Annotated in this window: 31 protein-coding genes and 3 tRNA genes; 30 read left to right on the top strand and 4 right to left on the bottom strand. The window is 63.9% G+C overall.

The features are described from left to right. Nucleotides 1-510: 510 nt before the first annotated feature. The 10 genes from AC1A0G_RS10650 (at nt 511) to rsmI (ending at nt 9,658) form a co-directional block, all read left to right on the top strand. On the top strand, nt 511-1,533 hold the full coding sequence (locus AC1A0G_RS10650; protein WP_476529604.1) for a glycoside hydrolase family 43 protein: 1,023 nt from the start codon (nt 511-513) through the stop codon (nt 1,531-1,533). A 220-nt stretch (nt 1,534-1,753) separates the two neighbouring features. Beyond that, nucleotides 1,754-3,037, top strand: coding sequence for an ABC transporter substrate-binding protein (locus tag AC1A0G_RS10645; protein ID WP_476529602.1), 1,284 nt, complete (start codon nt 1,754-1,756; stop codon nt 3,035-3,037). Nucleotides 3,038-3,068: 31 nt separating this feature from the next. Next, a complete protein-coding gene (locus AC1A0G_RS10640; RefSeq protein ID WP_476529600.1) occupies nt 3,069-3,989 on the top strand; it encodes a carbohydrate ABC transporter permease in 921 nt (306 codons plus the stop codon). Between the two features lies 1 nt (nt 3,990). Next, nucleotides 3,991-4,926: a carbohydrate ABC transporter permease gene (locus AC1A0G_RS10635; protein ID WP_476529598.1), complete on the top strand. Its 936-nt coding sequence runs from the start codon at nt 3,991-3,993 to the stop codon at nt 4,924-4,926. A 204-nt stretch (nt 4,927-5,130) separates the two neighbouring features. Next, nucleotides 5,131-5,550, top strand: a complete 420-nt coding sequence (locus AC1A0G_RS10630; protein WP_476529597.1) for a hypothetical protein — start codon at nt 5,131-5,133, stop codon at nt 5,548-5,550. Between the two features lie 406 nt (nt 5,551-5,956). Next, nucleotides 5,957-7,507 carry a glutamate--tRNA ligase gene (gene gltX, locus AC1A0G_RS10625; protein ID WP_476529595.1) on the top strand — a complete coding sequence of 517 codons (1,551 nt, stop codon included), beginning with the start codon at nt 5,957-5,959 and terminating at the stop codon, nt 7,505-7,507. 304 nt (nt 7,508-7,811) lie between these two features. After that, nucleotides 7,812-7,884 (top strand) — tRNA-Glu (locus AC1A0G_RS10620). Between the two features lie 214 nt (nt 7,885-8,098). Continuing rightward, nucleotides 8,099-8,171: transfer RNA gene (locus AC1A0G_RS10615), tRNA-Glu, on the top strand. A gap of 38 nt (nt 8,172-8,209) precedes the next feature. Continuing rightward, nucleotides 8,210-8,284, top strand: a tRNA-Gln gene (locus tag AC1A0G_RS10610). A 414-nt stretch (nt 8,285-8,698) separates the two neighbouring features. Beyond that, nucleotides 8,699-9,658, top strand: a complete 960-nt coding sequence (rsmI, locus tag AC1A0G_RS10605; protein WP_476529593.1) for a 16S rRNA (cytidine(1402)-2'-O)-methyltransferase — start codon at nt 8,699-8,701, stop codon at nt 9,656-9,658. Nucleotides 9,659-9,681: 23 nt separating this feature from the next. On the opposite strand, the gene AC1A0G_RS10600 is transcribed toward rsmI, so the two are convergent. Both AC1A0G_RS10600 and AC1A0G_RS10595 read right to left on the bottom strand, forming a co-directional pair. Beyond that, on the bottom strand, nt 9,682-10,077 hold the full coding sequence (locus AC1A0G_RS10600; RefSeq protein WP_476529592.1) for a variant leucine-rich repeat-containing protein: 396 nt from the start codon (nt 10,075-10,077) through the stop codon (nt 9,682-9,684). Beyond that, a complete protein-coding gene (locus AC1A0G_RS10595; protein ID WP_476529590.1) occupies nt 10,074-10,745 on the bottom strand; it encodes a hypothetical protein in 672 nt (223 codons plus the stop codon). Before AC1A0G_RS10595 ends, AC1A0G_RS10600 begins: the two co-directional genes overlap by 4 nt. 146 nt (nt 10,746-10,891) lie before the next feature. Between AC1A0G_RS10595 and metG the strand changes: the two genes are divergently transcribed. The 4 genes from metG to AC1A0G_RS10575 all read left to right on the top strand — a co-directional run bounded on the left by metG (nt 10,892) and on the right by AC1A0G_RS10575 (nt 17,382). Beyond that, nucleotides 10,892-12,754 (top strand): methionine--tRNA ligase, encoded by a 1,863-nt coding sequence (gene metG / locus AC1A0G_RS10590; RefSeq protein WP_476529588.1) that lies wholly within the window; start codon nt 10,892-10,894, stop codon nt 12,752-12,754. A gap of 452 nt (nt 12,755-13,206) precedes the next feature. Further along, nucleotides 13,207-13,767: a LemA family protein gene (locus AC1A0G_RS10585; protein WP_476529586.1), complete on the top strand. Its 561-nt coding sequence runs from the start codon at nt 13,207-13,209 to the stop codon at nt 13,765-13,767. Between the two features lie 53 nt (nt 13,768-13,820). Continuing rightward, a complete protein-coding gene (locus AC1A0G_RS10580; protein ID WP_476529584.1) occupies nt 13,821-16,088 on the top strand; it encodes a DUF2207 domain-containing protein in 2,268 nt (755 codons plus the stop codon). 433 nt (nt 16,089-16,521) lie between these two features. After that, the gene (locus tag AC1A0G_RS10575; RefSeq protein WP_476529582.1) at nt 16,522-17,382 is read left to right on the top strand and encodes an aldo/keto reductase; all 861 of its coding nucleotides are present in this window, start codon (nt 16,522-16,524) and stop codon (nt 17,380-17,382) included. Nucleotides 17,383-17,391: 9 nt separating this feature from the next. On the opposite strand, the gene AC1A0G_RS10570 is transcribed toward AC1A0G_RS10575, so the two are convergent. Then, nucleotides 17,392-18,936, bottom strand: coding sequence for an aminotransferase-like domain-containing protein (locus tag AC1A0G_RS10570; RefSeq protein WP_476529581.1), 1,545 nt, complete (start codon nt 18,934-18,936; stop codon nt 17,392-17,394). A gap of 215 nt (nt 18,937-19,151) precedes the next feature. Here AC1A0G_RS10570 and AC1A0G_RS10565 point away from each other — a divergent pair, with 215 nt between their 5' ends. Continuing rightward, nucleotides 19,152-19,832: a LysE/ArgO family amino acid transporter gene (locus tag AC1A0G_RS10565; protein WP_476529579.1), complete on the top strand. Its 681-nt coding sequence runs from the start codon at nt 19,152-19,154 to the stop codon at nt 19,830-19,832. Between the two features lie 218 nt (nt 19,833-20,050). On the opposite strand, the gene AC1A0G_RS10560 is transcribed toward AC1A0G_RS10565, so the two are convergent. After that, nucleotides 20,051-21,823, bottom strand: a complete 1,773-nt coding sequence (locus AC1A0G_RS10560; protein WP_476529577.1) for a peptidase U32 family protein — start codon at nt 21,821-21,823, stop codon at nt 20,051-20,053. A 105-nt stretch (nt 21,824-21,928) separates the two neighbouring features. Here AC1A0G_RS10560 and AC1A0G_RS10555 point away from each other — a divergent pair, with 105 nt between their 5' ends. From AC1A0G_RS10555 to pstB, 15 genes are all read left to right on the top strand, one after another. Then, nucleotides 21,929-22,939 (top strand): purine nucleoside phosphorylase YfiH/LACC1 family protein, encoded by a 1,011-nt coding sequence (locus AC1A0G_RS10555; protein ID WP_476529575.1) that lies wholly within the window; start codon nt 21,929-21,931, stop codon nt 22,937-22,939. 376 nt (nt 22,940-23,315) lie between these two features. Further along, nucleotides 23,316-24,221: an IspD/TarI family cytidylyltransferase gene (locus tag AC1A0G_RS10550; RefSeq protein ID WP_476529573.1), complete on the top strand. Its 906-nt coding sequence runs from the start codon at nt 23,316-23,318 to the stop codon at nt 24,219-24,221. Nucleotides 24,222-24,401: 180 nt separating this feature from the next. Further along, nucleotides 24,402-25,067 (top strand): pyroglutamyl-peptidase I, encoded by a 666-nt coding sequence (locus AC1A0G_RS10545; RefSeq protein ID WP_476529571.1) that lies wholly within the window; start codon nt 24,402-24,404, stop codon nt 25,065-25,067. 82 nt (nt 25,068-25,149) lie between these two features. Continuing rightward, the gene (locus AC1A0G_RS10540; protein WP_476529570.1) at nt 25,150-25,728 is read left to right on the top strand and encodes a hypothetical protein; all 579 of its coding nucleotides are present in this window, start codon (nt 25,150-25,152) and stop codon (nt 25,726-25,728) included. Between the two features lie 217 nt (nt 25,729-25,945). Further along, nucleotides 25,946-27,277 (top strand): cell division protein, encoded by a 1,332-nt coding sequence (locus AC1A0G_RS10535; RefSeq protein ID WP_476529568.1) that lies wholly within the window; start codon nt 25,946-25,948, stop codon nt 27,275-27,277. Nucleotides 27,278-27,607: 330 nt separating this feature from the next. Next, nucleotides 27,608-28,954 carry a C1 family peptidase gene (locus AC1A0G_RS10530; protein WP_476529566.1) on the top strand — a complete coding sequence of 449 codons (1,347 nt, stop codon included), beginning with the start codon at nt 27,608-27,610 and terminating at the stop codon, nt 28,952-28,954. A gap of 612 nt (nt 28,955-29,566) precedes the next feature. Then, nucleotides 29,567-30,697: a 3-deoxy-7-phosphoheptulonate synthase gene (locus AC1A0G_RS10525; RefSeq protein ID WP_476529564.1), complete on the top strand. Its 1,131-nt coding sequence runs from the start codon at nt 29,567-29,569 to the stop codon at nt 30,695-30,697. A gap of 325 nt (nt 30,698-31,022) precedes the next feature. Continuing rightward, nucleotides 31,023-32,249 carry a 3-deoxy-7-phosphoheptulonate synthase gene (locus AC1A0G_RS10520; protein ID WP_476529563.1) on the top strand — a complete coding sequence of 409 codons (1,227 nt, stop codon included), beginning with the start codon at nt 31,023-31,025 and terminating at the stop codon, nt 32,247-32,249. 153 nt (nt 32,250-32,402) lie between these two features. Continuing rightward, a complete protein-coding gene (gene mtnN / locus AC1A0G_RS10515) occupies nt 32,403-33,110 on the top strand; it encodes a 5'-methylthioadenosine/S-adenosylhomocysteine nucleosidase (RefSeq protein WP_476529561.1) in 708 nt (235 codons plus the stop codon). Between the two features lie 109 nt (nt 33,111-33,219). Beyond that, the gene (locus AC1A0G_RS10510; RefSeq protein ID WP_476529559.1) at nt 33,220-34,524 is read left to right on the top strand and encodes a sensor histidine kinase; all 1,305 of its coding nucleotides are present in this window, start codon (nt 33,220-33,222) and stop codon (nt 34,522-34,524) included. Between the two features lie 153 nt (nt 34,525-34,677). After that, complete coding sequence (locus AC1A0G_RS10505; protein ID WP_476529558.1) at nt 34,678-35,382, top strand: response regulator transcription factor; 705 nt, start codon at nt 34,678-34,680, stop codon at nt 35,380-35,382. 641 nt (nt 35,383-36,023) lie between these two features. Next, nucleotides 36,024-37,169: a phosphate ABC transporter substrate-binding protein PstS gene (locus tag AC1A0G_RS10500; RefSeq protein ID WP_476529557.1), complete on the top strand. Its 1,146-nt coding sequence runs from the start codon at nt 36,024-36,026 to the stop codon at nt 37,167-37,169. A gap of 129 nt (nt 37,170-37,298) precedes the next feature. Further along, the gene (pstC, locus tag AC1A0G_RS10495; protein WP_476529556.1) at nt 37,299-38,258 is read left to right on the top strand and encodes a phosphate ABC transporter permease subunit PstC; all 960 of its coding nucleotides are present in this window, start codon (nt 37,299-37,301) and stop codon (nt 38,256-38,258) included. Beyond that, complete coding sequence (pstA, locus tag AC1A0G_RS10490) at nt 38,258-39,256, top strand: phosphate ABC transporter permease PstA (RefSeq protein ID WP_476529555.1); 999 nt, start codon at nt 38,258-38,260, stop codon at nt 39,254-39,256. Before pstC ends, pstA begins: the two co-directional genes overlap by 1 nt. A 49-nt stretch (nt 39,257-39,305) precedes the next feature. After that, the gene (gene pstB, locus AC1A0G_RS10485) at nt 39,306-40,085 is read left to right on the top strand and encodes a phosphate ABC transporter ATP-binding protein PstB (protein ID WP_152359196.1); all 780 of its coding nucleotides are present in this window, start codon (nt 39,306-39,308) and stop codon (nt 40,083-40,085) included. Nucleotides 40,086-40,555: the final 470 nt, after the last annotated feature.

Genomic DNA, 40,555 nt, shown 5'->3' with positions numbered 1-40,555 from the left:
AGGTCACCATCCGCATGGCCTACGGCTTCCACCACGTCACCAACCTCATCAGCCTCGTCATGCTCCGATGCGGCGGACTCAACATCCAACTACCAACACCAACAAACTAACCCACGAAAACAGCAGAAGCCTCCCAAAATGTCACGCAGGGGGGCGGTTTGCGTGATGTTTTGGCTAGTAAGAAGGGTGTGCTGGCTGAAATATCACGCAAATCGGGTGGCTGGCATGAGAGCTGGGCGATGACGGGATAGGCGGCGGTCGCTGGGGCGATGGCTGTCCGGCATCAAGAACATCGTGCTCGGTGCAGGACGGGCGGCGGTCGCCGGGGCGGCGGGCCGTAGATGCGGGGACGTCGGGGGAGGCGGCTTTTTAAGAGGCATCGGATATAGCGATGGGGTGGGCTGGCGGCGGGGGCCGGCGGGGTGGAAACGCCGGGTTGTTACATCGTTGTAAGTTTGATATATTCAACGATGTACATCAACTCATCGTTGGATTGAAGAAGGATAAACAATGACTGTTTACCATAATCCGGTCGTGCTGCAGCGGGCGGACCCGTGGGTGCTCAAGGTCGACGGCGCCTACTGGTTCACCGCGTCCGACCCAGAGTACGACAAGATCGCCATCCGCCACGCCCAGACGATCAACGACCTGCAGAAGGCCCCGGAGACCGTGGTCTGGCGCAAGCACGAGTCCGGCCCGTGCAGCAAATACATCTGGGCGCCCGAACTGCATCGCATCAACGGCGCGTGGTATATCTACTTCGCCGGCGCCGAACGCGAGTTCGAGCCGAACGGCATGCCCACGCACCGCATGTTCGTGCTCGAGAACACCGACGCCGACCCGACCACCGACAACTGGGTCGAGAAGGGCCGGATCGTCACGCCGCTCGACTCGTTCTCGCTCGACGCCACCACCGAGGTGATCGACGGCGTGCAATACCTCGTCTGGGCGCAGCATGACCCGGCCATCCCCGGCAACTCCAACCTGTACATCGCCCCGATGGCGAACCCGTGGACGCTGGCCGCCGACCCGGTCATGCTGTCCAAGCCGGAATACGACTGGGAGTGCGTCGACTTCCTCGTCAACGAAGGGCCGGCGTTCCTGTTCCACGACGACAAGATCTTCATCACGTACTCCGCGTCCGGCACCGGCGTGCCGTATGCGGTCGGACTGCTGACCGCCGAGCGCGGCAGCGATCTGACGGACCCGGCGAGCTGGACCAAGAGCCCGGTGCCGGTGTTCAAGACCTGCGCCGCCAACGGCCAGTACGGCCCCGGCCACAACTCGTTCACCAAGTCCGAGGACGGCACGCAGGACCTGATGATTTACCACGCCCGCAACTACACCGACATCAAGGGCGATCCGCTGTTCGATCCGAACCGTCACGCCCGCGTCGGCGTGGTGCGCTGGAACGAGGACGGCACGCCTGACTTCGGCGTGCCCGAGCCGGACGATCTGTGGACGCCGACGGCGACCGATGTGCTGCCTCCTGACGGCGGCCCGCTGTCTGGAACTCCCGCGGTGCGATGGTGACGGTACAGTCGTGCGGGCGGCGGTTGTGATATATCCGCCCGCACGATTTGTACAACGATGAAAACAGTGCTATACTCATAAATTACAACGTTGTAACCCTGTCGTGCCGAAGCAATGGGCGGCAAGACATCGATACGGCCTTCATGCAATGGCCTGGTGGCATGCCCGTCGAAGAGCATATCGCCGGACGGAAAGCAAGGATAAGGAAACGGAGGGCATAATGGGTTCTTCCACTATGCAGCGGCAGACCTCGCGTCTGCTGCGCAAACTGGCCAAACCGCTGATCGCCGTGCTCACGGCGCTCGGCATGGTGCTGGCCGTCGGCGGCTGCGGCTCGGCGAGCGCGCAGAAGGTGATGTACTTCTGGAACGGTCTGATCGGCGACGACGGCCCGGCCATGCAGCGCATCATCAAGGCGTACAACGACACCAATCCCGAATACAAGATCGTCTTCCAGCCGATGAACGGCGGCGATCTGAACACCAAGATCTACAGCGTGATGCAGACCGGCAAGAACATCCCCGATCTGGTCATCAACGACCAGTTCACCACCTCCGTGCTGCAAAGCCAGGGGCTGCTCAACCCGAGCAGCGTGTGGAGCAAGTACGAGCCGGAACTCAAGGAATCCAACTACCTGCCGCAGGCGTGGGCCGGCACCGAAGTCAACGGCACGTCGTACGGCGTCCCGCTGTACATGTTCCAGATGGCCATCTACTACAACAAGGACCTCGTCAAGAAGTACCACCTCGAGCACATCCTCGACGACGGCTTCGTGACCGTCGACGAGATCAAGTCCATGAAGGGCCTGCTGCCGAAGGGCACGTACGCGCTCGTGCAGGGCAACCTGCCGTGGGCCATGATGTCGCTGCTGTATTCGGCCGGCGGCGACCTGACCAAGGACGTCAAGAACATGACCGGCGACGCATGGCGCAAGCCGCTCAAGGCGCTGCGCGAGATCAACGACATGGGCCTCATGAACCCGCTCGACTCCGACGGCGAGCAGGTGTTCGGCTCCGGCCACGCGGTGTTCGCGATGCTCGGCACCTGGGCGCAAGGCAACATGTCGAAGGCGCTCGGCGCCGACAAGATCGCCGAGGCGAACACGCTGCAGTACTCGATGGACAACCCGTCCAACTTCCTATACCAGCAGAACTGGATCCAGCTCAAGGACCCGAACCGTTCCGAGGACCGCGTCAAGGCCGCCGCGCACTTCATCGAATTCGTGCGCACCCACTGGATGATGTGGTCCGACACCGGCTCCATCTCGCCGGCCTACATCGACCTCAACAATCCGAAATACCAGGATCTCATCCAAGCCAGCTTCACCAACGGCGAGAAGGAACGCAAGTACATCAAGACATCGAACTACCTGTACGGCGGCTACGCAACGGCCGGCTGGGGCACGTTCAACGACATCGTGTTCAGCAACGTCGGACTGGACGAGGGCCTCAAGCAGCTCGATCTGATGACCCAGGGCCAGATCCAGATCCAGGACCAGTCGTGAGCGGGAACTTGGGAAGGCAAGGAGACAAGTCATGAGCAATGCAACATCAGCCGGCCTGACCGGCGGCGCCTCGTCCATGAAGCGCAAGAACTCGCTGTGGCACGCACTGCCGTACATCGCGCCGCACTTCATCGTCTTCGCGGTGTTCGGCATCATCCCGATCGCGTTCGGCATCTACCTCGCGTTCACGCGATGGAACATGGTCGGCACCCCGACGTTCGTCGGACTGGAGAACTTCAAGCTGATCTTCCAGCCCGGCACCTACTTCAACTCGATCTTCTGGCGCGACCTGCTGCAGACGCTGCTGTTCGTCGTCATCAACGTGCCGATGGTCATCATCATCCCGCTGCTGCTCGCCGTGCTGCTCGAAAAGAAGCACCTCAAGGGCGTGGCGCTGTTCCAGGCGATCTTCTACATCCCCGGTCTCATCTCGATCGCCGCGGGCGCGCTCGTGTGGAAGATGGTGTTCAACTCGCAGTTCGGCCTGCTCAACACCACGTTCCACTGGGACATCAACTGGCTCGGCAAGCAGCCGTTCGCATGGATCTGCATCTTCGTGATGTGCCTGTGGGCCGGCATCGGCGGCAACCTCGTCATCTACCGCTCCGCGCTCTCCGGCGTGGACCAGAACCTGTACGAGGCCGCGAAGGTCGACGGCGCGGGCCCGGTGCGCATCTTCTTCTCGATCACGCTGCCGGAAATCCGCCTGCCGCTCTTCTACACGACGATCATGACCACCACCGGCGCGTTCCAGGTCTGGGGCCAGCCGGTCATGATGACGCAGGGCGGGCCGGCCATGAGCACCCAGGTCGTGCTCATGGACATCAAGAACCTCGCCTTCCCCGCCGGTCCGGCCGCGGCCGGCATGGCCTCCGCGATGGCGCTGATCCTCGGCGTGATCCTGTGCGCGCTCGCCATGATCCAGATCATATTCATGAACAAGGAGGACTGACATGACGTCCGCAACCATCGCATCCCCGGCATCGCAGTCGGCGGCCAACCGGTCCGCCAAGTCGTCCGCGCAGTCGGCATCCGTCGAACGCAAGCCGAACATCGTCACCCCATCGCTGATCGCGGTCTACGTGATCCTCATCGTGCTCGCGTTCGTCTGGGTCATCCCGGTGCTGTTCACCATCACCACGTCGTTCAAATCCGTCGGCGAATTCATGGCGAACTCGTACAACTTCTTCCCGGCCAAATGGGTCACCGACAACTACATGACGCTCATCCAGTCCGCCGCAAGCTATCCGGTGCTCAACTGGCTGAGGAACTCGCTGATCATCTCCACCGCGTTCGGCCTGCTGTCCGTCACCATCGTGGCGCTCGCCGGCTACGGCTACTCCCGCCTCAACTTCAAGGGGCGCGACACGCTGTTCTTCGTGTTGCTGCTCATCTCGATGTTCCCGGGCGTGGTCAACATGATCCCGTCCTACCGCATCGTCGCCACGTTCGGCTGGGTGAACACCTACTGGGCGTGCATCATCCCGGGCCTGGGCAACGTGGCGAACATCTTCCTCGTGCGCAACTTCATGAAGGGCATCCCGAAGGAACTCGACGAGGCCGCCGAGATCGACGGCGCGTCCGACTTCCGCATCTTCCGCTCGATCATGCTGCCCGCGATCAAGCCGATCCTGATCGTCATCTTCCTGTTCAGCTTCACCGGCGCATGGAACGACTTCCTGTGGCCGACCCTCGTGTTCAACGACATCAACAAGATGCCGGTGACCGCCGGCCTGCAGCTGCTGAGCAACCAGATGGGACAGTTCAACCAGATGGGCACGCTGATGGCCGCGACCTGCCTCGCGATCATCCCGACCCTGCTGCTGTTCCTGTTCGCGCAGAAGTACTTCCTGCAGTCGCTGAACATCACCTCCGGCCTCAAGGGCTGAGTCGTGCGCTGGCCGGGCGAATTGCCTGACCTTGCGTATGCCCGCGGCGTGCGGCCGGTGCGGTTCCCCTGCTGTTTCGGGGCCGCGCCGGCCGTCGTCGTACCATATATCGACATATATCGGAACCGTATCCGATAGCCGTAACTGACGAACCGTATCCGGCAACCGCGTGCGCGGCGTGCGCACCCGACGAAAGGACGATCGATGAACGCGATGAAGCGAACCGTGGAACGTGTGCTGCTCTATGTCGCGGGTGGCTGGAACGTGCTCATGGCCGCGTTCACGCTGTTCGTGTACACCGGCTGGTTCCGCTCGCAAGGGTACGCGCTGCTGGAGAGCAAGGGGATGCTCGCGCAGGGTGCGGCCGACGTGAGCAGCGTGGCGTACGTGGCCGAGCTGTACGGCTTCCTCGTCGCGATCGTGGGCGTGGTGTCGATCATCGTCGCGGCGCGCGGAATGCGGCCGGCGACGATCGTGCGCGGCGTGATGATCTGGCTCGGCGTGTGCGTCGTGTTCTCGCTGCTGACCGGCGACTGGCTCGGACTGATCCTGTATTCGCTGTGCCTGACCACGTACTGGGCGCGCAACAAGGCGATCCGGGCCGTGCGCGGTGCGCGGAACTGACGGGGCGTGATCTTCGCGCGGTGTGCTGGCCGGATTGTCGCGCTGGTTGGTTGTTTGGCGTGCGCTGGTTGGTTGTTTGGCGTGATGTTTTGGCTAGTATCGTCCGGGTACTAGCCGGATTGTCACGCGGATTGCTTGGTTTGCGTGGTGTTGGTGATAGTGGTGCGCGGGTGCTAGCGGGAATGTCAGGCGGATTGGTCGTTTAGCGTGATGTTTGTGCCAGTAGCGTGGGGACAGTAGCGGAAATGTCACGCTGGGGGAGATTGTTGCAGCGGTCGATGGATGATGCGGCGGGCCGTTCCGGCTGTGACGCTGCGCAAGTCGTGCGGAGCTTGCCGATGACCCGCAACTTATGTCCCGCTGGTATGGTTCCTCACGTCCCGCTTGCGCGGCAGAATAAGGGATTATGACTGAAGCTGAAACCAATTCCGCAACCACTGAAAACACGAAGGACGGCAAGCCCGCGCTGCCGAAGGACGTGCGCGTGCGCTTCTGCCCGTCGCCGACCGGCACGCCGCACGTCGGCATGGTCCGCACCGCCCTGTTCAACTGGGCCGAAGCCCGCGCCACCGGCGGCAAGCTGATCTTCCGCATCGAGGACACCGACGCGGCCCGCGACTCCGAGGAAAGCTACAACCAGATCCTCGAGGCCCTGCGCTGGCTCGGCATCGACTGGGACGAGGGCATCGACGTCGGCGGACCCCACGGTCCGTACCGCCAGTCCGAGCGCGGCGACATCTACCGCGACGTGGCCGCCAAGCTGCTCGAGGCCGGCTACGCGTACGAGTCCTTCTCCACGCCCGAGGAGATCGAGGCGCGCAACGTCGCCGCCGGTCGTCCGAAGGAGTTCGGCTACGACGGCTACGACCGCAACCTGACCGAGGAGCAGAAGGCCGCGTTCCGCGCCGAGGGCCGCAAGCCCGCGCTGCGCCTGCGCATGCCCGACGAGGACATCGCGTTCGACGATCTGATCCGCGGCACCATCGAGTTCAAGGCCGGTTCCGTGCCGGATTACGTGATCGTGCGCCCGAACGGCGACCCGCTGTACACGCTCACCAACCCGGTCGACGACGCGATGATGGACATCAACGTCGTGCTGCGCGGCGAGGATCTCCTGAGCTCCACCCCGCGTCAGATCGTGCTCTACCGCTACCTCGAGGAGCTTGGCATCGCCAAGACCACCCCGCTGTTCGGCCACATGCCGTACGTGATGGGCCAGGGTAACAAGAAGCTCTCCAAGCGCGATCCGGAGTCCAACCTGTTCAATCACCGCGACGCCGGCTTCATCCGCGAGGGCCTGCTCAACTACCTCGCGCTGCTCGGCTGGTCGATCGCGCCGGACCGCGACGTGTTCTCGATGGAGGAGATGATCGCCAAGTTCGACGTGCGCGACGTGAAGGCCAACCCGGCCCGCTTCGATCTCGACAAGGCGATCTCGATCAACGCCGAGCATATCCGCATGCTTGATCCTGCCGATTTCCTGCGTCGTTCCGTGCCGTACCTGTACCGCGACGGCGTGGTGTCGGCTGATTCCTGGGATGAGCTGACCGATCGCGAGCGTGAGATCCTGGCCGCCGCCGCGCCGCTCGTGCAGCCGCGCGTGCGTCTGCTCGGCGAGGTCTCCGGCATGGTCGGCTCGCTGCTGTCGACCGAAGGCTATCTCGAGCCGGCGGATGACGCGAAGAAGCAGCTCAAGGATTCCTCCGCGGCCGTGCTCGATCTGGCGATCGCGGAGCTCGAAGGCGTGCCGGAGGCCGACTGGAAGACCGACAACCTGCACGAGACGCTGAACAAGGCGCTCGTGGAGGACGGCGGCTACAAGCCGCGTTTGGCGTTCGGCCCGGTGCGCGTGGCCATGTCCGGCCGTCGCGTTTCGCCGCCGCTGTTCGAGTCGATGGAGATCGTCGGCCGTGAGGTGTCGCTGGCTCGTCTGAAGGGCCTGCGCGAGCACCTGTGATCCGGGATATGCGCGGTGTGAGCCGCGTGCGGTAATTGGGGGCATTGATCCGAGTGGGTCGATGCCCCCAATTTGGTATCCCGCCGGTTGCTCCTTCGCGCAAACCAACTCACATGGGACTTTGTGGCGTTGGTTTGCGTATGGGGCGTCGTTGGCGGCGGGGTGGTCTCGCGTATTGCAGAGTTGGTGAATTGCGTTCTGTCAACCGATGAATCACCATGTGACACGCCGTGCTTGACGTTGTTGAGACGTTCCCGTATATTAAACCTTCGTTGCGTGGTTCGCTACGTAGCAGATAACTCAAGCCCCCATCGTCTAGCGGTCTAGGACTACGCCCTCTCACGGCGCCAACACCGGTTCAAATCCGGTTGGGGGTACGGATGCACAAGGCCTCGGGTTCGCCCGGGGCCTTTGTTGTGTTTGCTTGATCGTTTCCTGCCGATGTGGTTTTCGGTGCGATGCCGCACGCGTGAACCCGTAAAACCGTTGGAAAATAACGCGACACGCCGTAATTTGCGCAATGCGGGTGAGCCGCGTATATTAATCACTCGTTGCGCGGTTCGCTGCACAACCGGTTGAAAAACTGAATACGCCCCCATCGTCTAGCGGTCTAGGACTACGCCCTCTCACGGCGCCAACACCGGTTCAAATCCGGTTGGGGGTACGACGACTAGCTCTTCGGAGTTGGTACGCCAGCCAAATTGGGATGTGGTGTAATTGGCAACACAGCTGATTCTGGTTCAGCCATTCTTGGTTCGAGTCCAGGCATCCCAGCCAATAAGCCCTCGCGAAATGCGAGGGTTTTTTGTTTTTCCGCGTCATCGATCCAGTCATCGAATCAAGGTGACGTTCGGTTCCTTCTTCCGTCCGGCGCAACTATTCTCGGAAGTCGTCCTATCGTTCCGGAAATAGTTGCACTGACGTCGTCCTGGCGCAACTATTCTCGGAAAAGATCGGCTTTGCCCGGGAATAGTTGCGCTGACGGTATCTCAGCGCAACTTATTTCGGAGATATGGGGTGATTTCCGGGAATAGTTGCGCTGGCTCGCAGTACCTAGCGTGCGGAATACTGGGAGCCATGACACATGTGCATGAAGGGCAGTCCATCCTTGATGATGAATCCGAATCGGGCAATGGTATGACGGATATGGCCGTCGCATCGGGTGCGTCAGATGCAGCGGTCGCGGCTGGTATGGCAGACGCGTCACCGGCCGTCGGCGAACGCGAATCCGCGCCGGCCGTCGCATCGTCGTCCGACCATATGATCACCATCCCGCGCGGCACGGTCGTGCTCGCCGCCACGCCGATCGGCAACGTATCCGATGCGTCGGCCCGACTGCGCGCGCTGCTCGCCGACGCCGACATCGTCGCGGCCGAGGACACGCGCCGGCTGTACGATCTCGCGAACCGGCTCGGCGTGCACGTGAGCGGCACCGTCGTCGCATATCACGACCACAACGAGCGCAACAAGGCCGACGGTCTGCTCGACCGGGTCGAAACCGGCGCGACCGTACTCGTCGTCTCCGACGCGGGCATGCCGACAATCAACGATCCGGGGCTGGCGATCGTGCGCCGCGCGATCGAGCGGGGACTGCCGGTCACGTGCGCTCCCGGCCCGTCCGCCGTGCTGGACGCGCTCGCCCTGTCCGGTCTGCCGACCGACCGGTTCTGCTACGAGGGATTCCTACCGCGCAAGCATGCCGAGCGCGTGCAGCATTTGCGCATGTTGCTTTCCGAACGCCGCACGATCGTGTTCTACGAGACGCCGCACCGCATCGCCGAATCGATGGACGATCTGCTCGACGGATTCGGGCCGGATCGTCCGATGGCGTTGTGCCGCGAGCTGACCAAGGATTACGAGGAGATTCGCCGCGGCACGATCGCGGAAATCCGGCAGGGCGTGATCGATGATCCGCCGCGCGGCGAGATCGTGTTGGTGATCGGTGGCGCGTCCGACGAGGAGGCCGCCGCGGCCGCTCCCGCCACGCTCAGCATTGAGGAGCTGGCGGTGCTGGCGATCGACCGGGCGCTCGATGACGGGCTGCGCATCAAGGACGCGATCACGCAGGTCGCGCAGGAGCATCCGCTGCCGGACGGTTCGCTGCCCAACCGTAAGCAGGTCTACGCCGCAGTGCTCAAAATCAAGGGCTGAAGCCGGGCTGGACGGCCCGGAACTCACCCGTCGAGCAGTAGGGTGAGCGCCTCGCGCACGCCCGGCCCGCCGGCCTGCGCCACGAACTCGAGCAGCGCCGCGTCCGCGCGTGGGTTCGCCACGAGCCAGCGGCGCAGTTCCGGAGCCTCGCGGGCGATATGCCACAACACGTCCATGTCGGTGGCCGGATCGCACGCGACCAGCGGGGTGAGTTGGAGCGGCGGCCGAGGCGGTGGCATGTCATCGCCGCGGCGGGTGAGGTTGCGTTCGGCGTGGCCGTCGGCGGCGTGGTCGTCGTGCGCGCCTCGCGCGTGCCCGATCCGATGCAAACGTTGCCGCAAGTGCTGCACATGCTGTGATCGCCTGCGTGCCGTCTGTCGCCGCCTCCGTCGCGCATGCCGCGATGATCGCGCGCTCATGGCCGTTCCATATGCTCGAACCGCGACCGTGCGATCGCGGCGCGCGGCCAGAACGGATTGCCATCGAGTATCCGGATGCAGTCATCCGGCGTCACCCGGTATTCGGTCATGAGATCGGAGATCATCGTGTCGACCTGCCCGTCGGCTTCGGTGGTCCGGTCCGGCAGCAGCGACAGATCGCACACGGTTCGCGCCGGCGTGGTGACGCGGGTGTCGCCGACCTGGATCACATGATCGGCCGGGCTTTTCCGATTGAACACCCGGACCTTGCGGTGATGCACATACGCGCGGTAGTGCGACCGCGAGATGATGTCGATCGTTTCGGGGAAACGGCCGCCGAGCCACAGCCAGGTCGCGGTCAGCGCGCACGCGGTCGACCGGTGCGGAATCATGTCGTTGATGATCGTCGCGCGGCCGTACAGCGTGCCGGCATGTTCGCTCTGGTATCCGCTCGCGGCATCCAGCGGCATGATGGCACCGTGCCGTGTCAGCAGATTCATGCTCAGCGGACCGGGAAGATCGTTGTCGTTGAGCAATGATTTGGCCGTCGGATATGGGAAGGGGACGATGTCGGCGGTGTGCTGCGGTTCGTCCGGCGACGGTTCGGGGCCGGTCGGAGTCGGCGGAAGCGGATCGGCCGATGGTTCGGTGATGGTTTCGTTGGTCATGCGACGACCGTAACGGAACGTGACGTGGTGCGCCAGCGGTACCGCGATAAATGTGGATAACTCTGTGGATAAGTTGCCGTTTGCGGGACAGCAGATGTCGGCCGGGCTGGGGTGGCTGTCCTCGCTCAGCCCGATAATTTGGCCTTATGAGTCATATTTTGGTGAATGTTGCATGGCCGTACGCGAACGGCCCCCGTCATATCGGCCACGTCGCCGGCTTTGGTGTGCCGTCCGACGTCTACGCGCGCTACGAGCGCATGAAGGGCAACGACGTCCTGATGGTGTCCGGCACCGACGAACACGGCACCCCGATCCTCGTCGAAGCCGAGAAGGAAGGCGTGACCGCTCAGGAGCTCGCCAACCGCTACAACCGCGTCATCGCCAAGGATCTGTGCGATCTGGGCCTGAGCTACGACCTGTTCACCCGCACCACCACCGGCAACCACGAGCACGTGGTGCAGGAGCTGTTCAAGCAGTGCCTCAAGAACGGCTACATCTACAAGGGCACGCAGAAGGTCGCGATCTCGCCGTCCACCGGCCGCACCCTGCCGGACCGCTACATCGAGGGCGAGTGCCCGATCTGCCACGCCGAGGGCGCGCGCGGCGACCAGTGCGACGCCTGCGGCAACGAGCTCGACCCGGACGAGCTGATCAACCCCGTCTCCAAGATCAACGGCGAAACCCCGCGCTTCGAGGAGACCGAACACTACTTCCTCGACCTGCCGGCGCTCGCCGATGCGAACCTCGCGTGGCTCAAGACCCGCACCGGCTGGAGGACGAACGTCATCAACTTCTCGATCGGGCTCTTTAAAGAGATCAAGCCGCGTGCGATCACGCGCGACATCGACTGGGGCATCCCGGTTCCGGTCGCCGGCTGGATCGACAACCCGAACAAGAAGCTGTACGTGTGGTTCGACGCGGTGATCGGCTACCTGTCGGCGTCGATCGAATGGGCGCGCCGCAAGGGCGACCCGGAGGCGTGGCGCGCATGGTGGAACGACCCGGCGTCGCCGGCCTACTACTTCATGGGCAAGGACAACATCACGTTCCACTCGCAGATCTGGCCGTCCGAGATGCTCGCATACAACGGCCAGGGCTCCAAGGGCGGCGAGACCGGCGAATACGGCCCGCTCAACATGCCCGAGCAGGTCGTGGCCTCCGAGTTCATGACGATGGAAGGCAAGAAGTTCTCCTCCTCGCGCGGCATCGTCATCTACGTCAAGGACATCCTCGCCCGCTACCCCGTGGACGCGGTGCGCTACTACATCTCCGTGGCCGGCCCGGAATCCTCCGACTCCGACTTCACGTGGGCCGAGTTCGTGCGTCACAACAACGAGGAGCTGGCGTCTTCGTGGGGCAACCTGGTCAACCGCGTCGCGAACCTTATCAACAAGAACTTCGGCGAGATCCCGGCCATCGACGAGGCGTCCCTGACCGACGAGGACCGTGCGCTGCTCGACGAGACGAACGCCGCGTTCGCGACCGTCGGCGGACTGATCGAACATCACCGTCAGAAGGGCGCGCTGAACGAGGCCATGAAGATCGTCGGCGACATCAACAAGTACATCTCCGCCACCGAACCGTGGAAGATCAAGGACAACCCGGCGCGCCTCGGCACCGTGCTGCACGTGGCCGCGCAGGCCGTGTCCGACGCGAACCACCTGCTCGCGCCGTTCCTGCCGCACTCCGCGCAGAAGGTATGGGAGGCGCTCGGCGGCACCGGCACGTTCTCGCCGCTGCCTCGCATCGAGGAGGTCGAGGATCTCGACAAGCCGGGCTTCACGTACCCGATCATCACCGGCGACTACAAGCTCGGCGAGACCATGCACCCGTGGAAGCGCGAGGAGATCGTGCCGGGCACCCCGGTCGCCAAGCCTTCGCCGATCTTCGCGAAGATCCCGCAGGAGGCCGTGGCCGAGGAACTGGCCCGCTTCGACGCCGAACTGGCTGCCCGCAAGGAGGCCGAGGCCAAGCGTCTCGCCGCGGCCAAGGCCGAGCTGAACAAGTAAGGTTTCTCGGTCATCTCGCGCCGATGCGGCGCGTACTTAACGCCCGTGCCTGACCGCACGGGCGTTTTTTATGGCATTGCCGGAGGGAATGGCCCCCTATTGCACAATCCCGCCACATGGTTCTCAGGGTTTTGTAAGGAATGTGCATTGTTCCTCCAAGAAAGCGGCGGTTATATAGACCATGTCAACGGTTACGACCGATGGCGAGGTTCCGTGAGAACCCCATAACTGAACCCTTCTTCTCTCTTCTCTCTCGCCCGGCGGTCTCCCCGCCGGGTTTCTTCTTTTCTGCGCGGATATCGCGCGCGTAGTCGTTCGGCGATGATCGAATCCGCCGCCGATCGAACAAGTTGTGCGCGGCTCGCAAAGATCGGATGCATCCACGCCTGCTGGAAGAATGACGGGTAGACAGGCCGAGCAGGCAGGGGAACGAACGGCAAAGGAGCAAGACGATGATCTTCCTCATCATTATCGCAGTCATTCTGGTGGCGCTGGTGCTGTGGGGCGTCAGTGCCTACAACGGGTTGGTCGCGCTGCGCAACCGAGTCAAGAACGGCTGGGCACAGATCGACGTGCAGCTCAAGCAGCGCGCCGATCTCATCCCGAATCTGGTGGAGACCGTCAAGGGATACGCCGGCCACGAATCCGAAGTGTTCACGCAGGTGACGGCCGCCCGTGCCGGCGTGGTCGCGGCGGCCGCGGGCGGCGACGTGGCCCAGCGCATGACGGCGGAGAACGCGCTGTCCCGCGCGCTCGTCAACCTGCAGGCCACGGCCGAGGCGTATCCGCAGCTGCAGGCCAACCAGAACTTCATGGATCTTCAAGGCCAGCTCAAGGCGCTCGAATCGAAGATCGCGTACGCCCGCCAGTTCTACAACGACGTGGTGCTCAAGTACAACACGGCCACCGAAACCGTGCCGACCAACATCATTGCCGGACTGTTCCACTTCGAGCAGGCCGAGTACTTCCAGGCCGACGAGACGTCGCGTCAGGTGCCGCAGGTCAAGTTCTGACCGAATCCTGATCGCGCAGCCGTTTCGGCCGGATACAACGGAAAGGGAACCGCATGGACGTCAAACGCGTCATCAGATCCGCGTTCATCGCGGCGCTCGTCGTCGTACTGGTCTTCGGCGGCTCGCTCGTCGCGTCGATGTTCGACGACGGCGCCGACCTGAGCTATCGCACGCTCGACTACGAGACGGACGTGCAGTCGGACGGCAGTCTCAAGGTCACGCAGCACATCGACATGCGGCTCAACAAACGCACCGATGACGACGACAACGTGCGCCCGTGGAAACAGCTCTACCAGCAATACGTGATCAACGGCACGAACCTGTCCGATATCACCGACATCAGCGTGCGCAACGTGACCACCGGACAGGCCTATGCGCAGACCGAACCGCGTCTGCCGGACGGCCTGAGCGAACGCGAGTGGAACAGCGACTGGGCGAACCACTGGTACATCGCCGATGCGACCGGTGCGTCGCTGGAACCGTACGAGCCGGTCACGGACGGCTATCCGGTCGGCAGCGGTCCTGGCGAGGAGTACAAGACCATCGAAATCGGCTGGAACATCCCCTTCACCACCAAAGCCAGCAGCCTCAAGTTCGACGTGACGTTCACGCTCGTCGGCGCGACCACGCTGCACGACGACGTCGCTTCGTTCAAATGGGAGCCGTTCGGCGGCTCGAATCAGACGCCGATCGGCAAGGTCACCGGCACCGTGCGCTTCCCGAGCGGCATCACGGCCGGCAACTCGTGGGCGTGGCTGCATTACAGCGGAAACTCCGAGACGTCGCGCGGCGACGGCGGTTCGCTTCGGTTCGCCGCGTACGACGTGCGTGCGGGGGAGTACCTCGACGTGGTGGCCGCCTGGGACGCGAGCGCGGTCAAGGAGCCGTCGTGGTGGAAGGGACGCGACAAGGTCGGCAGCCGTTCCGGCGACTGGATTAGGCGTGACAGCGGCGAGTATCTCGACTGGCTCAAGGCCGACGAGACGCGGCAGGAGACCGTCTGGCGCGATCGGCAGCGGGTGCATGCGCGCAACCGTCTGACCGCGGGACTCGTCGTCGCGATCATCGGACTCGTGTTGTGCGCGATCGCGGTCGTCTCCGCGCTGCGCAGCCATCGCCGCGCCCAATACCGCGGCGATATCGAATATTGGCGTGAACCGCCGGATGTCAGCCCGTCGTCGGCGGCGCGCATGGCCGACGTGCTCGGACTCGAATCGCACGGTTCGATCAGCTCGCGGCAGATGACCGCCAACGTGCTCTCGCTCGCCTCGAAGAAGGCGATCGCGATCTATCCTGGGCCGATGTCGACCTACCGAGGCATCGATCTGAGCCAGGCGAACGCCGCGGATATGGCCACGATGATCGGCTCGAACGCGGACGATATCCACGGCGCCGCGAGCACCAGCACGCTCGTGCTGCTGCCGGTGTGCTTCGACGGTCAGGCGCGTGCGGCGCTGCGGCTCAGCCAATCCGAGGACGCGACGCTGCGGTTGCTTGAGAAGATCGGCAAGCGCGTCGGCGGGCCGGTGTTCGATCTCGAACGGATGAAGTCCGTGTGCGAGGGATGGAAGAAGGGGTATCAAGCCCTCGAATCGTACGAGACGGCGTGCGCGAACGAGTTCGCGATGCTCGGTGCGACCCGGTCCTGCGGCGTCGGAGCGAGCGTGGCCGGCGGATTCGGTCTGGCCGTGTCGATCATCGGCATCGTGATGTTCGGCGCGTGGGACAACGTGGCGCTGGCGTTGCTGGTCGCCGCGCCCATCATGTTCTTCAGCCTGTTCGCGCTGATCTGCGCGAAACACACCGCGTTGACGGACGCCGGTCAGCGGATCGCCGGGCAGGTGAACGGCCTGTACCGGTATCTGGTCGATTTCTCGAACTTCTCCGACCGCGGCGCGGCCGATCTGGTGCTGTGGGACCGCTATCTCGTGTACGCGGCCGCGTTCGGCATCTCCGAGCGTGTGCTGCGCGAGCTGGCGAAGGCGTATCCGCAGGTGACCGATCCGTCGTGGCTGGACGACAACGCATCCGGTTCGCTGCTGTACTGGCACTATCGGCCGTACGGATGGCGGCACGACGGATATGGCGCCGGCGCGGGCGCTTCCGGACCGTTCTCGGGCGGCGGGTTCGATGCGTCCTCGTTCAGCGCGAACGTCGGCGACATCGGGGCGCAGCTCGACGCCGGCTTCGCGGACATCCGCTCCACGATCGAGGCGGCCGCGCCGTCCTCCTCGTCCGGCGGTTCGGGCGGCTCCTTCTCCGGCGGCGGCTTTGGCGGCTCCGGCGGTGGCTCGGGCGGCGGCTCCTTCGGCGGCCGCTAGCGTTTCGCTTGGCTGTGTGCCTTGGTTTATGTGCGGAATTGCGCTTTGCGCGATGCTGTGTTGTTACGCGGCGCTTTCGCGTCGCGAGTACCCCAACCCGCCCGGCCTGCGCCGGGCACCCGTCCTGCAATTATGGACGGACTTCGTCCGCGCTGTTGCTGGTTCGCCTGTCGGCTCGCACCCCGCCTATAAACGCTGTCAGCGTTTATAGGCGAAGGCCTTGAAAGGAAAAGGATTGGACCCTTCCCTCCCCTCTTAGGGGAGGGTGCCCGCGGTAGCGGGCGGGTTGGGGTACTGCGGCGCGGTCGCGCCGCTATCAACACAGTATCGTCCGCGCATCGCGCGGACGATACCTTCATCCAGCCGCATCCCTACGCTGGGAGATGGAACTGTACGGCACGTACCCCGGCATCTATCTCAAAGGAGAACCGTTATGCTGCACCGCAATCTCGGACCGTTCGACACCACCGCCATCGGCCACGGCGAAATGCCGCTGACCATCGAAAACAACCGCGGACACGATGTCGGCATCGAAACGCTGCATGCCTCGCTCGACGCGGGCTGTCGTCACATCGACACCGCATGGGCGTACTACACGCCCGGCGAGGAGGAGCAAACCGGCGAGAAGCTCGTCCGCGAGGCCCTCGACACGTGGAACGGCCCGAAGGACGAAGTACTCGTCGCCACCAAGATCGGCCTGCGCCGCGCGTGGGAGGACGGCAAGCCGGTCTGGCCTCGCGACGGCAAGCCCGAGCATCTGCTGCGCTACGGCAAGGAGTCCGCGATGGCGCTCGGCGTCGACACGATCGACCTGCTGTACATGCACCGCCACGATCCGGAGGTGCCGTACAACGAGTCTATCGAGGCGTTGAAGCAGCTCGTCGACGAGGGCGTCGCCCAGTACGCGGGCGTCTCCAACGTGACCATCGAACAGCTCGACATCGCGCGCGGCATCCTCGGCGACAAGCTCATCGCCGTGCAGAACCAGTATTCGCCGATCCACCTCGACACGCAGGACACGCTCGACTACTGCGCCAAGCTCGGCCTCGCGTTCGTGTGCTGGAGCCCGCTCGGCGGCTACCGCCACCCCTACGACGAGTCCAAGTTCGACCCGTTCCGCGAGGTCGCGGCCAAGCACGGCGTCAGCTACCAGCAGGTCGTGCTCGCGTGGGAGCTCGCCAAGGGCGACCACATGTTCGTGATCCCCGGCGCGCACCGCCCCGAAACCATCCTCGATTCCCTCAAGGCAGGCGAACTCCAGCTCGACGACGAGGACCTCGCCAAGCTCGGTTGATCACGCCGGTCACGCACCCACTTCGCGGGCGGTGGCGGCCAACGTCGCCGCCGCCCGCGCGAACTCCTCGGGCGTGGTGTACGAGTAGCTCAGGCGCAGTGAATTGTCGCCTTCGAAATCGTAGATATCGCCGGGATTGAGCAGCACCCCACGATCCAGCGCGATCTGGAACAGCCGGCCGATCTTGACCGGCCGGTCGAACGTCAGCCAGATGTAAAAACCGCCATCGGGCGCCGTCCATCGTGCCATCCCGCCGAACAGTCGGTCCAGCGTCTCGATCGCCGCGTCGCGCCGTCGCCGCAGCTCGCGCTTCAGTCCATCCACATACTCGTCGTACAAACCGCTGGTCAGGAACCGCGCGTACACCCACTGGCTGAGTACGCTCGCGCCGTAATCCATCTGCATCTTCACATCGGCCAGCCGGTGCACGATCGAGCGATCGGCCACGATCCAGCCGATGCGCAACCCCGGCGCGAGCGACTTCGATGCACTGCCCAACGTGATCACCATGCCGGTTTTATCCAATGATTTCAACGGTGCTGGTGCCGGTTCGTCGCCGAAATACAGGTCCTGATACGCGCCGTCCTCGATGATCGGCAACCGGTTCGCCACGCAGCAGTCGATCAGCTCGCGCCGCCGCGTCTCGCTCATCGTGACGCCGGTCGGATTGTGGTTCGTCGGGATCGTGTACAGCACCGCGTCGCCGGACCGCGTGCCCCGACGGCCGGCTCGCGGTGCCAACGCGACCGTCGACGCGGATTCGCCGGCGCTGCGAACCGCCGACGTGTCATCCAGCATCCCGCGCAGTGCGGCTACATTCAGTCCGTCGCCGTCCATCGGCACGCCGGCGAGCCGCATCCCCGCCGACTGGAATACCTGCAGCGATTTGATGTAGCTCGGTGCCTCTGCGATCACCGTCGATCCGGCCGACAACAGACTTACTGAAATCATTTGCAACGCTTGCAGTGCGCCCGACGTCACGAGAATCTGCTCCGGCTCGCAATCGATGCCGGTCGCGCGCATATGCGCGGCGATCGCCTCGCGCAGCACCGGCATGCCCTCCGGCGCGGGGTAGCCGATCGCGTCGATCTCGTCCGCGGCCTCGTGCGCCACACGCCGCCACATGTCGCGCGGGAACAGGCGCGGGTCGAGCTCACCCGTGCCAAGCCGCGTGATGCCGGGCGCGAACTCCATGCGGTTGATGGTCTGGATCGTCGCATTGTTCGCCTTGAAGAAGCCGGACGAGACGTAATCGGCCCAGTCGGGCGCGCCGGGCAGCATCAGCGACCAGGTGTTGCTCACGATGCGCGTGCCCGCGCCGTGCAGCCCCTCGACGATGCCGTAATCGGCCAGTTCGTTGATCGCGGCGATCACGGTGGAGCGGTTCACATGGAACTGCTCCGCCAACGTTCGTTGCGACGGCAGACGCGAGCCGATCGGCCATGCGCCGGACGAGATCTGGCGGCACATGTAGTCCACGATCTGCTCGGTGACGGGCTGCGAGGCGGTGCGGTCGGGCTGCCAGTCGATGACAAGCGGTGTGGTGCGGGGCATGGGTTGTGCTCGATTCGGTTGATTTGGTTGGGATGCAGGTCGAGTGTTTGGCTGGTTGCCGATTGTAGTCTCGTTCGTAGAATACAGGGTGGTTGTTATGAAATCAGCGGTTGTACTGATCTGGTTTGGTTGATTTGGTTGGGTGGATATGAACCAGCCAAACCGGATTGGCTGACCGCGTGCGACATGCGTGATGATTGCGAGGAGTGACGGGCATGGGGTTCTATCTGCAAGGACTGACGATGGGATTGGCGTACATCGCGCCGATCGGCATGCAGAACCTGTTCGTCATCAATTCGGCGCTCACCCGCACGCGCCGCAATGCGCTCATCACCGCGCTGATCGTCATCTGCTTCGACATGGCGTTGTCACTGTCGTGCTTCTTCGGCGTGGGCGCGCTCATGCAGGCGCATCCGGCGCTGCAGACCGTTGTGCTGGGTGTCGGTGGTCTGGTTGTGGTGAAGATCGGACTGGGGCTGGTGTTCCCGAAGAAGACCTCCGCCGATGCGTCTTCCGCTTCGGTGCCGGGCAATGCCGAGGCTCGAAGCGCTGCGGGAGTTGCTGCGGCACCGGCCAAGCGTCTCGGCGTGCGCGGTCTGCTCGACACGATCGGCACCGCGTGCGCGGTCACGTGGTTCAACCCGCAGGCCATCATCGACGGCACGCTGATGCTCGGCGCGTTCAGCGCCACCCTGAGCGCGCAGCAGTCCACCCCGTTCATCACCGGCGTGGAAACCGCGTCCGTGCTGTGGTTCCTGACCCTCACGCTGGTCATCAACGCGTTCGCGCACAAGTTCAGCCCGAAGATCATCGCCGTGCTCAACCGCGTGTGCGGCGGCGTCATCACCCTTTACGGCGTCAAGCTCCTCGCCGATTTCGCGCTCGCCATGCTCTGATTGCGGCAAGTTTGACGATTGAGAGGCTGATTTTCGCTTGTGCCGAGGTCGGTTTGACGATCGAGAGGCTATAACCATCGGGAAACGCCCCCGACCGAGCCTATAATCTCCGAATTAGGGGGTATTGTCGTTTGGATGGCGCTCTGATCGAGCCTCTCGATCGTCAAACCGACCTCGGCAGAACGTGGATTTAGCCTCTCGATCGTCAAACCGATCGCTTATTCCGCCTTGAGGGTGGGTTTCTTCGTGCGCGAGCGGATCGCGGCGTTGTGTGGCACCGGATGCGGGCACGGCATCGAGAACACGTGCGCCGGATTGTTGATCGCCTCGACCCAATGGCCGTCCGCGTCGCGGAACCCGCCCGCCGGCACGGTGTAGGCGAACGGGCGTTCGCCCGGCAGCAGGAACTCGATCTCCTGACCGGCCACGATCTTGTTGCGGCTCATCAGCGTCACACGGCCGCCCTCGTCCGGCGTCCAGTCGAGCACTTCGCCCACCACCATCCACGCGCGGAAATATGCGGAACGATCGGTATTCTGGCCCACCTTGTGCTCCGGGTAGTAGAACCCGGTCGAATAGTCGCGGTGCGCGACCTTGTCCGGCTCCTCAAGCAGCCATTCGGGTAGCCGGACCGGCTCCGCCGGGCGAACCTTCGCATGGTGCCAGCCTTCGGGCAGCACCTCCTCGGCCGTGTTCGACTTGCGCCGCGCGCTGCGGGCGCGATAGCTCAGGTCGTCCAGCTGCGAGCCGCCCGCCGAGCGCGCCGCAGCGTCATCAACCACAGCCGCGTCATTTGATCCCTTGCCGTTTTGGCCGGATACGTCCGTGCTCTTGTCGTCTTGACCAGTCGCATTACCACTCTTGTCATCTCGACCGAGCGAAGCGAGCGGAGAGATCTTCTCGGCGCCGGCACCGCTCGCGTCCGCCGCGTCCGCATCCCCGCCGAACTCGAGTCCCATGTCGCCGCCGGGCATCCCCGCGAACGCCTTGTCCGCGTTGCGCTCGATCGCATCCGGCACCACGGCAATCGACTCGGCGTAATCCGGGTCGCCCTCGCGAATCACCCGGTCATGGAACGGCCGCAACACCGCGCCGGATGCATCCTCGAACCCGCGCTGCACCATGTACTCGTTCACCGCGATCTTGTACGCGTTCGTCATCGCCGCGATGTAATACGCCGACTTCGACCGCCCCTCGATCTTCAGACTCGTCGCGCCCGAATCGATCAGGTCGTCGATGTGGTCGAGCATGCACATGTCCTGCGAATTGAACAGATACGCACCCTCCGCGGTCTGCTCGATCGGGAAGTACTGGCCGGGCCGCTTCTCCTCGACGATCGAATACTTCCAGCGGCACGGCTGCGCGCATTCGCCGTGGTTGCCGTCGCGGCCGGTCAGATAGTTGGAGAACAGGCAGCGGCCGGAGAACGCCATGCACATCGCGCCGTGCACGAAGCATTCGATGTCCATGTCGTCAGGGATGCGGGCGCGGATGTCACGCACGGCCTGCAGGTCCATCTCGCGGGCGAGCACCACGCGGCGCGCGCCGAACTCGTACAGCGCCTGCGCCGCGCCGTAGTTGGTCACGCCAGCCTGCGTGGAGACGTGCAGCTCCACGTCGGGCGCGATCTGGTGCGCCATCATCATCACGCCGATGTCGGTGACGATCATCGCGTCGATGCCGGTGTCCTTGAGCTGGCCGATGTATTCGCGCATCGCCTCGACCTCGGCGTTGCGCGGCAGCACGTTGAGCGTCACGTACACGCGCGCCCCGCGTTCGTGGGCGTAGCGCGCGCCCTCCTCGAAATCCGCGAGGCTCAGGTTCTTCGGCGCCGAGCGCATGCCGAACGCCTTGCCGCCGCAGTAGACGGCGTCCGCGCCGAAGTCCACCGCGGTCTTCAATCCGCGCAGGTTGCCGGCGGGCGCGAGCACTTCGGGCTTGCGGCGGCGCGGCAGTCGGGGCGCGCCTAAGTCGCCGGTCAGGGAGGTCATGGAAGCAGTCGATTCGTCAATAAGCACCAGATCAGTGTAGACGGCAACCGGTACGGCATTTCGCCGCGCGGGCAATGGCCCCGACGCCCCGCTAGGATGGGAGCCATGAGCAATGAGACGAACGAACCGCAGTACGACGACGAGATCCTCGACAGCAACGCGATCAGCCCGACCGACGAGGCCGGCAACCCGATCCCGGTGACGATCCCGATCGCGCTCGCCCCCGGCGTGACGGTGGTGTACACGACGCGACTGGGCGGCGTGAGCACCGGCGACTTCGGCGACTGCAACTTGGGCGGCAAGTCCGGCGACGACCCGGCCGCGATCGAAGAGAACCGCGTGGCGCTCGCCAAGCAGCTCGGCTGCGGACTGTCGCTGGTCAGCCAGGTGCATTCCGCGACGGCGGTCGACGTGGACGAATCGTGGCATCTCAACACGCCGTTCGGATTCGACGTGTCCGGTACGGTTGGTGTGGCTGCGGCTGATGCGCAGCCTGCGACCGTGGTCGAGGCGGACGGCCAAGTGGCCAGCCGCAAGGGCGTCGCGCTCGGCATGTTCGCCGCCGACTGCCTGCCGGTCCTGTTCGCCGATCCGGTCGCCGGCGTGATCGGCGCGGCGCACTGCGGCCGCCGCGGTCTGGTCAAGGGCGTGATCGGTGAAACGGTTGATCTGATGGTCGCCAAAGGAGCGCAGCGCGAGCGCATCATCGCCACGCTGGGCCCGCGCATCTGCGGCGACTGCTACGAGGTCGGTGACGAGATCGCCGATGAATTCCAGAACCGGTTCCCGCTTACCAAGACGGTCACCCGGTTCGGCGGCGCGGGCATCGACATCGCCGAGGCTGCGATGATCGACCTCGCGTTCGCCGGCGTGACCAAGGTCGTCGACTCCATGCCGCGCATCCATGCGGCCACGCAGTATCTCGAGGCCGATGCCGAACTCGCCGCGCTGTGCGCGTCGGACGGCGAAGGCCCGGCCGACCTCGCCGAGCGCATCGCGAACGTGAGCCATAGCATGTGCACGCTTGAGAACCCGCTGTGGTACTCGCATCGTCGCGCCGCGCTCGCGGGCAAGTCGCGCGAGGGGCGTCTGCTCGCGCTCATCATGATGCAGTAGGGGCGAGTGTGGATCGGTAGCGGTCGGGCTGACTTGGCGTGGCGGCTTCGGCGCCCCCTCAGTCGGCTTCGCCGACAGCTCCCCCTGACAAGGGGGAGCAGATCAACCCCAGATGTTGCGGCGGCATTGAGGATGATGCCCCCCTGACTAGTACTTTGTCGGGTTTACATTGACGCATTGTTATTCTCGGCTCCCTCGGCTGAGGGAGCTGTCAGCCGTAGGCTGACTGAGGGAGCGTCAAACCCATCGCATGAAGTCCGACAGAGTACTAGGCAAGGGGCAGAACACAGCGCATCCGCGCGTATTCCGTGCAGAAGCCGTGTGAAGCGGTGTGGTATGCGCCACACTTGTCCCTGCACGAATTACGGTGGTGCCTATGAGTCAGAGCAAGAGAGCATCCAACGTACCCGTGGTCGCGGTCGTGCTGGCGGCCGGTTTCGGCACGCGGTTCGATCCGAACAACCCCAAGCAGCTCGTCTCGGTCGGCGGCAAGCCGATCGTGTGCTGGAGCATCGAGGCGTTCGAGCAGAACCCGCGCATCACCGACATCATCGTCGTGGTCAATCCGACCGTTCGCGCCACCGTCGAGGAGCTCATCGACCAGGCCGGCTATCCGAAGGTCCGCATGATCATCAACGGCGGTGCCGAGCGCGTCGACAGCACCGAGGCCGCGTTGGGCGCGCTCGCCGACGCGGGCATTCCGGCCGACGCGAAGATCCTCATCCACGATGCGGTCCGTCCGTTCGTCGAACAGCGGTCAATCGACGGCTGCATCGACGCACTCGACGAACTCGATGCGGCCACGGTCGCGTTCGCGAGCACCGACACCGTGCTACTCACCGAATTCCGCGACGGCCGCAAGGTCGTGCGTCAGGTGCCGGACCGCCCGCACACGTTCCGTGCGCAGACCCCGCAGGCGTTCCGCTTCGACACGATCCGCCGCGCATACGAACTCGCGTCGGCCGATCCGTTGTTCCACCCGACCGACGATACGCGCGTCGTCGTCGACTATCTGCCCGACGCTGCGGTCGCCGTGGTCGACGGCAGCGAGTCGAATCTGAAGATCACGACGCTGGCCGACATCCCGACCGCCGAGAGGATCGCGGCCGAACGGCTCGGCGGTCCGGCTGACGGTCCGTCCGCGCACGTTCCCGGCATGCCGGCCGGCCATGCGATTCCGGCGTCGTTCGGACCGTCCGAACACACCGCGATGACCCGCGAGGAAGCCAAGGCCCGCATGCACGCGATCTTCGCCGAGGTCGCGCGTTCCATGCACCGCTAGTGCTTTGTCGGATCTAAATTGACGCGTCTTTATTCTCGGCCCCCTCGGCTGAGGGGGCTGTCGGCGAAGCCGACTGGGGGAGCGTCAAACCCATCACATTAAGTCCGATAAAGTACTAGCCGGCGCGAACCAGCTCAATTCAGCCACACCCAGCCGAACCAAGCCGTTAGGATAGGCAACATGCAGCAGATCAACGTGGTGATTTCCGGATTCGACCATTACGACGGCGTGAGCGTGAACCCGTGCGTCGAGGTGCCGCGCGCGCTTGCCGAACGCGGCGTCGACCTTGACGATGCGCGGATCGCGATCCATCCGGTCGCGCTGCCGGTCAGCTACACGCGGGCGTGGGACGTGTTGCACGAGGCGCTGGAATCGGTGCGACCCGACGTCGTCGTCGCGACCGGGCTCAAGCACACGGCGCGCGGCGTGATGCTCGAGCGGTGCGCCACGAACCAGATCAGCAACGGCCGGCCGGACGCGGACGGCATGACCCCGCCCACCGGTCCGATTCGCGACGACGGTCCGGCCGCGTACTGGACGCGTCTGCCGCTGCGGTCGATCCTGCGCGACTTCGCGCGCGACGGCATTCCCGCATCGCTCAGTTCGGACGCGGGCACGTTCGTGTGCAACGTGCTGTTCTACCGGCTGCTCGACTGGACCGCCGCGCAGGATCATGTGCTCAGCGGATTCGTCTCGCTGCCGCGCGCCGCCGAGGACCATGCGGTCGCGAGCGGACTCGTGCACGGCCTGCCGCTCGACCATCTGATCGAGGCGTGCGGCGATGTGGTGCGCGAAACCGCGCGCTACCGCATCGACCCGTCCTCCGGCGACATCCTGATCGCTTGACCGTTCTACAATTTTCTCAAGTGGGTTTTCGAATGGGGATGCCTGGGATAGACGTCTGACATGGCGTCGGAAGGATTGTGACATGGGTGATCAGTTCCCGGTCGTGTTTCACGGATACGACAAAGATGCGGTGGACAAGGCGGTTGTACTATGGCAGAGCAGGCTTGCTACGTACCGCGAACAGGTCCAGCGGCATGATCAGGAGATCTTGAGTCTGCGGGCGCAGCTGCAGGAGGAACGCAGCAAGCGGTCCGAACAGAAAGATTCGTTTGCGTCGCTCGGTATGAACGCCCAGCAGATGCTGTCATCAGCGGAACAGACCAGCTCCGAGCTGCTCGCCCGCGCCAAGCAGGACGCGAAGGCGACGCGGGATAAGGCGCAGGCGCAGATCGATACCGCGTTGGCCGAAGCCAACAAGCGGTTAGATGAGATACGTGCGCAGGCATCTTCGATCAGAGCTGAGAGTGAACGTCAGACAAATGAACTGGTCAATCATGCGAAAGCCGAAGCGGATCGTATCCTGAGCGAGGCTCGAGCACAGGCCGAGATGACTCGCGCCGAAGCACGCGCCAATGCGAGGGACATCATCGAGGATGCGCAGGCCACTGCGGAGAACATGATTCGCAATACGCAAGCCAGTCTTCGCAATACGCAGAAATAACGGAAATAGCTGAGTCGAAAGATACCATCGCGCGCAATAATCCATGCCATTCGGGCCGCGCGAAGGCCGATTTTGGCGACTTGATCGAACAGAGATTGTGACTTCTGTGAGAATGCGAGTTATCCAGCATGTATTCAGCTCGAATGCGCTAAAGTTCTGGCGTGGATGGTCCCGCTCGGGACTGGGGTGTCTGAACTGATGGTGAAAGGACGTTGGCATGGTGGATCGGTTCCCGGTCGTGTTTCACGGATACGACAAGGATAAGGTGGATGAGGCGTTCGAAGCGGCGCAGAGCACGCTCGTTTCGTACCGCGAGCAGATCCAGCAGTATGATCAGCAGATCATGAGCCTGCAGTCGCAGCTGCAGGAGGAGCGCAACAAGAAGCCCGAACAGAAGAATTCGTATGCGTCGCTCGGCGCGAATGCCCAGCAGATGCTGGCCTCGGCCGAACAGACCAGCTCCGAGCTGCTCGCCCGCGCCAAGCAGGACGTGAAGGCCACCAAGGACGCGGCTCAGGCACAGGCCGAGACGCTCATCAACAACGCGCGTCTGGACGCGCAGCACATCGTCGGCGACGCCCAGGCCAAGGCGAAGGCCATGCTGCACGACGCGCAGACCAAGGCGCAGAGCACCACCACCGCGGCGCAGGAAGAGGCCGCGCAGCTGCGCGGCGAAACCGCGAAGATCGTGTCCGAACAGCGTCAGACCACCGAACTCGAGCTCAACAACTCCCGCGAGGAGCACGACAAGCGTCTGGCCGCAGAGAAGGCCAAGCAGGAGCGCGAGCTGAGCGAGCTCAAGGCTCAGGCCACCGCGCAGATCGCGGCGCAGCGCAAGGCCGCCACCGAGGAGATCACGCGCCTGAAGTCCGAGAACAACGACCAGATCGAGGCCGCGCTGGCCGAAGCCAACAAGAAGCTGGCCGACGTGCGCGAGCAGGTGTCCAAGATGCGTTCCGACGCTCAGCGCAAGGCCGCCGAGATCGTGGACGCGGCGAACGCCAAGGCGCAGGGCATCCTCGACGAGGCCGAAGTGCACCGCACCAAGACCATGAGCCAGGTGAACGCCGAGGTCGAGCAGATCCGCTCCGACATCGCCGCCCAGCAGGACGAGGCCACGAAGAAGGTCAACGCGCTGCTCATCAGCCTTGAGGACCGCCGTGCGGCCACCAAGAAGGAGACCGATGAGCTGATCGGCAAGGCCAAGACCATCCGCGAGGACGCCGACCAGTACGCCGCCGCCAAACGCAAGGAAGCCCAGTCGCAGGCTGCCGAGATCCTGCGCAAGGCCGATGCCGACGCGGCAGCGCAGATCGAGGAGCGCCGTCAGGCCGCCCAGACCGAGATCGACGGTCTGACCACGCACATCGCCGAACTGCAGCAGCGCGAGTCCGCGATCACCCAGCGCGTCACCGAACTCAAGGCGATGTTCGCCAACGCGTTCGGCAACTTCATGGCCGCGCCGGTCGACGATCAGTCCGGCGACAGCGACAAGGCCGCCGACGCGGATGCGGCCGACGACGGCAAGGCCGCGGCCGCCGCGAAGTGACGTTCCGTCGAACGGTTCCGTCTGACTGAATCCATCCTGATAGGCCGGGTGACTGCATTTGCGCAGTCGCCCGGCCTCTTTCGTATTACGTGCGTATCGCGCGAGTCTCGGGTACGTGTCGTAACGGTCGTCATCGGTCATGCTGTGTGTCTGTCATGTGTCTGCCGCGCGGCGTGAACGGTAACGAACCCCGAGTAGACTGGACGCTGTTTGTCGTCACGGCACCTCGTGTCTTGCGCTGCGGCCTTGCGCCGCTCTCGCGCAACGGGGTGCCGTGGCATGTCCGGGCCTGCCGCAACGCAGGTCTTGTATATCTACTAAGGAGATCGCATGAGCGAAATCACCGCGCTGAGCGCCGACGCACTGGGCAAGCTGCGTGACGAATTCGATGCGGACGGCACCAACCGTCTCGCCATGAACGCCGTGACCGCGGCCGGCATCGACAAGGTCGCGCGCAACTACGACCGCGCCCGTCTGCTGCAGCGTCGTTTCTCGACGATCGTCGACAACGGCGAGGTCACGCACCAGGACCGCTCCGGCCGCTGCTGGCTGTTCAGCTCGCTGAACGTCGCGCGTTTCGTTGCCAAGAAGAACATGAACTTGAAGGAGTTCGAGTTCTCGCAGAACTACGCGATGTACTATGACAAGCTCGAGCGCGTCAACTACTTCCTCAAGGACGTGGCCGCGCTCGTGGCCGCGGGCGAGCCGAACGACTCCCGCCTCATCAAGCACCTGCTCGACGACGTGATGGGCGACGGCGGCCAGTGGACGATGGCCATGAACGTGTACAAGAAGTACGGTGCGGTGCCGAAGGACCTGTTCCCGGAGACCGAGTCCTCCAAGAACACCGGCCCGATGAACACGCAGCTGCGCCACATGCTGCACACCGCCGTCGCGCGCCTGTTCGCCGCCGCCGGCGATGAGGCGAAGACCGCCGAGATCGTGGCCGAGGCGACCGCCGCGGGCCACCGCATCCTGACCATCCACCTCGGCGAGCCGCCGGTCTCCTTCGACTGGGAGTGGACCGACAAGGACGGCGAGTTCCACCGCGACGGCGAGCTCACGCCGGTCGAGTTTTGGAAGAAGTACGTCGGCTCCGCCGATCTCGAGAGCTACGTGTGCCTCGTGGACGATCCGCGCCAGGAGCACGCCAAGGGCAAGAAGATCGGCATCGAGCACCTCGGCAACGTGGCGGGCGGCGATCCGACCGAGTACCTGAACGTGCCGAACCAGTTCATGAAGGACTGCGTGCGTCAGATCCTCGAGGAGCAGGGCATCCCGGTGTGGTTCGGCGCGGACTGCGGCCCGTTCATGGACCGCGTCAACGGTGCGTGGGCGACCGACCTGTTCGAGTACGACAAGGTGTACGACTTCGACTTCGACCTGAACAAGGAAGATCGCGTGCGCTACTGCGATTCCGCGATGAACCACGCGATGGCGTTCGTCGGCGTTGACGTGGCCGAGGACGGCAAGACCACCCGCCGCTGGCGCGTCGAGAACTCGTGGGGCAAGGACATCGCCGACAAGGGCTACTTCACTATGAGCGACGACTGGTTCACCGAGTACGTCTACGAGGTCGCCGTCCCGAAGGCGATGCTCCCGGCCGAATACCAGGCCGCGCTGGATGAGCCGGCGACGATGCTGCCGGCTTGGGACCCGATGGGCGCTCTCGCCTGATCGAGCCCAGCGGGCTCGATCAGGCGAGAGCGCCCGAGGCGACAGGCCGTGTAACGAACAGTCCAGTGGACTGTTCGTAGGCCTGGCGGACGGCTGACAAGCCGTCCGGAACGCCGAGGGCAGAAACCAGCCTCGCCGCAGGCGAGTCCGTAATTGCGTAAGCCCAGCAAGGCTTGGCTCCACAACTCGTTGCCGATAACACTCCGAGATGCCATCTCGGAGCATTCCCTAGCAACGGGCCGTGTGGCGTCACCATCCACATGGCGGTTTCCGCTCGCCGAGTACCCACTCAGCGAGCGAGAACCGCCACACGCATATTCAGGCCATACGAAGCAAAGCGCCAAAAGCCCTCGGCTCCCTCGGCTGAGGGAGCTGTCGAGCACAGCGAGACTGAGGGAGCGTACACCCAACCACCTCCACAAAATCGCGAAGGTCGCATACTCGCATCCCTGTCACCACCCCAAGAACCTACAACACCAAAGACGCTGCCATTCTCCGCCCCACACCCCACATATCCACATTCCAGTCCCGAACTACCCCAATCCGCACCCCTCGACTATCCTATGTTCGGTATCGCTGTACGCAGGAGAAAAAGCAGAGGAGAGCATCACGATGGCAGGTCTTCGCGGTCCGGACAGTTCCGAGGACGAGCGTCGCTTAAGCAAGAACGCCGTGTTTCCCGAAACGGTCGACGTGAACATCCGTCAGCTCGACCCGATTCCGGCCCCGCGCTATTTCCTCAAGGAACTCCCGCTCACCGACGAGATGAGCGATCTCGTCCTGCAATCGCGCCAGCAGATCCGCGACATCCTGCATGGCCGCGACGACCGTCTGCTCGTCATCGTCGGCCCGTGCTCCATCCACGATCCCAAGGCCGCGCACGAATACGCGACCAAACTCGCCGCGGTCAACCGCGAACTGAACGACCGTCTGCTGATCGTCATGCGCGTGTATTTCGAGAAGCCGCGCACCACGATCGGCTGGAAGGGGCTGATCAACGACCCCGATCTTAACGGCAAGTTCGATATTCGCAAGGGCATGTGGCTCGCCCGCAAGGTGCTCACCGACGTGCTGTCGCTGGGTCTGCCGACCGCGACCGAATGGCTTGACCCGATCACCCCGCAGTACATCTGCGATCTCATCAGCTGGGGTGCGATCGGCGCGCGCAACACCGAATCGCAGGTGCACCGCGAGCTCGCGTCCGGCCTGTCCATGCCGGTCGGTTTCAAGAACGCGACCGACGGCTCGATCAAGCCGGCCGCCGACTCGTGCTATGCGGCCGCGTTCGAGCACCACTTCCTGTCCATCAACCTCGACGGCCGGGTCATTTCCGCCGAAACCAAGGGCAATCCCGACTGCCATCTCGTACTGCGCGGCTCGAACACCGGCCCGAACTACGACGCCGCCTCCGTGGCGCAGGCGCTCGCCGACCTCAAGCAGTCGAAGGCGTCCGGCCCGAGCGAGCATGGCCTCGTCATCGACGCGGCGCATGGCAACTGCGGCAAGGACGAGAAGGTCGAAGCCGAGGTTGTGGAGAACATCGCCTCGCGTATCGCGGCCGGCGAGCAGGGCATTCTCGGCGTGATGATGGAAAGCTTCCTTGTGGCCGGGCATCAGAAGCCGGCGCCGCTCGACCAGCTCGTGTACGGCCAGTCGGTCACTGACTCGTGCGTGCCGTGGGATCGCACCGAGCAGCTTCTGCACACGCTCGCCGACGCGGTCGCCACGCGCCGCGCCGCCTGATCATTGGCCTATCCGGCGAATCGAAGCGCGGTTTGCCGGTCGAGAGGCTGAACATTGCTTATGCCGCGATCGGTTTGACGATCGAGAGGCTGCCATCGGGCGTCAATGGACGATAATCTCCTCCAAATACCCCCGATGTCCTTGGTTTTGGCGTTGAAATTCCCGATGGCAGCCTCTCGATCGTCAAACCGACCTCGGCAAACGCCGAAATCAGCCTCTCGATCGTCAAACTCGTAGATACATGGCCCGGGCAATGACGGTGACGCCATGTTTGTTCCCGTGATTCCTTATCCTTGGTGAAGATCAAGGAATTACAAGGAGCATCATGCAGCAGCAGAACAACATGGGGGATGCCGCGCATCACGCCGGCCCGCAGCCGCTGAACACCCCCGAGGAACTGCGCGCCATCCGTCAGGCGATGGACGAGGGCAAGAACCCGCTCGTCGCCACCGACGTGCCGCGCTGGGAGGATCAGGTCGGCGTCAGCCGCATCGTCAACCGTCGCATCCTCGAACTCGAACCGTTGCCCACGCCCGCGCAGGTGCTGGCCGAACTGCCGCTCGACAAGGCCGCGCAGGAGATCGTCGCCTACTCGCGCGACGAAATCCGCGCATGCCTCTACGGTCAGGACGACCGTCTGCTCGTGATCGTCGGCCCATGCTCCGTGCACGATCCGGCCGCCGCGCTCGACTACGCGAACCGGCTTGCGCGTGTGATGAAGGAGGTCGAGGGCGAACTGCTCATCGTCATGCGCGTGTACTTCGAGAAGCCTCGCACCACGGTCGGTTGGAAGGGCCTGATCAACGACCCGGACATCGACGGCACGCACAATATCCGCAAGGGTCTGCTGCTCGCCCGCAAGACGCTGCTCGGCGTGCTGAGGGAGGGGTTGGCCGCCGCGACCGAATTCCTCGAGCCGACCAGCCCGCAGTTCATCGCCGACGCGGTGAGCTGGGGCGCGATCGGCGCGCGCAACACCGAGTCGCAGGTGCACCGCCAGCTGGCGTCCGGCATGTCCATGCCGATCGGCTTCAAGAACGCGACCGACGGCTCGGTCAAGGCCGCGGTGAACGGCTGCTTCGCGTCCGCGCAGCAGCACACGTTCTTCGGCATCGACCACATGGGTCGCGCGTGCGCGGTGGAGACACTCGGCAACCCGGACTGCCACGTCGTGTTGCGCGGCTCGATTCACGGTCCGAACTACGACGCGGCATCCGTCGCCCGTGCGATGGACGACATCCGCGCGATGATGCCGGCCGATTCGGCCGCCGCGCACGGGCTGATCATCGACTGCTCGCACGGCAACTCCGGCAAGGACGAGCACCGTCAAGCCGAGGTCGTGCGCGACATCGCGCGGCGCATCGCCGACGGCGAGACCGGCATCACCGGCGTGATGATGGAAAGCTTCATCGAAGGCGGCAACCAGCCCGCCGCGCCGCTCGACCAGCTCGTCTACGGCAAGTCGATCACCGACAAATGCATCAGCTGGGAGGAGACGGAACGTCTGCTGCACGAGCTGGCCGACGCCGTTTCCACCCGTCGCTGGAAGTGACGTGCTCGTCATATGTCATTTCGAGCGAGCCGAAGGCGAGTCGAGAAATCTTTCATGCCCGATGTGTTGCATAAGATTTCTCCGCTCGCTGGCGCTCGGTCGAAATGACATTATTGGACTCGGACCGTTGGATATGGATTGAAAGGACCCATCATGACCACCATCGCCATCATCGGCGCGCTCACCGAGGAAGTCGCGCACATCGCCGGCGCGCTCAGCAACGTCGAACACGATGTCGCCGCCAGTCTCGACGTGTCGCGCGGCACCATCGACACCAACGACGGCAAGCGGATCACCGTCGCCGCAACCGTCGGCGGCATGGGCCTTGTCAACGCGGCCGCCACCACGCAGCGGCTCATCGACGCGTACCGGCCGGACGCCATCATCTTCTCCGGCATCGCCGGCAACCTCAACACCCACCTGCACATCAACGACGTGGTGCTCGGCGGCACGCTGCGCTACCTCGACACCGACATGCGCCTGGTCGGCCAGTGGACGCCCGGCACGGAAAGCGCGCCGGTCGAGGAATTCCACTCCGACGACCGTCTGCTCGCGCTCGCCGACGCGGCGCTGAAGGACATGGGCATCACGCACATCACCGGCATCATCGCGTCCGGCAACTATTTCGTCGACGACCCGAAGAAGGTCGAGCAGGTCATCCACGACACCGGCGCCGACGCGGTCGAGATGGAAGGCGCGGCCGTGGCTCACGTGGCCGCCCGCAACGGCGTGCCCGCGCTCGTGATCCGCGCTTTGAGCGACAATGCCGACACCGATTATGAGGTGTTCAAGGAGTTCGACATCTCCGAATACGCGAACACCGCCGCCGCGCTCGCCGTCAATATTCTCAAGCGCCTGTGATCGGCGCAACATGAACAGCCGTTGAACTTACGTAGTCGCGCGTGCAAACTACGCATGTCACCCACTACGCTGGAAGCCGTACACTCGTTTCGCGCGGAAAGGTTGTTCCATGACGTGGTGGCAGATCCTGCTCATCGTGCTGCTGGCGATGGCCGCGGCCGCGACCGTCGCCGCCGTGCTCGCCTATGAGGCCGGCCGCCGGCGAGGCGACGCGCGGGTCGCGGACCTGTTGCGCGACCCCGCCCGTCAGTCCCTGTTCGGCGAGGACATGCCGGTGCGCGACGCCGAGCGCGGCCTGATCGAGGTTGCCCCCGAGTCGGTCATCATCTGCGACGCGAAGTGCAACGTGCGCTACTTCAGTCCCGGCGCGAAGCAGTTCGCGCTCGTCGACCACGGTCGTCTCGACTCCGACGAGATCAAGGATTTCCTCTCCCTGACCATCGAGGACGGCCGCGCGCGCGAACGTGAGGTGGCGATTCCCGCCGACCGCGAGCACCGCGCCGCAGCCCCGTCGGATGGCCGCGGCGTGCGGCCCGGGCAGGAAGTCCCCTCGGACCTGCTCTATCTGCGCGTGCGGGCCGGTCGCATTGTGGACGGTCTGTACGCGGTGTTTCTCACCGACATGAGCGAGCAACGTCGTTTTGAGGCGATGCGCCGCGATTTCGTCACCAACGTCTCGCATGAGCTGAAGACCCCGGTGGGCGCGATCTCGCTGCTGGCCGAGACGATCACCGACGCGGCCGACGATCCGGATGCGGTGCGCTACTTCTCCGGCCGCGTGGCGAAGGAATCGAACCGGCTGACCGAACTTGTGCGCCGGCTGATCGACCTGCAGAAGGCGCAGTCGATGGAGGGCGTGGTCGAGATGAAACCGGTGTCGGTGATGACGGTCGTGCGCGACGCGATCGGCGAGAACCAGCCGCAGGCCGATGCCAAGCACATCGACATCCGGCTGACCGACAACGGCACGTCGGTGCCGCTCGTCGTGTCCGGCGATGCGGATGCCGGCGACGAGGTGACCGTGATGGCCGACGATGAGTCGCTCAAAACCGCCGTCAAGAACCTCGTCGAGAACGCGATTCACTATTCGCCGGCCCATACGGTTGTCGCGGTGGGCGTCGCGCAAAAACGCGACAAGGTCACGATTCGCGTGGTCGATCAGGGCATCGGCATCCCTGCCGAGTCGCTGGGCCGCGTGTTCGAGCGGTTCTATCGCGTCGACCCGGCGCGTTCGCGCGAGACCGGCGGTTCCGGGCTGGGATTGGCGATCACCAAGCATTGCGTGCAGGAATGCGGTGGCACGATCTCCGTATGGTCGCGCGAAGGCGAGGGGTCGACGTTCACGATCGAACTGCCGGCCGCGGACGATGCTGCGGCAGACGACGATCGCAAGGATGCGAAACCCGCCGCATGACTACGTTGATATAGTCGGCGCAATCGGTTACGTAGTTTAGGAAGTTCGTCATATTCGGTTCACCGAGCGGCTACGATAAACCTCAGCAGTGAGATCGTCGCCTGTTCGGGACGAGATGAGACGAAATCAATAGAGGAACAGGAACAAGAACAGATGACCCGCATTCTGATCGTCGAGGACGAGGAATCGTATCGAGAACCGTTGGTGTACCAGCTCACGCGCGAAGGCTACGACGTGTCCGCGGCCGCGACCGGCGAGGAGGGGCTGGAACTGTTCACGCAGGGCGGATTCGATCTGATCCTGCTTGATCTGATGCTGCCGGGGCTGGACGGCACCGCGCTGTGCCGTCGCATCCGCGAGCAGAGCCGCGTGCCGATCATCATGCTCACCGCCAAGAGCGCGGAAATCGACAAGGTCGTGGGCCTCGAGATCGGTGCGGATGATTACGTGACCAAGCCGTACTCGTTCCGCGAGCTGCTCGCCCGCATCCGCGCGGTGCTGCGACGCAACCAGATGGTCGCCGAGGTCGCAGGCAGCGCGGACGGCGACATGCCGCTGACCTGCGGCGACATCGTGATGCACATCGGCCAGCACCAGGTGAGCGTGCGCGGTGAGAACGTGTTCTTCCCGCTCAAGGAATTCGAACTGCTCGAATACCTGATGCAGAACAAGGGCCGCGTGATGACGCGTCATCAACTGATCGACCGGATCTGGGGATCGGATTACGTGGGGGACACCAAGACGCTCGACGTGCATGTCAAGCGCGTGCGTGCCAAGATCGAGGTCGATCCGGCGCATCCGAAGTACCTGACGACCGTGCGCGGACTGGGATACAAGATCGACGCTCCAACGGAGTGACGAGCGAAGCTCGTCACGCAGTGCTTAGCGCGTGCGCTGGTGCGCACGGCTATGAACAGTCCACCGGACTGTTCATCCACGGAGATGCCGAGCGAAGCTCGTCACGCAGTGTTCAGCGCGTGCGCTGGTGATTGTGATAGCGGCAGGATGACGGAATCGGCCTATGGCCGATGCGGTGTTTGTGGCGGCGGTGCCGCGAGTACCCCACCCGTCAGCTTCGCTGACACCCTCCCCTGAAAGGGGAGGGAGGTGTTGATGTGGCGGCTGTCGGCTCATACTTCGCGCGCAAACGTAAGATCTTTCCCTCCCCTCTCAGGGGAGGGTGCCCGACCGGGCGGGTGGGGTACTGGCGGCGCATCAGCGCCGCCAACAGTACGGCATCGCGCGAAACGCGATTCCAGCTTCTGGCGCCAGCGCGTGCGCTGGTGCGCACGGCTATGAACAGTCCGCTGGACTGTTCATCCACGGAGCGAGTGGCGGAGGCCGCGCCCGGCTATGTCAAAAACGACGTAGCCGGGGCGTAGTCGTATTGATTGGCAACTGTTCATCTTACGTTCACCGATTTTGGACGGTGACCCCCAAAATCTCTCATAGTCTTGAATTGTCAAAAAGATTGATTGACAGAATAGAGAGAAATAGACATGCGTAAGAATGTGCTTTTCCGCTCCATCGCGGCCATTTCGGGCATCGCGATGCTGGCTTCCCTCGCGGCCTGCGGTGACAACACCACCGCCTCCACCAACAACGGCTCTTCCAACAACTCTTCCTCCGACACCACCTCCAAGTCCGAGCCGATCTCGGGCAACTTCAACGGCGCCGGCGCCTCTTCGCAGCAGGCCGCCGTCGAGGCGTGGGTCGCCGGCTTCCAGGGCACGAACCCGGACGCCAAGATCGCGTACGATCCGTCCGGCTCCGGCGCCGGCGTCAAGACCTTCCTGACCGGTGCCACCGCATGGGCCGGCTCCGACAAGGCCCTCGCCGATGACGAAGTGGACCAGTCCTCCTCCGTGTGCGCCTCCGGCACCGCGTTCGACATCCCGGTCTATATCTCCCCGATCGCCGTGATCTTCAACCTCAAGGGCATCTCCGACGCGGGCAAGCACATCAACATGGATGCCGCCACCATCGCCAAGATCTTCGACGGCAAGATCACCAAGTGGAACGATCCGGCCATCGCCGACCAGAACAAGGACCTCGACCTGCCGGACACCGCGATCACCGTCGTGCACCGCTCCGACAAGTCCGGCACCACGCAGAACTTCGTGAGCTACTTCAAGGATCAGGCCGCTGACGCATGGTCCTACGACCTGTCCGAGAACTGGCCGAACGAGGTTGGTCAGGGTGCCAAGGGCACCTCGGGCGTCGTGAACACCGTCAAGCAGGCCGACGGCACCATCGGCTATGCTGACTTCTCCGCGGTTGGCGACCTCGGCACCGTGGCCGTCAAGGTCGGCGACAAGTACAGCGAGATCTCCGCTGACGGCGCGACCAAGGTCATCGACGATTCCCAGCTCGACTCCTCCGTCAAGGGCGACAACCGCGTGGTCGTCAAGATCAACCACGCCACCACCACCGAGGGCGCCTACCCGATCGTGCTGGTCTCCTACATGATCGCCTGCCCGGAGTACAAGGACACCAAGACCGCTGAGTTCACCAAGGCTTGGCTGACCTACGTCACCAGCTCCGACGGCCAGAAGGCCGCTTCCCAGGCCGCCGGCTCCGCTCCGCTGCCGGACTCCATCGCCCAGAAGGACGCCGCCTCCATCGAGGCCATCAAGACCAAGTGAACCGGTCATCCGGACGCTGACTGAAGTGAAATCCTGTAGGCCGCAGTCGCATCACGCGGCTGCGGCCTACAGGCGGTCAGGCTCCGAATGCGATTCACTCGCATATCGCCCAAATAATAAGGAGAACCTGTGAGTTCGCAAGACAAAGCAGCGGTCACGATGCCTGCTGCGAGCGGCAAGACCGCCGATAAGGTGTTCCGCGTCATCGCGTACGCCTGCGGCATCTTGATCCTCGTGGTGCTCGCCGCCGTGTTCCTCTTCCTGCTCTTCCGCGCGTGGCCGCTGATCGGCGGCAATCAGGCCGACAACAGCAAGACCATCGCCGACTTCACCGGCGGCAAGGCCAACGGCTTCTGGCAGTACGTCGGCCCGCTGCTCTTCGGCACGGTGCTCGTCTCGGCGCTCGCGCTGCTGCTGTCGTTCCCGGTGTCGATCGGCATCGCACTGTTCATCTCGCACTACGCGCCGAAGAAGCTCGCCACTGCCTTAAGCTACGTGGTCGACCTGCTCGCCGCCATCCCGTCCGTTATCTACGGTCTGTGGGGCGGTCTGATCCTCGTGCCGGCCATCTACCCGTTCTGGAACTGGGTGGCCACCTACCTTGGCTGGATTCCGCTGTTCGCTGGCCCGGCCGCGAACCCGTCGCGTACCGTCGCGACCGTGGCCGTGGTGCTCGCCGTCATGATCCTGCCGATCATCACCTCCCTGTCGCGCGACATCTTCCTGCAGACCCCGCGCCTGCAGCAGGAGGCCGCCCTCGCGCTCGGCGCGACCAAGTGGGAAATGGTCAAGCTGGCCGTGCTCCCGTTCGGCAAGTCCGGCGTCGTATCCGCCTCCATGCTGGGCCTCGGCCGTGCACTCGGCGAGACGATGGCCGTGTTGATGATCCTGTCCCCGGGCCTCAACTACTCGTTCAAGCTGCTGCAGGCCTCGCAGAACCAGACGATCGCCGCGAACATCGCCGCGCAGTACCCTGAGGCCAACGACCTCGGCGTGTCGGTGCTGATCGGCACCGGTCTGGTGCTGTTCCTCATCACGTTCGTGGTGAACTACGTCGCCCGCAAGATCACTGAAAAGAAGGTGGGATGATGGCTGACCTGACCCAGGACCCCAAGGCGTCGCTCGAAGGCGCGCCCGTCATCGACTTCGACAAGTTCAAGCCGTCCCGTTCGTTCGTCGCGTCCCGCAAGCGCAAGGATCTCATCATGCGCGTGCTCATCTCGCTCGCGTTCGTGATCGCGCTCATCCCGCTGGTCTCCGTGCTGTGGACGACGCTTGTCAACGGTCTCAAGCGACTGAACCTCAACTTCCTGAGCTTCAACATGACCGGCGTGGTCGGTGGCAACCCGACCCCGTCCGGCGGCTACGGCGGCGTGTTCCACGCGATCATCGGCACGCTCGAGATCACGTTCGGCGCCATGGTCATCTCCATCCCGATCGGTCTGCTGTGCGCCGTCTACCTCGTCGAATACGCGCACGGCGGCAAGCTCGCGCAGACCATCACGTTGCTCGTCGACGTCATGAGCGGCATCCCGTCCATCGTCGCCGGCCTGTTCGCGTTCTCGATGTTCACCATCCTCATCGGACCGGGTTCGGTCAACGGCTTCGCGGGCTCCGTCTCGCTCTCCCTGCTGATGCTGCCGACCGTCGTCAAGTCCAGCGAGGAAATGCTCAAGATCGTCCCCGGCGACCTGCGCGAGGCCTCGTACGCGCTCGGCGTCACCAAGCAGCGCACGATCACCAAGATCGTGCTGCGCACCGCCCTGCCGGGCATCGTCTCCGGCTGCATCCTCGCCATCGCGCGAGTGATCGGCGAAACCGCGCCGCTGCTCATGACCGCCGGCTACATCGCGTCCACGAACTTCAACCTGTTCGACGGCAAGATGACCACGCTCCCGGTGTACGTCTTCCAGGAGTACTCCAAGCTCAACGCGAACTGCCCGGCCAACGCGACCGCCGCCTGCGTCACCACGATTCCTATGGAGCGTTCGTGGGCCGCCGCACTCGTGCTGATCCTGATCGTCCTCATCCTCAACGGCATCGGCCGACTCGTGGCGAAGGTCTTCGCCGTCAAGTCCGAACGCTGACGCCGCCCGCGATGCAAGAACTTCGGTAAATATCAAATAAGGAATTCACATGGGACAACGCATTGATGTCAACCATCTGAACATCTACTACGGCAACTTCCTCGCCGTGGAAGACGTGAACATCAACATCGAACCGAACAAGGTGACCGCGTTCATCGGACCGTCCGGCTGCGGCAAGTCGACCGTGCTGCGCACCCTCGACCGCATGCACGAGATCATCCCCGGCGCCCACGTCAAGGGCGAGGTGCTGCTCGAAGGCAAGAACCTGTACGACAAGGACGTGGACCCGGTGTCCGTGCGTCGCGACGTCGGCATGGTGTTCCAGCGCCCGAACCCGTTCCCGACGATGTCGATTCGCGAGAACGTGCTCGCCGGCGTGCGCCTGAACAACCGCAAGATCTCGAAGTCCGACGCGGACGATCTGGTCGAGTGGGCGCTGCGCGGCGCCAACCTCTGGAACGAGGTCAAGGACCGTCTTGACAACCCGGGCATCGGTCTGTCCGGTGGCCAGCAGCAGCGTCTGTGCATCGCGCGCGCGGTTGCCGTGCACCCGCAGGTGCTGCTCATGGACGAGCCGTGCTCGGCTCTGGACCCGATCTCGACCCTCGCGGTCGAGGACCTGATCCAGGAGCTCAAGGGCGACTACACGATCGTGATCGTGACCCACAACATGCAGCAGGCCGCGCGTATCGCTGATTACACCGCGTTCTTCAACCTGAAGGCGGTCGGTCAGCCGGGTCACCTCGAGTACTTCGCGGACACCACCACGATGTTCAACAACCCGCAGAACGAAGAGGCCGAGCGCTACGTCTCCGGCCGCTTTGGCTGATCGCGCGACGGGCTGTGCCGTCTGCGCATCTTCTCGGAAAGCCTCGCCACGTGCGGGGCTTTTCGCGTTGTTGGGGGTATTCTTGTGTCACACTTGGCGCAACACCGCTGTTTCAGGCCAAGTGTGCCGTGATATCTTGTCACACAAACTCACGTTCGTGCGTCACTGGCAAAGTGTGACAGACAAATTGTCATACTTCTCTACAAATCAGCGAGATAAACAAAGCGTGACAATCAGTGTGCTCATCAAATCCCGGAATATCAAGGATCTGCGATAGGTGCGGTCATTGCTGCTGACAGTTGAGCTGTCACACAATGTGTACCGCTGTCATTTGTCCGCAAGTGTGTGAAGTGGCCTGATTTTTGTTCCGTCTCTGCTATGAGACGGCTTGTGCCATCTGCTTTTGATAATACTCGTTCTCGACCTGTTCCGGTGTCCTGTAGCCCAGGGAGGCGTGCAGACGCTTCGTG

Source organism: Bifidobacterium sp. LH_230, from assembly GCF_056357555.1.
The sequence above is the reverse complement of the archived record's forward strand: the minus strand, read 5'-3'. Positions and strand labels throughout refer to the sequence as shown.

What these genes read in the sequence shown, in the direction of transcription:
- AC1A0G_RS10650 (WP_476529604.1), top strand. Translation starts at nt 511, where the DNA reads ATGACTGTTTACCATAATCCGGTCGTGCTGCAGCGGGCGGACCCGTGG.
- AC1A0G_RS10575 (WP_476529582.1), top strand. Translation starts at nt 16,522, where the DNA reads ATGCTGCACCGCAATCTCGGACCGTTCGACACCACCGCCATCGGCCAC.
- AC1A0G_RS10635 (WP_476529598.1), top strand. Translation starts at nt 3,991, where the DNA reads ATGACGTCCGCAACCATCGCATCCCCGGCATCGCAGTCGGCGGCCAAC.
- metG (WP_476529588.1), top strand. Translation starts at nt 10,892, where the DNA reads ATGAGTCATATTTTGGTGAATGTTGCATGGCCGTACGCGAACGGCCCC.
- AC1A0G_RS10520 (WP_476529563.1), top strand. Translation starts at nt 31,023, where the DNA reads ATGCAGCAGCAGAACAACATGGGGGATGCCGCGCATCACGCCGGCCCG.
- pstA (WP_476529555.1), top strand. Translation starts at nt 38,258, where the DNA reads ATGGCTGACCTGACCCAGGACCCCAAGGCGTCGCTCGAAGGCGCGCCC.
- AC1A0G_RS10525 (WP_476529564.1), top strand. Translation starts at nt 29,567, where the DNA reads ATGGCAGGTCTTCGCGGTCCGGACAGTTCCGAGGACGAGCGTCGCTTA.
- AC1A0G_RS10585 (WP_476529586.1), top strand. Translation starts at nt 13,207, where the DNA reads ATGATCTTCCTCATCATTATCGCAGTCATTCTGGTGGCGCTGGTGCTG.
- AC1A0G_RS10580 (WP_476529584.1), top strand. Translation starts at nt 13,821, where the DNA reads ATGGACGTCAAACGCGTCATCAGATCCGCGTTCATCGCGGCGCTCGTC.
- AC1A0G_RS10560 (WP_476529577.1), bottom strand. Translation starts at nt 21,823, where the DNA reads ATGACCTCCCTGACCGGCGACTTAGGCGCGCCCCGACTGCCGCGCCGC.
- AC1A0G_RS10500 (WP_476529557.1), top strand. Translation starts at nt 36,024, where the DNA reads ATGCGTAAGAATGTGCTTTTCCGCTCCATCGCGGCCATTTCGGGCATC.
- AC1A0G_RS10640 (WP_476529600.1), top strand. Translation starts at nt 3,069, where the DNA reads ATGAGCAATGCAACATCAGCCGGCCTGACCGGCGGCGCCTCGTCCATG.
- pstB (WP_152359196.1), top strand. Translation starts at nt 39,306, where the DNA reads ATGGGACAACGCATTGATGTCAACCATCTGAACATCTACTACGGCAAC.
- AC1A0G_RS10600 (WP_476529592.1), bottom strand. Translation starts at nt 10,077, where the DNA reads ATGAGCGCGCGATCATCGCGGCATGCGCGACGGAGGCGGCGACAGACG.
- AC1A0G_RS10570 (WP_476529581.1), bottom strand. Translation starts at nt 18,936, where the DNA reads ATGCCCCGCACCACACCGCTTGTCATCGACTGGCAGCCCGACCGCACC.
- AC1A0G_RS10595 (WP_476529590.1), bottom strand. Translation starts at nt 10,745, where the DNA reads ATGACCAACGAAACCATCACCGAACCATCGGCCGATCCGCTTCCGCCG.
- AC1A0G_RS10550 (WP_476529573.1), top strand. Translation starts at nt 23,316, where the DNA reads ATGAGTCAGAGCAAGAGAGCATCCAACGTACCCGTGGTCGCGGTCGTG.
- AC1A0G_RS10505 (WP_476529558.1), top strand. Translation starts at nt 34,678, where the DNA reads ATGACCCGCATTCTGATCGTCGAGGACGAGGAATCGTATCGAGAACCG.
- AC1A0G_RS10545 (WP_476529571.1), top strand. Translation starts at nt 24,402, where the DNA reads ATGCAGCAGATCAACGTGGTGATTTCCGGATTCGACCATTACGACGGC.
- mtnN (WP_476529561.1), top strand. Translation starts at nt 32,403, where the DNA reads ATGACCACCATCGCCATCATCGGCGCGCTCACCGAGGAAGTCGCGCAC.
- AC1A0G_RS10555 (WP_476529575.1), top strand. Translation starts at nt 21,929, where the DNA reads ATGAGCAATGAGACGAACGAACCGCAGTACGACGACGAGATCCTCGAC.
- AC1A0G_RS10630 (WP_476529597.1), top strand. Translation starts at nt 5,131, where the DNA reads ATGAACGCGATGAAGCGAACCGTGGAACGTGTGCTGCTCTATGTCGCG.
- gltX (WP_476529595.1), top strand. Translation starts at nt 5,957, where the DNA reads ATGACTGAAGCTGAAACCAATTCCGCAACCACTGAAAACACGAAGGAC.
- AC1A0G_RS10565 (WP_476529579.1), top strand. Translation starts at nt 19,152, where the DNA reads ATGGGGTTCTATCTGCAAGGACTGACGATGGGATTGGCGTACATCGCG.
- AC1A0G_RS10530 (WP_476529566.1), top strand. Translation starts at nt 27,608, where the DNA reads ATGAGCGAAATCACCGCGCTGAGCGCCGACGCACTGGGCAAGCTGCGT.
- AC1A0G_RS10645 (WP_476529602.1), top strand. Translation starts at nt 1,754, where the DNA reads ATGGGTTCTTCCACTATGCAGCGGCAGACCTCGCGTCTGCTGCGCAAA.
- AC1A0G_RS10535 (WP_476529568.1), top strand. Translation starts at nt 25,946, where the DNA reads ATGGTGGATCGGTTCCCGGTCGTGTTTCACGGATACGACAAGGATAAG.
- AC1A0G_RS10510 (WP_476529559.1), top strand. Translation starts at nt 33,220, where the DNA reads ATGACGTGGTGGCAGATCCTGCTCATCGTGCTGCTGGCGATGGCCGCG.
- rsmI (WP_476529593.1), top strand. Translation starts at nt 8,699, where the DNA reads ATGGCAGACGCGTCACCGGCCGTCGGCGAACGCGAATCCGCGCCGGCC.
- AC1A0G_RS10540 (WP_476529570.1), top strand. Translation starts at nt 25,150, where the DNA reads ATGGGTGATCAGTTCCCGGTCGTGTTTCACGGATACGACAAAGATGCG.